At 40.6% G+C, this 49,344-nt stretch carries 42 protein-coding genes and 1 pseudogene; 4 read left to right on the top strand and 39 right to left on the bottom strand.

All coding sequences use genetic code 11. The features are described 5' to 3' along the window. Positions 1–91: 91 nt before the first annotated feature. From IOC57_RS18935 to IOC57_RS18925, 3 genes are all read right to left on the bottom strand, one after another. Positions 92–1,513: an APC family permease gene (locus IOC57_RS18935; RefSeq protein ID WP_396020862.1), complete on the bottom strand. Its 1,422-nt coding sequence runs from the start codon at positions 1,511–1,513 to the stop codon at positions 92–94. Between the two features lie 665 nt (positions 1,514–2,178). After that, positions 2,179–3,309, bottom strand: a complete 1,131-nt coding sequence (locus tag IOC57_RS18930) for a histidine kinase N-terminal domain-containing protein (RefSeq protein WP_207440146.1) — start codon at positions 3,307–3,309, stop codon at positions 2,179–2,181. A 217-nt stretch (positions 3,310–3,526) separates the two neighbouring features. Then, positions 3,527–5,377 carry a sigma-54-dependent Fis family transcriptional regulator gene (locus IOC57_RS18925; protein ID WP_207440145.1) on the bottom strand — a complete coding sequence of 617 codons (1,851 nt, stop codon included), beginning with the start codon at positions 5,375–5,377 and terminating at the stop codon, positions 3,527–3,529. 522 nt (positions 5,378–5,899) lie between these two features. Between IOC57_RS18925 and IOC57_RS18920 the strand changes: the two genes are divergently transcribed. Further along, positions 5,900–7,381 (top strand): aldehyde dehydrogenase family protein, encoded by a 1,482-nt coding sequence (locus IOC57_RS18920; RefSeq protein ID WP_207440144.1) that lies wholly within the window; start codon positions 5,900–5,902, stop codon positions 7,379–7,381. A gap of 197 nt (positions 7,382–7,578) precedes the next feature. Here the strand turns inward: IOC57_RS18920 and IOC57_RS18915 are convergent, their stop codons facing one another. The 4 genes from IOC57_RS18915 to IOC57_RS18900 form a co-directional block, all read right to left on the bottom strand. Next, positions 7,579–8,283: a TerC family protein gene (locus IOC57_RS18915; RefSeq protein ID WP_207440143.1), complete on the bottom strand. Its 705-nt coding sequence runs from the start codon at positions 8,281–8,283 to the stop codon at positions 7,579–7,581. 288 nt (positions 8,284–8,571) lie between these two features. Further along, the gene (locus tag IOC57_RS18910; protein WP_207440142.1) at positions 8,572–10,092 is read right to left on the bottom strand and encodes a tagaturonate reductase; all 1,521 of its coding nucleotides are present in this window, start codon (positions 10,090–10,092) and stop codon (positions 8,572–8,574) included. Positions 10,093–10,179: 87 nt separating this feature from the next. Then, a complete protein-coding gene (locus tag IOC57_RS18905; RefSeq protein ID WP_207440141.1) occupies positions 10,180–11,193 on the bottom strand; it encodes a zinc-binding alcohol dehydrogenase family protein in 1,014 nt (337 codons plus the stop codon). A 44-nt stretch (positions 11,194–11,237) separates the two neighbouring features. Continuing rightward, entirely contained in the window at positions 11,238–12,743 is a 1,506-nt protein-coding gene (locus IOC57_RS18900) for a UxaA family hydrolase (protein WP_207440140.1), read from the bottom strand. A gap of 197 nt (positions 12,744–12,940) precedes the next feature. On the opposite strand from IOC57_RS18900, the gene IOC57_RS18895 reads away from it, so the two are divergent. After that, complete coding sequence (locus IOC57_RS18895; RefSeq protein ID WP_207440139.1) at positions 12,941–13,810, top strand: AraC family transcriptional regulator; 870 nt, start codon at positions 12,941–12,943, stop codon at positions 13,808–13,810. Between the two features lie 96 nt (positions 13,811–13,906). Here IOC57_RS18895 and IOC57_RS18890 read toward each other — a convergent pair whose 3' ends face one another. From IOC57_RS18890 to IOC57_RS18855, 8 genes are all read right to left on the bottom strand, one after another. Continuing rightward, positions 13,907–15,148: an MFS transporter gene (locus IOC57_RS18890; RefSeq protein WP_207440138.1), complete on the bottom strand. Its 1,242-nt coding sequence runs from the start codon at positions 15,146–15,148 to the stop codon at positions 13,907–13,909. A 153-nt stretch (positions 15,149–15,301) separates the two neighbouring features. After that, positions 15,302–16,303, bottom strand: coding sequence for a LacI family DNA-binding transcriptional regulator (locus IOC57_RS18885; protein WP_207440137.1), 1,002 nt, complete (start codon positions 16,301–16,303; stop codon positions 15,302–15,304). 207 nt (positions 16,304–16,510) lie between these two features. Beyond that, the gene (locus IOC57_RS18880; RefSeq protein WP_207440136.1) at positions 16,511–17,347 is read right to left on the bottom strand and encodes an SDR family oxidoreductase; all 837 of its coding nucleotides are present in this window, start codon (positions 17,345–17,347) and stop codon (positions 16,511–16,513) included. Next, a complete protein-coding gene (uxuA, locus tag IOC57_RS18875; RefSeq protein WP_207440135.1) occupies positions 17,344–18,420 on the bottom strand; it encodes a mannonate dehydratase in 1,077 nt (358 codons plus the stop codon). The genes IOC57_RS18880 and uxuA overlap by 4 nt, the downstream gene beginning before the upstream one ends. A gap of 12 nt (positions 18,421–18,432) precedes the next feature. Beyond that, on the bottom strand, positions 18,433–19,053 hold the full coding sequence (locus IOC57_RS18870) for a bifunctional 2-keto-4-hydroxyglutarate aldolase/2-keto-3-deoxy-6-phosphogluconate aldolase (RefSeq protein WP_207440134.1): 621 nt from the start codon (positions 19,051–19,053) through the stop codon (positions 18,433–18,435). 13 nt (positions 19,054–19,066) lie between these two features. After that, a complete protein-coding gene (locus IOC57_RS18865) occupies positions 19,067–20,086 on the bottom strand; it encodes a zinc-binding alcohol dehydrogenase family protein (RefSeq protein WP_207440133.1) in 1,020 nt (339 codons plus the stop codon). Between the two features lie 8 nt (positions 20,087–20,094). Further along, positions 20,095–21,105: an ureidoglycolate dehydrogenase gene (allD, locus tag IOC57_RS18860; protein WP_207440132.1), complete on the bottom strand. Its 1,011-nt coding sequence runs from the start codon at positions 21,103–21,105 to the stop codon at positions 20,095–20,097. A 26-nt stretch (positions 21,106–21,131) separates the two neighbouring features. Further along, positions 21,132–22,088: a sugar kinase gene (locus tag IOC57_RS18855; RefSeq protein ID WP_207440131.1), complete on the bottom strand. Its 957-nt coding sequence runs from the start codon at positions 22,086–22,088 to the stop codon at positions 21,132–21,134. A gap of 407 nt (positions 22,089–22,495) precedes the next feature. Between IOC57_RS18855 and IOC57_RS18850 the strand changes: the two genes are divergently transcribed. Further along, the gene (locus IOC57_RS18850; protein WP_207440130.1) at positions 22,496–23,413 is read left to right on the top strand and encodes a DMT family transporter; all 918 of its coding nucleotides are present in this window, start codon (positions 22,496–22,498) and stop codon (positions 23,411–23,413) included. Positions 23,414–23,702: 289 nt separating this feature from the next. Here the strand turns inward: IOC57_RS18850 and IOC57_RS18845 are convergent, their stop codons facing one another. From IOC57_RS18845 to IOC57_RS18745, 22 genes and pseudogenes are all read right to left on the bottom strand, one after another. After that, a complete protein-coding gene (locus IOC57_RS18845; RefSeq protein ID WP_207440129.1) occupies positions 23,703–24,155 on the bottom strand; it encodes a hypothetical protein in 453 nt (150 codons plus the stop codon). After that, positions 24,152–24,628, bottom strand: a complete 477-nt coding sequence (gene larC2, locus IOC57_RS18840; RefSeq protein WP_207440128.1) for a nickel pincer cofactor biosynthesis protein LarC2 — start codon at positions 24,626–24,628, stop codon at positions 24,152–24,154. Before larC2 ends, IOC57_RS18845 begins: the two co-directional genes overlap by 4 nt. Next, positions 24,625–25,485 (bottom strand): nickel pincer cofactor biosynthesis protein LarC, encoded by an 861-nt coding sequence (larC, locus tag IOC57_RS18835; RefSeq protein WP_207440127.1) that lies wholly within the window; start codon positions 25,483–25,485, stop codon positions 24,625–24,627. The genes larC2 and larC overlap by 4 nt, the downstream gene beginning before the upstream one ends. Next, positions 25,466–26,236, bottom strand: coding sequence for a nickel pincer cofactor biosynthesis protein LarB (gene larB / locus IOC57_RS18830; protein ID WP_207440126.1), 771 nt, complete (start codon positions 26,234–26,236; stop codon positions 25,466–25,468). Before larB ends, larC begins: the two co-directional genes overlap by 20 nt. Further along, on the bottom strand, positions 26,233–27,048 hold the full coding sequence (gene larE, locus IOC57_RS18825) for an ATP-dependent sacrificial sulfur transferase LarE (RefSeq protein WP_207440125.1): 816 nt from the start codon (positions 27,046–27,048) through the stop codon (positions 26,233–26,235). Before larE ends, larB begins: the two co-directional genes overlap by 4 nt. A gap of 246 nt (positions 27,049–27,294) precedes the next feature. Further along, positions 27,295–27,654 (bottom strand): beta/alpha barrel domain-containing protein, encoded by a 360-nt coding sequence (locus IOC57_RS18820; protein ID WP_207440151.1) that lies wholly within the window; start codon positions 27,652–27,654, stop codon positions 27,295–27,297. A gap of 555 nt (positions 27,655–28,209) precedes the next feature. Then, entirely contained in the window at positions 28,210–29,076 is an 867-nt protein-coding gene (locus IOC57_RS18815; protein WP_207440124.1) for a fumarylacetoacetate hydrolase family protein, read from the bottom strand. A gap of 14 nt (positions 29,077–29,090) precedes the next feature. Further along, positions 29,091–30,050: a C-terminal binding protein gene (locus tag IOC57_RS18810; protein ID WP_207440123.1), complete on the bottom strand. Its 960-nt coding sequence runs from the start codon at positions 30,048–30,050 to the stop codon at positions 29,091–29,093. 66 nt (positions 30,051–30,116) lie between these two features. Next, positions 30,117–31,064: a U32 family peptidase gene (locus IOC57_RS18805; protein WP_207440122.1), complete on the bottom strand. Its 948-nt coding sequence runs from the start codon at positions 31,062–31,064 to the stop codon at positions 30,117–30,119. Next, on the bottom strand, positions 31,061–31,972 hold the full coding sequence (locus IOC57_RS18800; protein ID WP_207440121.1) for a dihydrodipicolinate synthase family protein: 912 nt from the start codon (positions 31,970–31,972) through the stop codon (positions 31,061–31,063). Before IOC57_RS18800 ends, IOC57_RS18805 begins: the two co-directional genes overlap by 4 nt. A gap of 97 nt (positions 31,973–32,069) precedes the next feature. Then, positions 32,070–32,424: pseudogene (locus tag IOC57_RS26565) on the bottom strand (galactonate dehydratase); the annotation flags it as partial. A gap of 54 nt (positions 32,425–32,478) precedes the next feature. After that, positions 32,479–33,948 (bottom strand): alpha-ketoglutaric semialdehyde dehydrogenase GucD, encoded by a 1,470-nt coding sequence (gucD, locus tag IOC57_RS18795; RefSeq protein ID WP_207440120.1) that lies wholly within the window; start codon positions 33,946–33,948, stop codon positions 32,479–32,481. Positions 33,949–33,970: 22 nt separating this feature from the next. Next, complete coding sequence (locus tag IOC57_RS18790; RefSeq protein ID WP_207440150.1) at positions 33,971–35,128, bottom strand: UxaA family hydrolase; 1,158 nt, start codon at positions 35,126–35,128, stop codon at positions 33,971–33,973. A gap of 4 nt (positions 35,129–35,132) precedes the next feature. Next, entirely contained in the window at positions 35,133–35,432 is a 300-nt protein-coding gene (locus IOC57_RS18785) for a UxaA family hydrolase (protein ID WP_207440119.1), read from the bottom strand. 11 nt (positions 35,433–35,443) lie between these two features. Further along, on the bottom strand, positions 35,444–36,331 hold the full coding sequence (locus IOC57_RS18780) for a fumarylacetoacetate hydrolase family protein (RefSeq protein ID WP_207440118.1): 888 nt from the start codon (positions 36,329–36,331) through the stop codon (positions 35,444–35,446). A gap of 31 nt (positions 36,332–36,362) precedes the next feature. After that, positions 36,363–37,130, bottom strand: a complete 768-nt coding sequence (locus tag IOC57_RS18775) for an IclR family transcriptional regulator (protein WP_207440117.1) — start codon at positions 37,128–37,130, stop codon at positions 36,363–36,365. Positions 37,131–37,193: 63 nt separating this feature from the next. Continuing rightward, a complete protein-coding gene (locus IOC57_RS18770) occupies positions 37,194–39,398 on the bottom strand; it encodes a dihydroxy-acid dehydratase domain-containing protein (RefSeq protein ID WP_207440116.1) in 2,205 nt (734 codons plus the stop codon). Between the two features lie 65 nt (positions 39,399–39,463). After that, positions 39,464–40,714, bottom strand: coding sequence for a nickel pincer cofactor-dependent isomerase, group 22 (locus IOC57_RS18765; protein WP_207440115.1), 1,251 nt, complete (start codon positions 40,712–40,714; stop codon positions 39,464–39,466). A gap of 24 nt (positions 40,715–40,738) precedes the next feature. Beyond that, entirely contained in the window at positions 40,739–41,785 is a 1,047-nt protein-coding gene (locus IOC57_RS18760; protein WP_396020861.1) for a TRAP transporter substrate-binding protein, read from the bottom strand. 60 nt (positions 41,786–41,845) lie between these two features. Beyond that, positions 41,846–43,123, bottom strand: a complete 1,278-nt coding sequence (locus IOC57_RS18755) for a TRAP transporter large permease (RefSeq protein WP_207440113.1) — start codon at positions 43,121–43,123, stop codon at positions 41,846–41,848. Next, positions 43,120–43,692 (bottom strand): TRAP transporter small permease, encoded by a 573-nt coding sequence (locus IOC57_RS18750; RefSeq protein ID WP_396020860.1) that lies wholly within the window; start codon positions 43,690–43,692, stop codon positions 43,120–43,122. Before IOC57_RS18750 ends, IOC57_RS18755 begins: the two co-directional genes overlap by 4 nt. A gap of 36 nt (positions 43,693–43,728) precedes the next feature. Further along, complete coding sequence (locus tag IOC57_RS18745) at positions 43,729–44,757, bottom strand: TRAP transporter substrate-binding protein (RefSeq protein WP_286185007.1); 1,029 nt, start codon at positions 44,755–44,757, stop codon at positions 43,729–43,731. A gap of 1,046 nt (positions 44,758–45,803) precedes the next feature. Here IOC57_RS18745 and IOC57_RS18740 point away from each other — a divergent pair. Next, entirely contained in the window at positions 45,804–47,270 is a 1,467-nt protein-coding gene (locus IOC57_RS18740; RefSeq protein ID WP_207440112.1) for a methyl-accepting chemotaxis protein, read from the top strand. Positions 47,271–47,340: 70 nt separating this feature from the next. Here the strand turns inward: IOC57_RS18740 and IOC57_RS18735 are convergent, their stop codons facing one another. Both IOC57_RS18735 and IOC57_RS18730 read right to left on the bottom strand, forming a co-directional pair. After that, positions 47,341–48,300 (bottom strand): DUF4822 domain-containing protein, encoded by a 960-nt coding sequence (locus tag IOC57_RS18735; protein WP_207440111.1) that lies wholly within the window; start codon positions 48,298–48,300, stop codon positions 47,341–47,343. 77 nt (positions 48,301–48,377) lie between these two features. Continuing rightward, complete coding sequence (locus IOC57_RS18730; protein WP_207440110.1) at positions 48,378–49,076, bottom strand: ankyrin repeat domain-containing protein; 699 nt, start codon at positions 49,074–49,076, stop codon at positions 48,378–48,380. Positions 49,077–49,344: the final 268 nt, after the last annotated feature.

The raw sequence follows: 49,344 nt of genomic DNA, 5'->3' as shown, positions 1-49,344 counted from the left end.
GAACTGCTCACTAATAGCAGCACTTTAATAAGAATAATCAATCTTTATGACATATGTTTCGTCAAAAATGGCTCAGATTAATTCAGTCCTTTTACCCTTCTTTCACCTCTTCCATTGGCAACTGGACTTCGTTGTACTTCATTTCGTCAGAACTATAATTTTTTCTCATTTTAAACATGAGGAGAAAACCAATAGCCCACCAACCTGCAAAAATCATCCATTCATATGGCCAAATCAAAGCCGCTGGCATACCTGGTAAGTATAAAGCAATAAATCCTATGCTAAGAACCAATGCGATCCAGCCCACGATATTTGATTTTCCAGCACGGAAAGGTCTTATCATCTCAGGAGCATTTTTTCTCAATTGAACAAATGCAATTGCTACGAATAAATATGCCAATACAATAGCCAGTCCGCCAGCATCCACCAACCAAACTAACATAGGTCTCCCTAATAATGGACTAATCATGGATATAGCACCTATAAACAATACAGCATTTGTAGGCGTATTTGTTTTCGGGTGTAATTTACCAAACCAAGCTGGAATCATCTTTTTTTCCGCCATTGAATAAAGAACTCGGCTGCCTCCAATGATAAATGCATTCCAGCTCGTCATAATTCCTGCAACACCGCCTATTATCAAGATGGTTGCAAAAATGCTCGATCCATAGACTTTGGCCATTGCATCTGCCGTTGGTAATACAGAAGTTGATATTATATTTTTATCTAAAGATACTCCTACTGCGTATATAATAGCAATATACCAGATAACGGCAAGGCTTACTGAGAATATAAGGATTTTCCCAATTAATTTGGGCTCAACATTCATTTCTTCAGCTGTTTGAGGAATTACATCAAACCCCACAAACATGAATGGAGTCATGATCAGCACAGCTATGATTCCTACTGTGCCATCCAAAAATAGTGGTTTCGCATCTCCCAAATCACTAGTGAATCCGGCTCCAAAGATTAACATCAAACCAATGAGACCTATTACAATGGTTAAAACCATTTGGAGAATGGCTGCCGATTTCACACCAAAATAATTAATCAGTGTAACTAAAATGGAGCCTATTACCCCAACAAGCACCCATGTTAAATACACATCATATCCAGTAATAGAATACATGAATCCTACCTTATAATCAGGAAATACATATTCAATGACAGTTGGCAAAGCAACCGCTTCAAAAGCAACCACAGATATATAACCTAATGCGAGGGCCCATGATGCTACAAATGCAGCTTTTGGACCGACGCCCCTTAATACATAAGATAGAGCACCTCCAGCAGCGGGCATAGCTGAAGCTAATTCTGCATAGGTCAGACCTACAAAAGTGACCAATACTCCACCTATTAAAAATGCTATCATCGCTCCAAGTGTACCTGCTGATTCAATCCATGTACCCGATAATACTACCCAACCCCAACCAATCATGGCCCCGAATGCCAAAAATAATATATCTACCTTAGAAAGAACTTTATTTAGACTTTTAGTTTCTTTAATGGTAATCCATCCCTTTCTTGAAAGACTATAGTACAAAACAAAAACTTAGGAACCTTTTTCAAAGAAATAATGATAGAAAAGCGTTTGGTTGATATGTATAGAGCTTATGGACATTTCTGAATCATAAAGTGTTGAAATTAAGGAATAATTGGTTATGTATCTGAATCCACCAAGTACATCTATACCTGACTATTTTCCCAAATAAAAACATCCTCTCTCACTAAAATTTATACATATTTATACATAATAAAAGCAATATCCATGCCAAAAAAAGAATAGTTATTTTAGTAGGGTTTAACGCTTTTATGAATCCAAAACGATTCGATACTGAATCATAAATTCATTTTTTGATTCACATATTAATTATTTACCCTTTTCGATTCACAATCGAATTAAAAAATGACAATTTAATTGTTTTCTTTTAAATTTTCGACACACGTATATACAGAAAAATAACAGGGATAAAAAAAAAGATGCTAAAATCCAAATAATGATTTCTTGGCATCTTCCATTTTTTTTCACTGAGAATGATTTTAAGTAAATTACCGGCAGACCCCAAATGCCCTTCCGCCATTAATCAAAGATCTATGTACAAGCGTCGAGAAATATCGATATGTATATATATGTTGTATATAAAGTCACTATATGATATGTATGTACCCCTAATTAATTCAGTTTTGAACTTTTGGGAAATGGATGCTGAATGTGGTTGAATTTTCATTGGAAACACAATTCATATATCCATCATTACTTTCAATGATCTTTTTACATACGTATAATCCAATTCCCGTTCCTAACTCCTTCGTTGTGACAAATGGCTCAAAAATAGATTCGATCAATTCACTGGCAATGGCCGGTCCATTATTTGAAATTCGAATGATTCTTTCATTCTCCTCAATTATAGAGTTTATCCTCAAAATTCTAGGATGTTCCTTATCCTTTAAGGCATCAATGGAATTTATAAAAAGATTTAAGAACACTTGTTTTAACCCATCCTTGCTCGCTGTCATGACAAAGTTTGGATAAACATCTATTTCCACATTAACGCTGGCATCCACAATATTTGCATAAGTCAGTTCTTGTATTTCTTCTATTAATTTTAACACGGAAATTTCCTCTCTTTGTTCCTCATTAAAATCAGATTTAGAGGTATGGAGGAATTGGGTTATCCTGAAATTCAACTGATTTAACTCATAATCAATGATATCCAAATATTTCAATTCAGGATTCTCCCGCTTCAGTAATTTATTGAACCCCATGATAGCTGTAAGAGGGTTTCGAAACTCATGAACAAAGCTTGATGATATCTGACCCAGTACCGCTAATTTATCTTTGTGGTTTTCACTAATATAAGACTTTTTTTCCTCAATCACTTCATTTGTTAGATTCGTATATCTCGTTACTGCATGGTAGCTGAACGTATCAAAGTGCAAGTTGATGTCATTAATGAATTGCTGCATATAATTAATTGGGATATTGGCTCCAAAAACATTTCTGATTATGATATTTCTCCCCAAATTGATATTATATAGAAAATCCCCAATGTTGATATTTGCTTCAAGACGTTCTTTGGCAACCTGGTAAGCCAATTTTATCAACACATTATCAGACAATACCTCCTTGAACGTTTGGATGACCAGCGAGTACATCCCATAACCATTTTCTTTAATCTTTTCTTTGTAGGGGTCTATTTCATTGATCTTAATCGTCTCGTTCCATTCATTTAAAAACACAGATTCATTTTCTTCCAAATATTGAATCAATACTTGTTTATATTTCTTATGTTCAGATGACAACTTCATACTATTGACCACACATCCCTTGCGGAATTTTAGTTACTATTTCAATAACATCATTCTATATGAGATTTAGATTTCCTGCACTCCATATTTTATTGTTTTTCAGGTGAAATGCAGCTTATAAAGGAAACAAGGTATGCTGGTCCGCATATAGTTACTGGCGTTAACAAAGAACCGACCAATTCAGGTCGGGAATTTACAATTGTCATAAAAAGGTGAATCAGCGTTCGTGTTTTTTTATATTTTGAAAGTTGATTCCATTTTTTTTCATTTTTCTATAAAGGGTATTTCGGCCGATGCCGAGTTGTTTCGCGGCGCTACTGATATTTCCATTTGTTCGTTCCAATGCATTTCTGATTAGCTGGGTTTCTTGTTCTTGAAAGTTTCTAGGTTCTCGATCGGCATTTGCCTCTTCCTTATGTGTAACGGAAGAAACAGGACAAAGTGCCACAAGCAAGTCCCTTCTAATCGGACCATTATCAGCTAGGAATGCAGCCTGACCGAGTACATTTTGTAATTCACGGAAATTTCCTGGCCACGAATATTCCAAAATGAATGTTTTAGCTTCATCAGTTAGTTCGGTATGTTCGCTCTTATAAGGTAAATCCGCTAAAATGTATTCCGCTAACAGCAATATATCTTTACGACTCCTTAGATTTGGAAGTTTTAAAGATAATCCACAAAGGCGGAAAAATAGGTCCGCTCGGAATTCACCAGCTTCAATTTCTTTTTGTAAGTCTTTGTTGGTGGCCGCAATGACCCTTACATCAATGGGAATGGAAGCATGTCCTCCGACACGCGTCACACATCTTTCCTGAAGCACACGGAGCAGAGTCGCTTGTGCTTGAAGCGGCATATCCCCGATTTCATCCAAAAACAGGGTTCCGCCATCTGCCGCTTCGAACTTCCCCTTATGCCCGCTGCTTTTTGCGCCAGTAAAGGCCCCCTTTTCATACCCAAATAACTCACTTTCCAATAAGTTTTCGGGAATTGCACTGCAATTGATGGCGATGAATGGGTTATCACTTCTTAAGCTAACCCCATGAATGGATTGAGCGAACAATTCTTTTCCCGTTCCGCTTTCTCCAGTGATTAGCAAGCTGATATCAAGCGCTGCAGCTCTTTTAGCAATGGATATGGTTTGATTCATTTGCGGATCACTACTTATTATATCTGTAAATTGATAACGATTAGATGTTAAACCATCAATCAACTTTTGTTTTTTTAACCGTACGATCACGGAGGATTGATGTTCTATATTATTGCCAAGGGTTTGAACCAGGAATTCCTGGTCTTTAATTGAAACCGTCTGTTCTAAAACAAGTGGGTCTGTCCCTGTTATTATATTCGATACCGGTTTTTTCAATGTTCCTATAACATGCGACGCCGCTAAATTGAGATCTGTAACTTTCCCCTCTTTATCAATGGTCATTAACGGATCAGGGTATGAATCATAAATAAAATAAAGATTTTTCTCCCGTTTTTGTGTATGGGACAATAATAGTGCTTGTTTGATGCTATCAGCCACCCTCTGAACTAAACTAATGGAAAAAGGATGATAATTCTGTTGATGACTGCTTAAGTTCAAAACACCGAGCAGATACCCATCGGGATGATAAATGGGCGATGCTGCACAAGTAAGGAAATGGTTATCCTGATGAAAGTGTTGACTGCCATGAATCAATACTGGGTTTTTCTCTACTATGGCAGTTCCTATTGCATTTGTTCCTTTTGATTCCTCTAGCCAATTGGCCCCTTTTCTAAGGGAAACATTATCTGTATGGCGAATGAAAGCTGGATCTCCAACTGTTTCGATGATATATCCTTCAGGAGCAGCAAGTAATAATATGGACTCCAAACCATTAATCGACCGATAAACTTCTTCTAAAATAGGGGAAGAATGGTACAGGAGTTCTGCGTATCGATCGTGGTATTCGGCCAACTCAAATGCACCAAGCATATCTTCCTTATCCATCATGCTTGGCTGAAGCCCCTTAGAAATGCAGCGCTGCCACGATTCTTGAATAAATGCCGGTATGGTTCCTTTATCCGCGCTAATATTAACAGACATTGAATAATCCTCCCGTATGTATAATCCAGTAAAATGGCCACTGTTTTTATTCAATTTCATTAATGAAATTCTATGCAATCCAAAATTTCAGAGCATTTTGGATTCATTCATTCAATTTAATTATAACAGAAAATTCAGATATCCTCCAAAATGAAAACAGCCATCTGCGAACTACTTCACTTTTCTGTTCCATATTGAAACACCTGACTGTTCCAATATGGAACAGAAAGGCACATTCCCATATTCCTCTACCATCCTTCTTTAACTGGTTTCATTGGTTTTTTGTTATTGGCATAAGACTTGCATAATTAATATATGTCGAGAAATTGACTCCTTTTTGATAAGGGGGGAGGGAACGAATCAAGTAATCCCGTTTTTAATGATATTCAGACAGGCTGCAAGGCAGCTAAAGGGAATTGTATCGAAACCATAAGCTTATACATGATCCTTTTACTTAGAGTAACGCCATTGCACAGAATTTTATGATCGAACTTAAAATCCAAATGAAAAGGGGTATTATACATGGAACAAACAATTAGACTAAATCCACGGGTGCAAGAATTCTTGAAGGGCACTAAAAAGCTTTTGATTAATGGGGAATTGGTGGAAGCTGCTTCAAGAAAAACCTTTGAGACTCTCGATCCTTCAAACGGCAAGGTTTTAGCGGTTGTGAGTGAAGCAGGTCCGGAAGATGTAGATAAAGCTGTCAAAGCAGCCCGTAAGGCTTTCGACAGCGGTCCCTGGAAAAAAATGAGTGCATCAGAACGCAGTCGCCTCATTTATAAATTAGCGGACCTCATGGAGGAACACAAAGAGGCGTTAGCACAATTGGATACCCTGGATAATGGCAAGCCAATTGGAGAAACCACTAATGCCGATGTCCCGCTTGCAATCGATCACTTCCGTTATTATGCTGGATGGACCACTAAGATAGTAGGACAAACAATACCTGTTGCTGGGAATTACTTCAACTATACCCGTCATGAAGCGGTTGGAGTGGTAGGGCAGATCATCCCTTGGAATTTCCCACTGCTTATGGCAGCATGGAAATTAGGCGCAGCCCTAGCAACCGGATGTACGATCGTTTTAAAACCAGCGGAGCAAACGCCGCTTTCAGCATTATATTTAGGTCAATTGGCGCTTGAAGCAGGTTTTCCTCCTGGCGTTCTTAATGTCATACCTGGATTTGGGGAAACAGCAGGGTCACCGCTTGTAGACCATCCAGATGTCGATAAAATTGCCTTTACCGGTTCAACCTCAGTAGGGAAAATGATCATGCGCCAAGCTTCGGGAACTGTGAAAAAAATCTCGTTGGAATTAGGCGGAAAATCACCTAATATCATTTTACCGGATGCAGATATGAGTAAAGCCATTCCTGGTGCCTTAATGGGCATCATGTTTAATCAAGGACAAGTTTGCTGTGCCGGTTCCCGCCTGTACATTCAAAAGAAATCCTATGACAACGTGGTAGCCGACTTAGTGTCACATGCAAAAAACATAAAACAAGGGGCGGGTCTTGATCCATCTACTCAGATAGGGCCTTTGGTATCCAGTGATCAATTGGAAAGAGTGGGAAGTTATATTGAAAAAGGCAAGTCTGAAGGAGCCGAAGTGGTTACCGGGGGCAATTACGGACAAGGAGAGGGTTATTTTGTAGCACCTACAATATTTGCAGGCGTTGAAGATGAAATGACAATCGCAAAAGAAGAAATCTTCGGTCCTGTTGTAGCTGCCATGCCATTTGACGATTTGGATGATGTGATAAACCGTGCAAATAACTCTGAATATGGATTGGCTGCTGGTTTATGGACACAAGATGTAAAAAAAGCCCATTATGTGGCTAATGAATTAAAGGCAGGTACAGTTTGGGTAAACTGTTATAACGCCTTCGATGCAGCTTCACCATTTGGCGGTTATAAGCAAAGTGGAATCGGACGGGAAATGGGCAGTTATGCTTTGGATAATTATACGGAAGTAAAAAGTGTATGGATTAACTTAAACTAACGATAAGAGTAATCGCTCCAGATATTATTTTGGCTAAAAATATCGTGATTGACATGCATGTTGTCGATTCCTTAAATATTCGTAAAAAGGTGTACCAAAGTGCGTACTTTGGTACACCTTTTTTTGTTTTATAACTTTTATCATTGAGGCATGGACAAAAAGAGACCTTTCATTTTCGAAAGGTCTCTTTTTGTCCATTATCCATTACGTTCGATTTGCAACTTCTCTCTGTTTGCTTTTTCTTTTTCTATACTTTTCTGTCTTGAGGTCCCGGCAACCAGGATTCCAATCACCACTACCGCTTCAAATCCATATTTAATGAAGGGATTTGCAAAATAGTCGTGCATGAAGGGTTCAGCTACAATCATTTTAGCAGCTGTCCAACCTAGTATTCCCGCACCAATTATAATGATGGATGGGAAACGTTCAATCAGTTTCAGGATCAAAGTACTTCCATACATCACTACTGGGATGGATACAAGTAAGCCAATCACCACTAATGTGAAGTTACCATGAGATGCACCTGCCACCGCTAGGACATTATCCAATCCCATTAAAGCATCCGCTATAATAATAGTTTTTATGGCTGCCCACATAGAGTCTGCAGGCTTCAAATCATGTTCCTCTTCTTCGATAAGGAGTTTATAAGCAATCCATACAAGAAGTAATCCCCCTATTAAATGCAGTCCAGGCACTTCTAGTAGTACAACTACCAGCAGCGTTGCAATGATCCTTATCACTATTGCCCCTACCGCTCCCCAGATTATCACCTTTTTTTGCTGATCTTTTGGAAGCTTTCTTGCAGCCAATCCAATAAGGATCGCATTATCACCGGCTAGAACCAAATCTATCATAATGATCGCTAAAAGTCCTGAAATGAATTCACCTGTTAAAAAATCCAACACATTTTCCTCCTTTATACAAAAATAAAGAGACCTCTGCCATAAATGGCAAAGGTCTCGCTAAGCACTAAATGAACTAGGCCAATAAAGCCGGTGGAACTCCCACGTAATGACGACTTTATTTCAGGTTACCCTGACGCTACTCCCCTTCACGGGAATAAAGAATATGTAATTCTTTTGATATCTTTCCAATAGGAAACTACTAAGTAATTATATCACTAATCCAGTATACCAAAAATAGAAATAAAATAAAGAAAAAAATATGAGATAGGAAGGATATTCATGAACTTAACTTTGCCCGGATTCCTTCAACGGATGATCTCCATCCATCATGCCTTCTAGATATTGGCATAATTCGTTTCCTAGGTTCGGGATACCGCTCAAATCCTTCCCCCATAGATATTGATTACTTAAAGTGGCCTCTATCAATTGTCTAAGAGGGATTTCTCCCCTCTCATATCGAAGCCATTGTTCCTTGAAAAATTCAATCGTCTTAATATCATCTTTAACAACATAGTCTTTACCCGCGAAGCTTTTACCAATATAACTCCCCATTACTTCCTGAACCTTATAGAACCGGATCAGGCCCGAAAAACCTCTTACGATACAGTCGGGCAGCCTGCCTTTCGCCATATGATATTCCTCTAAAGTAGGCAGGAGACGAACCTTAAACTTCGAAATACTATTCAGCGAAATATCGGCCAGCAGATGATGTACAAAGGGATTCTTAAATCGCTCAAGAACACTTTTCCCATATAGCATCATCTCATTATGATCAAAGGGTAATGAAGGAATTATTTCCTCTTCGATGGAATTGCCCAGGAATCGCTTGAAATCAGGATGATCGATTGCCTGTTTTACTTCTTCCAATCCAGATAAAATCCCTAAAGGTGCCATCAGGGTATGTGATCCATTAAGAATCCGTACCTTCCTCATTTGGTAAGGCACTAAATCTTTAACCCAACGCACATTTAACCCGGATTGTTGTAAGGGAAGGCGTTCATCAATAGAAGGATCCCCTTCAATAGCCCATAAATGATAGGGTTCTGCCGTATTTAGCAGAGTATCCGTATATCCCCATGCTGCAAATAGCTTTTCCGCCTCATTTGCGGGGAATCCTGTAACGATACGGTCTACAAGCGAGTTTAAGAATTGATTGTCCCTGTCCAGCCACTCCATGAAGGGCTTTGGTAAATCCCAATCCCTGCTATGCTTAAGAACACATTGCTTCAATGAATCACCATTTTTCTCTAAAAGCTCACACGGAAGCATGGTGAGTCCTTTTTCCGCATCACCGTTGAAATGCAGATAACGATGATATAAAAAAGCAGTCAGTTTTCCTGGAAAAGATTCAATCGGGATTCCTTCTTCCAAAGGAATCGGCTGGTATTTGAGTCCTGCTTCAGTCGTGTTGGAAACCACAAATTCCAATGCAGGGTTTTCTGATAGTGCTAAAAATTCCATCCATTCTCCATATGGATCAATTACCTTCGAAAAAACGGAAATGATCTCTGTATGTTCCACTTTCTCCCCTTGGTGAAAACCACGTAACATTAATGTATACAATCCATCTTGCCGCTTCACTTCCTCTATTTTACCTTTTCCGGAAGGGCGAGGCTGGGTAAGTGCAATACTTCCCCGAAAGTGGCCTTGTTTATTACATTCATATATCATCCAATCAAAAAAGCCCCGAAGAAAATTCCCTTCCCCAATCTGCAATACTTTTATGGGAAAATCCATCATATGTGAATATTGGACAGCTTTTGTATCTTTACTTAGACCATTCAGTTGGCTTTTATTAAAGTTCATGACCAAAGAACTCCCTTCTAACGGAAATATCCAATTCGGAGTGTGATTTCAAGAGATTACCCTTACGACAGTAAACCTAACTTATGCTTATATTTCAACAATGGCCTTAATCACTTTAGCTTCAGGAGTTAACCACCCTTCAAACTGATTGATCATTTCATCCAAATGCGTGCGGTGTGTAATATACTGACCCATATCCAACTTTTCATTTTTCAGCGTATTCACGACATAATCAAAATCATCCCTTGTTGCATTACGGCTTCCCATTAATGTAAGCTCTTTACTGTGGAATTCAGGATCATTAAAGGAAATATCCGCTTTAACTAAACCTACATATATCAATCTTCCGCCGTGAGCAGGGTATTTAAATGAATCCATCATTGATTTAGCATTACCTGTCGCATCAAATACCACGCTTGGCATATCTCCATTAGTCAATTCAGCTAATTTCTCCATTGGATTCTCCAAAACGTTCAAAGTATAATCGACATTTGCCCATTTGCCTGCAAACGCAAGGCGTTCATCATTTACATCCATTGCGATCACCTTCGCACCCTGTTCTTTAGCGAATGCCATGACTCCCAAGCCAATTGGACCAGCACCAATCACAAGCGCAAATTCCCCTTTATGAATAGCAGCGCGCCTAACTGCGTGAGCCCCTATACTTAAAGGCTCTATCATTGCGGATTGGTCAAGGGTAAGACCCTCAGTTCTCACCAAATGATTATGAGGAACCGTCATCCACTCACTCATGCCTCCTTCTGCATGTACACCTAATACTTTCATATCCGTACAGCAGTTTGTTTTTCCACTTCTGCAAGCCAGGCATTTTCCACATTCCAAATAGGGGATGATCGAAACTTGATCCCCGACATTAAGCCCTGATACATTCTCCGGTATAGACTCAATATTACCGGAAAGTTCATGGCCAAGTATTCGAGGATAGCTAAAAAAGGGTTGATTACCACCATAAGCATGAATATCCGTTCCGCATATTCCTATGCGTCGCACACGAATCAAAGCTTCCCCTGAATTTGGAACTGGTTTTTCCGACTCGATCATCTTAAATTCAAAAGGTTGTTCACATACAATACTTTTCACTGAATAGCACTCCTTTATAATAACTTAATAGATATGTACACCTGTTAGAGGATGACGCCTTCTTTAAAGATGCTGATCTCCCTATATCCGAATTTTTCATTATTCGTTTTCTTTTTACCTGATGAAAGTTCAAGAATGTATTGGAATAAATCGTCCTTTAATTCATCGATCCTTTGACCTTCAATCAACAGCCCGGCATTATAATCAATCCAGTGTTTTTTACGATTGGCTAAATCTGAATTCGTTGCTATTTTCACAGTTGGCACCGGTCCGCCAAATGGTGTTCCCCTTCCCGTAGTGAAAAGAACGATATGCGCGCCCGCTGCTGCTAGAGCCGTCACCGAAATCAGGTCATTCCCTGGAGAATTAATCAAATTCAAACCATGCTTCACTACTCGTTCTCCATATGGGCTTACATCCACTACCGTGGCATGGCCTCCTTTTTGCGTGCATCCAAGTGATTTTTCCTCCAGCGTACTAATGCCGCCTTCCTTGTTTCCAGGTGAAGGGTTTTCATAAATTTCCTGATCATGGCGAATGAAATACTTTTTGAAATCATTAATAAGGCCAACGATCTTATTAAAGGTTTCTTCATCTCTTGCCCTGTTCATTAATATTGTTTCCGCTCCAAACATCTCAGGAACCTCTGTCAAAATCGTTGTCCCGCCATTTCCTACAATAAGGTCGGAAACCGCACCAACCAATGGATTAGCGGTAATGCCTGAAAAACCATCGGAACCCCCGCACTTCAAGCCTATTTTCAACTTTGAAACCGGCACGGGCATGCGTACGAACCCTTCCGCATATTCCACTAATTCTCCCATTAAACGTAAGCCGATCTCCAATTCATCATGAACCTCCTGGGCTTTTAAAAATTTAATCCGATTTGGAGGAAATTCGCCTATGACTTCTTTAAATGCTTCGATTTGATTGTTCTCACATCCTAATCCTACAACCAAAACCCCTGCAGCATTTGGATGTTGAGCCAAGGCAGCCAATAGTTTCTGTGTATGGGTCAAATCATCTCCCAATTGAGAGCAACCGTAGGGGTGGGAAAAGTGATGAATCCCATCAATTCGTCGATCTTTAAATTGCTCATTTCCCATTTTAGCGAGAACTTCACATGTTTTATTGATGCAACCAACCGTGTTGATGATCCAGATTTCATTCCGGATACCCACTTCCCCATTTTCACGGATATACCCTTGGAAAGTATGACTTTGACTTTGCTCTTTTGTATCTTGACTGCTTGGGTGATAGGAATAATCCAATATACCATGCAAACCGGATGCTAGATTATGGGTGTGAACCCAAGCCCCAATGGAGATATCTTCTTTAGCTTTTCCGATCGAGTAGCCAAATTTGATTACGTCCTCGCCTCGTTTTATCGGGTTCACTGACATCTTATGCCCTTTAGGAATGTCATCACTTGCCTTCATTTGGATCATTCCCCTGTCATATGTTTGAATCTGAAGGCTCTGCCCTTTTTGAATTCCCTCCAATGAAATGACAACATCATCATTTGAATGCAATTGAACAAATCTATTCATTTTGTCCCCTCCTTATCATGAGGTTGACGTTCAAAACCAAACGTCCCCCCCTTCAGAAAGCCCTTTCATTTCCCGCTTGAATGTTTTATATTTTTAAATCTATAATAATTTTAACATCAATTTTTGAAATATTAATTGCATATTTTGCTATAAATATACTCATTCTTGTTGTAATATACATTCAGGAGATGAACGAAATGAAAAAAATCCATAATGCATTAAATCATGATTTCCTTTTCCCCTTTTCTTTTGTCTATCAAGATACGAAAAGTCCTCAGAATGAATTGTCCGATCATATGCATGACTATTATGAAATTGTTTATGTTTATAATGGTAAGGGAACGTTTTTTATCGGTGATGTGTTTTATGATATGCAGCAAGGGGATGTATTCCTGATCCCGAATAATACCATTCATCGGGCATTACCCAATAAGGAGGACCCTGTCACCTCCACCATTATCTTTTTCAGCCCCACATTAATATATAAAGATATGGTTGATGATTCTTTTTCTTATTTACATTTGTTTGACCTGACAAAAAAGAGTAAGAATTATAAAATATCATTGCCGCAAAAGGAGCAAGTAAAGATGGAGGAACAGCTCCACCTCATCCTGCAAGAAACAACTAGCCAATCAATGGGCTCAAGGCACGCTTGTTTGCTGATCGTTCATCAAATCATACTTGCTTTATACCGTACCAGGATAAATGGCAAAGAGGATTTACCTGAGGGCAATAGTTATAGTTCAGAATGGATCAAAGATATTTTAATCTATATTCATGAACATATCGATGAAACATTGAATTTGACGATACTTGCACAAAAAGCTTTGGTCAGTCCCGCTCATTTCAGCAGGGTTTTTAAGGAAACGACTGGAATTGGGCTAATCGTGTATTTAAACACGAAAAGGATCATCAAGGCAAAGGAACTTTTACTGGAAACGAATTACACCATTGCCAATATTGCCGAAATTTGTGGTTTTGAAAGCATGCCCCAATTTTATCGTACCTTTAAGAAATACAATGAAAAGACGCCAGCTACATTTCGTAATGAAAATCGGATCCGCTAGGCATGCCTCAAAAACATGAAAAGTTTTGGTTCATTAAAAACGGAAGTGTCTTCCCTTGATATTTCCTTTGGGAGACACTTCCATTCTAACAATCTATTACGCAGGCCTTACTATCGGTCGTACAAAACGGATGACTGCAAGCGATGCAACGATGGCCAAGCCACCTGCAAGCAAGAATGCAACTGTGTATGTGCCTGAGGTATCGACAATGTATCCTGTTAACGTCGGTCCTATGATTCCTGCTGTATTTGCCAAGAAATGCATAAAACCTCCAACAGATCCAACATTACCAGGGTCGACAACATCGTTGACGATAGCCCAGTAAATGGCACCAGTCAAATATAGGAAGAAGACGGAAAGTGCGACAAGTGTTACCGCACTGACCGTTGTGGATACAAGTCCGGCAAAACCGATACATACCGCCGATAAGAACAAACATGTTACAAGCACGAGCTTACGTGAGAATAAAACACCTTTTTGAGCGAATTTTTTAAAGAAGAAATCCGACACGAATCCACCCAAAGCAAGTCCGATGAATCCAAAAATCCAAGGAATCACTGTAATGATACTCATATTTTCTACACTTAGGCCGCGTGCATCCACCAAATAGCTTGGGAACCAAGTTAAGAAAAAGAAGAGAATATAGTTATAAGAAAAAAAGGCTAGAGCTGTAAATAAAACCGTTTTTTGTTTTAAATAAAAGGTGAATTTCACCTTTTCTTCCGTTGTTGCCGCCACATAAGATTTCCCCGAATGTTTCTGTTCTTTTGACTCTTGTGGTTTTTCTTTAACGAACTTCCACCAGCAAATTGCCCATATAAGACCAATCACCATAATGGCAATGAAAGAAACTCTCCAGCCATATGAGATGGCAATAAACCCAACTATTGGACCTGCAATTGCGCCACCAAGCGGCGTTCCGCTATTCGTCAAACCAACGACAGATGCCCGCTGATTCGCTGGGAACCAGTTATTCACCATTTTATTGATGGTTGCAGAAAGAGGGCCTTCGCCCATCCCAAACAGTATGCGGATGACTATCATACTCGCAAAACCGACAGCCAGTACAAGTGCACCACTAAATAAAGACCAAACGATCATCGCCACGAAAAGCGTAAGCTTTGCACCCCATCTATCGGACGCCATTCCCCCAAGGAAGTTAAATATGGCATAACCAACTGAAAAGCTACTAAAAATAATTCCCATTTGTGTTGCTGTTAAAGATAAATCATCTTGGATGAACGGAGCTGCAATAGACAGTGCAGATCGGTCCAGATAATTTATTACCCCAGCCAAGAACAAGAAAACGATGACCATTCCTCTACCATTTGAAAACATAAAGTACCCCCCTATACGCTTCCATGAAGCTGCATTCATGGAAACGTTTCCATTTAATAACCAAGAGTAAAGCCTATATGACCTATAACTAAATCGGTTTAGAATTTCCGTAAAAAAGCGCTTTCTTTTTCACGGAAATTCTTACATCTGGTTCTAGCAAGAATTCCTTGAAAGCAAAGTCGGTTTCAAGCGATGCACGCTTGTATCCTCATTTCCTGTTTTATTGATCTGACTAAGCAGTAACTCTGCTGCCAGGTTGGCCATTTCAATGGCTGGCTGATTAACCGTTGTGATGGTCGGTGTATAGAAACTGGCATACGGTACATCATCGACTCCTATGACCGCTATGTCATCAGGTATGTTGATTTCGTGCTGTTTCATATAACGCAATACCTCATTAAGTACGATATCATTTCCTGCCAATATGGCTTCGGGCGGCTTTTCCAATTCGAAAAATTCTGAAAGTGCAACAGGAATTTCATCTACATTCACTGTTTTAATATATTCAGAATTGTATGGTATCCCATGTGACGCCAGTGAATCCTTGTACCCTTGGATACGCTCGATTCGAGGACTGATATCGCGTATTATTGAAGTGGTCATGATTGCAATGTTTTCAAAACCCTTTTCAATAAATCGGTCGATCGCTAACTTGGAAGCAAGGTGATTATCGAGCATGACTGTTGCGATATCCAATTCTTCGATCGTCCTATCCATGAAAACAATCGGGAACTGATCACTCTTCATACGTTGATATAAATCAAGATTGTCACCTGTGGGGAAAATGATGATCCCATCCACTTGTTTAGCTCTCAGCATTTCAATATAATTCTTTTCCTTTTCAGGGTTGTCATCTGCATTGCATACGATAATATGAAACCCTTGTTCATAAAAGTAGTTTTCTATCGCTCTAATAACTTGCGTTGAAAACGTGTGAAGGATGTTGGCTACCACCACCCCAACGGTAAAAGTGGATTTTTGTTTTAAACTGCGCGCTATTATATTAGGCTGATAGTTTAATTCTTCAATAGTTTCTTCAATTTTTTTCCTGGTTTTTTCACTCATATACTCATATCGCTTGTTCAGGTATTGGGAAACTGTGCTTTTTGATACTTTCGCATGATTGGCGACATCCGTAATTGTAATGGTTTTCATTTCATTCATTCCTGTCATGTGATTTCTTTTCTCTGCCTAATTCCATAAAACATAATGGCTTAGTATATAAGGAATATTCTATTATAATAAGTAAAGCTTTACAATCACCTTCTGATGCAGTAAAAAAGTCAATTTCCCATACCTTGTAACAAATTCAATCAACTAATGTACAATCGTCACTTAATTGCCTTTTTATTGGATCTGGATTCAGACGCCTGAGTATGCCATGAAGCCCCCATCGACTGGTACCGTAATTCCTGTAACAAAGCCCGAATAGGATTCATCAACGAGCCAAAGCAAGGTGCCAAGTAAATCTTCAGGCTGCCCAAAGCGCTTCATGGGTGTTGAAGTTATGATTTTATTTGACCTTGCCGTCAGGCTGCCGTCTTCATTAAGCAGAAGATCCCGATTTTGCTTCGTTAAAAAGAATCCTGGAGCAATGGCATTCACCCGTAAACCTTCTTCGGCAAAATGAACAGCCATCCACATGGTAAAATTATTTATCGAAGCTTTGGCAGCACTATATGCTGGTACTTTAGTCATTGGCGCGTAAGCACTCATTGAAGATATATTTAAGATAACTGGTGCTTCCACTTGCAATAACTCTTTCCCAAAAACCTGACTGGCCAAAAATGTACCGGTGAAATTGCTGGAAAAAACATGGGAGAAAGCATTTTCATCTAAATCAAAAAAGGATTTCCCTTCTGCTTCTTCCCCATATTTCTCTGGAGCTGTAATGGCATCAGGATGATTGCCTCCTGCTCCATTTATTAATAAATCCACTCTTCCGAATGTTTTTATTATTTTTTCCCTTGCATTCTCCAAGGAGGTTCTATCCAAAACATCTGCCGCAATGGATATCGCAGTGCCCCCTGTTTGTTCAATGAGTTCGACCACTTCCTGCCCCTTTTCGGCCGTTCTGTTCAATATAGCTATCTTGACACCATGACGGGCCAATTCCACAGCCATTTTGGAACATAAAACACCGCTGCCTCCTGTGATCACTGCCACCCTGTTCGATAAGTTTTCATGGATGGGAATCATGATTCCCCACCTGATTTACCTGCTTCATATGCATCCCATAATCCGAGCAAATACATGATTCCCAGTGCTCTGTCATATAAACCGTAACCTGGGCGGCAAACTTCACCCCATATATGGCGGCCATGATCCGGTCTGACATAACCAGTATAATTTTGCTTATTTAATTCTTCCACGACGCCCTGTATATTGATGGATCCATCCTGGGTATGATGGGATGTTTCCACAAAGTCACCATTTTCATAAATCTTCACATTCCGGATATGGGAGAAAGGCGAACGGTTTGCATACTTTTTAGCCACCTGGACCATGTCGTTTTCAGGGTTTGCCCCCATCGATCCTGTACACATCGTGAATGCATTCGATGGTGAATCCGAAATCGAGATCAGTTTTTCATAGCTCGACTCTCCGGTTATGATTCTTGGCAAGCCAAAAATGGACCATGGCGGATCATCCGGGTGTATTGCCATTTTTATACCACAAGCCTCTGCAACAGGTAATATTTCTTTTAGGAAGATTTCTAGATTCGCCCATAGCTGCTCTTCGTCCACAGATTTGTAAGCTTCGAATAATTCAGAGATTTGGTCCATTTTTTCTGGTTCCCAACCTGGTAAAGTTAAATCTGAAGCTTCAGTTACCGTACGAATTAAATCTTGTGGATCTAACGTATCCACTTTCGCCTTTTCATAAAACAGGGCAGTTGAGCCATCTTCCAAAGGATGGAACATTTCCGTCCGAGTCCAATCAAAGATCGGCATGAAGTTATAACAAATGACTTTCACTCCTGCTTCCGAAAGATTCCGGATCGTCTCTTTGTATTTCTCTATATATATCATGCGATCTTCGTTACCCAATTTAATCGATTCATGGACATTTACACTCTCTACGACATCCGTGTGAAAACCAAATGATTGGATATACTCGATTTCTTCTTTAATTTCTTCCTTTTCCCATACCTCACCAACAGGTTTTTGGTGTAGTGCCCAGACAATCCCTTTCACTCCAGGAATCTGTTTAATGTGCTCCAATGAAACAGTATCATTGTCTTTCCCGTACCATCTGAATGTAATGTTCATCATGCACCTCCATCATTCCGCAATTTTCTGCATGTATTTTCTGCTTAACTCCACTGCGGCCTCATAGCCGCCATTCTGATAGGCTTTGTTCAAATCACTGCCAATCCCGATTGCTACCGCGCCTGCATTAAGCCAATTCTTCATGTTATCCAAATTAATTCCGCCGGTTGGCATGATCCTTACATTGGGCAGTGGACCATTAACCGACTTGATGAAAGAAGGTTCGAAATGGTTTGCCGGAAATAACTTCAAAACATCACAGCCTGCTTCCAATGATGTAGCCATTTCTCTAATTGTCATGCATCCAGGCATATAGGGAATGCCGTATCGATTACAAAGTTCAGCTACGCCATTGACAAAATAGGGACTGACAATAAAATTGGCGCCAGCTAAAATCGCATGTCGTGCCGTTTCAGAATCAAGTACGGATCCTGCTCCTAAAAGTGCGTCCGAATTTTGCAGTTCTTTGAAAGCTTCTTCAATTCCCGGTGTTGTATATGTCAACTCGATTGCCCGAACACCACCTTCCACAGCTGCTTTAGACAGCTGTGCTGCCTCCTTTGCATCCTGTCCCCGGATAACAGCAACAACTTTCGTTTCCGTTATTTGATGTATGATCGAATGCTTATCCATGATTCCTACCCCCTTAATTAAAAACAATGATTGCTTTTCGAACTTGTTCGGGATGATTTTCAACAAACTTAAATGCTTCCTGGATATCATCGAGCGAAAATGTATGGGTAACTAAACCTTCATGTCTGAGTTTGCCTTCATTCAAAAGTTTAACCACTTTTGGAAACTGGTCGGTTTGCAATCTAGATCCTTTCACAGAAACTTCTTTTTTAGTAATTGGTAGCTGGGAAACCGCTGAAGGACGTTCATCAAAACCTAGTACAACAATCCGCCCCGCCGGTGACACGACATCGAAGGACAATTCAAATGTCATCGGCAGGCATACTGCATCAATGACGACGTTGGCCCCTTCGCCATTCGTCCATTCTTCTACCCGTTTTTGAACATCTTCTTTTCCCGCATGGACGATGATATCAGCGCCGTTTTCTTTAGCGAATTCCAAACGCTCATCACTTAAATCCGTGATCATAACTGATGCCCCTTGAAGCTTTGCCATCTTTAATATGCAAATTCCAATAGGCCCAGCTCCCTGGATAAGAACGGTTTCCCCATCCTCCACCTCGCCTCTCCAAACAGCCTGTGCACCAATTGTGTATGGCTCAGCCAATACTATTTCTTCCCAGGCTAAAGCGGGATCCACAACATGCAATTGTTTCTCGGGAAGGACGAACCATTCCCTCATCCCACCATCTTCATGCACGCCAAAAACGGAAAGTTTTCCACAAACATTTTGGCGACCTTTACGGCAAGCGTAACACTCTCCGCAATAACTGATGGGCTCAACAACAACGTGGTCCCCCACTTTGATGCCCGCGACACCTTGACCTATCTCCACAACTTCTCCCGCTACTTCATGCCCAACGACCCGCGGCAGCGTTGCAAGAGGATTCGTACCATGGTAAATATGCATATCCGATCCGCAAATTCCAACTCTTTTCACTTTTACTAGGACATCCGTCGAGTTCGAAATCCGTGGTTTTTCCACTTCTTGAATGATAAGTTCATGAGCTTTCCGTACTTGAACCGCTTTCATTTCCCCACCTACTTTGTAAGAAATTCATAAACACTTGATGCTATTGTAATACCTTGTTTCAGGTTTTTTTCTTCATTGATTTGTTCAATTTCACCCGGTAGATATACCCGATCGAATCCTGGAGCAGGTTCAACCTGTCGCAGCTCTTCGATCATTTGATCCATTTGCTCTAAAAATATATCAGTATCCGTAAAGAACGAAGGATTAATTACACAAAAATAATGTCCCAGCTTCCGTTTCTTATCAAGATCGTCATACATTTTCCCAATGTGCGGACCAAATGCCGCACCGGCCAATAATCCAGAAAACACGTCTACAATTACGGAAAGACCATAGCCTTTCGGGCCTCCGAAAGTGGAAAGGGAAACAACTTTATTCGGGTCGGTGACCGCAGCTCCATTTTCATCCACTCCCCAACCTTCAGGGATTTCCTTTCCCTCTTCACGTGCCTGGAGGATTTTCCCCAGCGCAACATTGGATGTGGCCATATCAAGAATAAAGGGTTTCTTCGTTTTGGCAGGAACTCCGTAAGCGATTGGGTTGGTTCCAAGAAATGATGTTTTTCCTCCGAACGGGACCACAATTTTATCGGTATGTGACATAGCGATGCCAATCAACTTTGCATCAGCAGCTTTTTGAACGAAATAGCTCAGTGCTCCGCAATGGCTGCTATTAAAAACAGTCACCATGCCCACGCCATTATCTCTAGCCATTTCGATTGCATGGTCCATGGCCACGTCGCCTATCACATGCCCAAAACCATCATCTCCATCAACTACACCGGTAACGGGCCCTGTCTTTTGAAAGGAAATCTGTGCATCTGGATTTATGCCTCCTGCCTGTAAACGGTTCACATAATGCTCTGTTCGCAAAACACCATGGGAATTGACATTTCTGAGATCGGCATGAACCAATACTTCCGCGATTTTTCCGGCATTTTCTTCATTTAAACCCACTTTAGTCAGTTGTTGTATGACTAATCGTTTTGCTTCCTCGGCTTGTATCGTTACTGTTGCCATTTTCTTCCCTCATTTCTTTTAGTCATCTATCTTTCTATAACAGCTTCATTCTGTATGAACGGCTTAACTTCATCCAAATATGGTAATCCTTCATTATCCCCTGCAACAGTTGTGACAAGAGCTCCTACACCATTTGCGAATGTCAATCTTTCATCAATTGATAAGCCATGAAGATATCCGTAAATATAACCGGCATCATAACCATCTCCTGCACCGACAGTATCTACAGGTATAACAGGGAAGGCTTGTTTTTCATGCCATTCATTTTTGGTATATAGTTTTGAACCATGTTTCCCGTCCTTTATGACAAGCTGATCAATATCATTCACCTTTGCGAATTCCGCCAATGATTCTTTAGAGTCAGTTCCGGTGATCAATTTTATTTCATCTAAACCCGTTAGCAAAATGTCAACATATGTAAATATGTTATAATAAACTGATCTTGCTTCCTCGATGGACCATAGCTTTAAGCGGATATTCGGATCAAAGGAAATAGGTATATTTTTCTGTTTTGCAATCTCCATTACCCGCTTGGCAATTTCCATATTTTTAGGATCTATAGCCAAAAATACTCCAGTAAGGTGGACTAAATCAATCTCTTCAAACATCTTCTCTGTTATATCTCCTGGCAATAAAGTTAAAATAGGAGATTGATAGCGGTAATAAAAAGTCTTTCCCGAGCCATCCTCCCGAATTTCTTTAAAGTTAAGAGATGTTGGATATCCATTTACATAGGCAACATCACTCATGTCCACGCCTTCCCCACGCGCGAAATTGTAGATAACTTTACCGAACTCATCCTTGCCTAAACGGCTTATCCATTTTGCCCGCATGCCAAGCCTTGCACAGCCAATCGCAAAATTCAGTTCAGCGCCTCCTACTTTTCGCTCAAAACGGGTAACGAATCTTAAAGGTCCTGTCTCTTCCGGATTTAGCGTAATCATGGCGTCGCCCAGCGTTAAAACACCATATTTTGATGACAATACAGTACCTCCTTCTTTCGAACAGTCACAAATAAAAACAAAAACATTTGATCATATCATTTTCATCAAGATTTATTGCTAAATCGATTTAGTTAATTACTAAATCGGTTTGGTAAATCATAAGGAAATTGTAAATGAAAACCCTACCAAAAACAATAGAAAAGTTTGATAATTTGTAATTTTATTTTTATTTGATATTTTTTCATATAACATCCAAACTAAATTTATGATCAAAACCCATATAAAGGTAAAGTGGAAGGGATTATTTCTTTCCCCATTTTTAATGTTTAATAGTTACGGATATTTCATCCTAGGGCATTCAATCAAATTTTACTCTTTGCTATTAATTTGGAGAAAGTTGTATAATATATCAATTATTAAATAATAAGTTTGAAAGGTTGTTTGGAATGAGTTTTTTGAGAATATACATCTTACTTACCGGAATAATGATCACATGGGGGTTAAATGTCTCAGTTATTAAAATTTTAGTTGCGAATACGCAGCCCGTAACAATAACTTCTTTGAGAATTTTTGCTGCATCCCTTATAGTCATTATTATCCTTTTCTTCTTTGGATTAATACGGCTTCCTAAAAAAAGTGAACTTTTTTACATTTTTGGAGGAGCACTTTTGAGTGTCGTTTTTCATCATTATTTTTTAGCGGAGGGATTGACGAAGACTTCCGCCTCGAATGCTGGACTTATTTTGGGCATGGGGCCGATATTGACTGTCATCTTGACCATGATATTTTTTCGTAAAAAGCCCACTTTAATCAGGCTAGTTGGCTTTATATGCGGTGCCCTAGGTGTGAGTTTTACCGTTATGGCAGGAAGCGGAGGACTTCACTCTATTAATCTGGGAGATGTGGATATTTTACTTTCCATTCTTTCACAGGCATTGAGTTTCATACTCATTAATAAAGCCTCGAAAACAATGGATCCACGATTACTAACCGGCTACATGATGCTTATCGGGTCTTTTATTCTTTTTGCCATCAGCTTATGGAAGGAACCAGAAGGCTTATCTTCACTGGCAACGGCCCCGCCATCCATCTGGGGAGCTTTCTTGTTCTCTGCTATTTTTGCCACTGCCCTCGGGCACATGAGCTATAATTATGCCATTGGTAAGGTAGGTGCAGCTGAATCATCCATATTTCTTAACTTAAACACCTTATTCTCTTTGTTAGGAGCAGCATTTTTCCTTAATGAAGCCATTGTGCCTGCACATTTCATCGGACTTATCTTCATTGTTTCAGGAGTATTGCTTGGCTCGGGTGCAATTGAAATATGGATTTTCCAAAGGAAAAATAAACGTATATCTGCCTAGCGGCTACAGCAAAACCTCTTTTTCGCGCCTTCCTTTAAAAAAGGCATCTATGACACTGCTAAGCCATTGTTAAAAAAATGGCTTAGCAGTGTCATAGGGTCTTATTTTATAAGTGAAGAATGCCCATTAGGTAAGCCTTATATCAGTTGTTACCCTTTTCTTTCTGAGAAGACTCCTTGATGAGGACATATTGTTTACATAAAATTGGTTTTGATGACATAATACATATAAAAGAGACTGTCTAAGGGTTACGGACAGCCTGAGATTACAGTCATGCTAATAATGTAAATCAACTAGCCCAGATCGCAAACAAACCTTCTGTTACACCCAATTTGTACAGATAATAAAGTCCGAATACAAAACTTATAGCTCCCGCGAGACCATGGACAAACCCAATTAAAGCAGACACCAAAAAAGGACGAAATCGATCTTTATCGTTCGTAATATTAGGGCGATTTTTAAATAAACTTTTCGCCCCTAGCATAACAAGCATAATACCAACGCCAAATTCCAGCGTCATGCTTAACGACTCCGGAATTTCCCCTTTCATCCAAATGAACAGCATCCCTATAAGAAACAGCGTACATGTATGGCCTATTCCCCAATACACCCCCGTTAGAGTGGAACGCGATAATTTTTTCGTATTTCCTGCTGTAGTTGCTACTGCAATAACGTGATCCGGCTCTAATGAATGCTTTACCCCCAATAGGAAGCCTAATGAGAGAATTGACACCAAACTCATTTCTCTATCACCTCCCCGAGACACTTCCATACTTCTTCATACACCTGTTTAAGCGGTAAATTGTTCTGTACGGCAATTTTACGGCAATCTTCATATTCAGGAGCCTGCTGCACGGGCAGCCCTTCATGGAACCCTCTTTTTATCGTCACTTCCCCCCATTGTGTATGTACAGTGAAAAAACATCGTTCGAGCCTGTGCACGGTAAGGGGATAATAGCGTATACCGAGCGTCGTCGTTTCAGCAAATAATATCTTCTTCATTTTCGAAACCATCTGCTGTGAACAGAGTAGTTGCAATAACACCCCCGGTCGATTTTTTTTCATAAAGATTGGCGTATAATATACATCATTTGCTCCTGATTCAAACAGCAAATCCATTACATGTCCCATCCATTCACCGGAAATATCATCAAGATTCACTTCCATTTTTACCATTTGTTCATCAAGATGTTCATGATCAGGTGGTCGGTTCATTGAATCTCCCCAATGATAATACGAAGTACGTTCGGATGATTCTCAAATGTTTTTGTTCCCGCACCATACCCAATGGATTCGACAGTCATGGCTGGAAGCAAGCCGAATTTTTCAGCTAAAACTGCAGCGATGGCAGCACCGGTCGGCGTTGTCAATTCAAATCGAATATCGTTCGAGGCAATCGGTACCCCCTTTAATATTTCCAGAGTGGCAGGTGCAGGAACAGGATATATGCCGTGATCAATATGTATATGTCCAGATCCCGTTGGAATGGCTGATGACTGAACTGATTCAATACCTAGCTGATCGATTAAAATGGCAGCCCCGATAATATCTATTATTGAATCTACCGCTCCTACCTCGTGAAAGTGAACTTTTTCAAGAGGAAGCCCGTGTATATGCCCTTCCGCTTCACCAATCTTCTTAAAAATGGCGAGTGACCAGTTCGTTACCGATTCATTAAAGTTTGCCTCATTTATAGCTTCCACAATTTGTTTGTAGGTACGGCTGCCATGATGATGGTGATGCACATGGTTATGATTGTTTTCGTGTACATGTCCATGGCTGTGGCCGTGTTCATCGTTATGGTTGTGTTCATGTCCATGACTGTGTTCGTGTTCATCACTGTGGCTGTGTTCATGTGGTTGCTCTGATTTACTGGTAAGAATGACATCAAATTTCGTACTGGTAATGCCATTTTTGACGACCTTCCCCCATGACAGAGTATATTCTTCATCTATGTTCAGCTTTTTTAACTCCTCTTCCATTTGTACAGGGTCTGCACCTGCATCAATCAACGCACCAATAACCATATCTCCGCTTATGCCGGAAAAGCAGTCAAAATATAAAGTCCTCATCGCAATTGACCTCCTTTTTATGTACAAGTTTGTATATAATCGCTGCATTGTAGGCTGCACCAAATCCATTATCGATGTTGACCACACTTACACCGGATGCACATGAATTGAGCATCGATAGCAGTGCCGATAAACCGTGAAAATTAGCACCGTAACCAATACTTGTCGGCACAGCAATAATTGGATTCATGACAAGGCCTCCTAACACACTTGGAAGTGCCCCTTCCATCCCCGCGACACAAACGGATGCCGTAGCCCCTCGTATCTCGTCAATATTATCAAGGAGGCGGTGCAGTCCAGCAACACCCACATCGTATATACGCCTGACTGGAATACCTAGAGTTTCCGCCGTCACGGCTGCTTCTTCTGCAACGGGCAAATCTGATGTCCCGGCGCATACAATTGCAATATATGAACCAACAGATTTGGATTTTTCCTTAACCCATGCAAGTGTCCGTGCCATATCGTTATACTCAAAATCACTATATTCTTTTTGTACAAACACTGCTTTTTCCGGAGAAATGCGAGTCACAAGTACGGAATCATTCCTTGCCCGCAGTGATTGGACAATCGTTAAAATTTGTTCAGCTGTTTTCCCTTCTCCAAATACAATTTCGGGGAAGCCTTGTCTTCTCTTACGATGATGATCGATTTTTGCGAACCCTAAATTTTCATAGGATGCAAGTTTTTCCTTTGCTTCCGCGACTGTCAATGAACCCTTTTGAACCTGCTCCAAAATATTATCGATCATAACATTTCTTCCTTTTTAAGCGCTATATTCATACTCCCGCTTGTATAGCCCGTGAGATCCATTGATACATACTTATAACCAAATTGTTTCAGCTGTTTCGTGATTGCCACATGGTATTGAAGCACTCGCGGCATATCGTCGGGTTCAACTTCAATTCGGGCAGTATCCTCATGCGTCCTGACTCTTACCTGATGAATATCCAATGATTTTAAGTAAGCCTCTGATTTATCCACTTTAGTCAATTTTTCCTTCGTAATGATTTCACCATATGCTATTCGTGAGGATAGGCAAGCAAATGACGGTTTATCCCAGGTTGGCAAACCGGCTTCCTTGGACAATTCTCTTATTTCTTCTTTGAATAAATCGGCTTCTAGAAGAGGTCCCCTAATTCCTTTTTCTTTTGCTGCCTTCATGCCAGGACGAAATTCGTTTGCATCATCAGCAATAACTCCATATATAATATTATTAAAATCATATTGTTCAAGAATAGGAAGCAGGTGGTCAAATAAACCACTTTTACAAAAGTAACAGCGATTTTGATTATTTGCTGTATATCCAGGAATGGCCAACTCCGAAGTTTGAATGACACGATGTTTGGCACCAATCCATTTTGACAGCATAAGGGCCTCTTTCAATTCACTAGACGGATAGGTTTCCGAATCTGCTGTAATGGCTAACACATTATCATAACCCAAAGTATCAATCGCGACTTTTAACAAAAATGTGCTGTCCACCCCTCCTGAAAAGGCGACCACAACCGACTCCATTTTTTGAAGAATACCCTGCAGGTTTCTGTACTTTTCTAGTAACATAGAACTTTTCTCCTTTCTGGTTTGTCTGAATTTATCTACTGTCCACCAGCAATAACACCCTTGATGGACTACTAAAAGATTGAATGAGATACATCAAATTGGTCGGAAAGGAGGAAAAACACACCCTCATACCTTCAGTCCCATCGTCTCTGAACTATATGCGACGGATTACTTTAACTTTTTTTACGAGAGCCGAGAATTTTTTCCGTTTCTGTCAGCCTTCTGTAAACCATTTCGCAAAATGGATCAATGGACCGCCAAGTCCCGCCTCGTTGGCCCCTTCCTTAAAAAAAAGCAAGGTTGACACCGCCAGTTGGCATAAGAGGGATGTGAGGAAGCGGTCATTATGTCTGTTGGTGTATACGCAAATGGAATGCTACTGACGCTATAGCGCTTCACCATTTTAATTTTGTTGACATTGACGGTTGGAGAAAAGATAAATTCCGCCTCTGCCATCATGACCGCACGAACCGTCTCAGGATTCAATACTGTAACGTCATCCGCTATGATATCATCACCGGAATCCTCTTTTACTCTCTCAATTTTTCGGCACACTTTTTGTATTTCTACTGTAATTCCGAGTGTTCGGATGCCACCTTCTTTCAGGGCTCAAGCGATTGGTATAATTTGATCGGGGGTGCATCGCGAATCATGGCAACCAGTCCCCTATGATTAATCTCTTCTGGTTTAGTCATTTTTCCACCGTTCTACCTCGTCACATCATCAGAGCCGCCATTCATGAACAAAAGCGAGGTCAGCACGGATCTGCACCCCCTCAACATCGCCATTTACCATCGTGGCCATTACACCCATGGCATTTCCACGCCTTGCAGCTTCAACTAGCCGCAGTCCATCAAGCAGACCGGAAAGTACACGGGATGCAAAAGCATCTCAAGCACCGATGGGATCAAAGACCCGTTCCACATGAAATCCAAATCCAAGAATGTATGTTTTCGGTACAGACGTGGCTGAAATTAAAGCGCCTTCTTTGCCCAATTTCTGTGCGATACTCTTTCAGGGTCTCGCGTCACAAATGAAACATCAACGCCCTTCACCGCGAATAAATGATTGCATGGCATCGCCAAACTTCATCGATTCGGGGTAAACACTGTCATTGTTTCTCTTATAGTTACAACATCCATGTCATCAACTGCTCTCTTGTCAGGCTTTTACGTAGTTAGAAAGCGTACCGATCCTCTCAATATTGATGTTCATCCGGTCACCGTTTTTCAACCAGATTTTCGGATTCCGGCCCATCCCAACGCCCGGTGGTGTACCTGTTGCAATCAAATCACCTGGCTTCAGTGTCATGGACTGTGATAAAAATGAAATGATTTTCGGAACTGTAAAAATTAGGTTGCTTGTATTTGAATCCTGCATAATTTCACCGTTTAATTCAAGCGAAATAGCTAGATTATGTGGATCACCCACTTCATCATGTGTAACGATAACAGGTCCAAATGGGGCAAATGTGTCCGCCGTTTTGCCTCTTGACCACTGGCCGTCCTGAAATTGCAAATCTCGGGCGCTGATATCATTCATAATCGTATAGCCAAAGACGTAGTCACCCGCCTCTTCTTCTGAGACATGTTTCGCCTCTCTTCCAATGACAAACGCAAGTTCCGCTTCAAAATCGACCTCAGTTGAATTAATTGGGATTTCAATCGCATCATTATGTCCGGTAATCGCATTCGCATATTTTGTAAAAATGACCGGCGATTGCGGCGGCTCCATCCCGGTTTCCTTGCAATGATCAAAATAGTTAAGTCCTACGCAAATGATTTTATCCGGCTTTGCGATTGGCGGCAGGATCTTTACTTCTGACAGTTTGAATATTACATCGCCATGACCCCGTTGCTCGATTAACAGTTCAGCACGTGAACGCAACTCGCTGCCTCGTTCTATAAACTTTTTCATACAAGCAGGAAATTCCTCTGGATCGAGAGCCGTTAAGCTAATAATTTGATCATCTTGAAAAACTATGCCGATGTGCTGTTCGGTTTGTACGGAAAAAGTCGCTATCTTCATATTTTTCCCCTTTCTTAGGTTAATGCGTATGGTGTGTTTTCTCCCATTAAGACCTGAACGATATTTCTTGCTGCTTTTTGACGGAGTTCAATCATCGCCTCCTCAGAATACCAAGCGCTGTGCGGTGTAATGATGACATTGTCCATTGTGAGTAGCGGGCTATCGATGCGGACCGGCTCATTTTCAGTAACATCAAGTGCAGCGCCTGCAATTATCCCGTTTTCAAGTGCATAGGAAAGTGCTTTTTCATCGATTATCGGTCCACGTGCCGTATTAATGATGACCGCATTACTCTTCATTCGTTTAAGGCGCTCCTCATTGATCAGGTGGTATGTATCATCAATTAAGGGCACATGGATCGACAAATAATCGGCTTCGCCTATTATTTCGTCTAGATCCATTTTTTGAACCCCGACAGCAGCCATATCTGTCGCCGATACGAAAGGGTCATAAGCAGCCGTTTTAAAACCGAGTGGTTTCACCTTTTCAATGAAACGGCGCGGAATCCGGCCAAAGCCTAGAACCCCAACCGTTTGCTCGTTAAAACGATGAATGGGTGCACACACTTTAAAGTCCCAGTTACCTTTTTTCACTTCCTTGTTTAACAGTGTCACTTTCCTCGCCGACGATAGTAACAGCGCCAATGCATGATTCGATACTTCTTCCATGCCATAATCAGGTACATTGGCGACAGTAATCCCGTTTTCCTTAGCCGCATTGAGATCAATTGTATTGACTCCGACACCATAGCGGGAAATGATTTTGGTGTTCTCAAGCGACTCAATGACCCGGCGTGAGATAGGAGCATATTGATTTAAGATTGCATCCACTTCTTTTGCCTGTTCCATTACTTCTTCTTCCGTCTTGCATTGCGCTTTGATGAAATCGATATCCAGACCACTTTCCTGAAAAACCTCTTCTTCATATTGCAAATGCTCAAATTCGTAATCCGTTAATAATATTTTAAAGGTCATTTGGGAACCACTCCTTTATAGTAATACACACCAGAATTTCAGAGGGATCACTCTCGTTAAAATCATCTATTTTGCTGCCGCCTTTTCGATTTTCGCAATTCCGAGCCCTTCTGCCCCGAGTTTCGATGTTTTTGCTTCTGGAAAGTATCGTTCGATCATTTGAATACCAATTGCGGCACGGCGCACACGTTCTTGAGCGAGTGAGATGTTCGTACTTTCCCATTGTTTCCCTGATGGGTATACATCAGGGTGATTACGCAAACCAAATTTGATGTAAACAGGCGACAATACACGGATAATTTCTGGTATTTCATAATAGCGAAGAAAGCCGCCGAATGTATCCGGCACTTCAACGTATAAATCAATTGGAATGTTAATTGATTGTCGGATCGCTGCAAGTTTAGACAGCGTTAATGCAGGTGGCACGTTGTAGGTATCCGCTCCGATGTCTTCCATTAATTTAACGGATACTGGATTGGCTGCTCCCATTTGAACCGATACTTTAACAACAAAGTCTTCCGGAAGCTGTCCGTCTTTTTTCATTTCTTTCGTTAAAAGAAGCAGTCCTTCATCCGCAACTAACGCACCGCGAAGGCCAAGTGCAGCTCCCCTTTTCAAGTCTTCCATGGCATAAACAAGCTGGTCCGATCCTTCATGGCGGATCCCCTGAGATTTACCTCCAGGCGTAAGCGGTCCCGCACTGACATCCCATGAACCCCTAGGACCGACAAACAAACTCAACTCCATGCCGCGCTCTGCTGTCATTTCACACATTTCTTTGATTTCTTCATCCGTTTGAAGCATGATGCCGCTGCCCTGAGATATTCGGTGAATAGTCAAACCGAGTCGGTCAATTTCTTTCAATGTTTCTTTAAGGGCAGCTGGACCTTCTACACTTGGTAGTTCAATTCGGTATTGTGCTCCATCTGGAAATGTTTTCGTTGATGTAGGAAGTTCTTTAAGATCAGTAGATGGGTAGCCTAATTGTTCGAGCAAGTCGCGTGATTCTTTCATTTTTGGACACCTTCTTTCATATCTATATTTTTTAAGAGTGCAGCTACTTTTTCACTCAAATCAGCAGGGTATACATCGCATGGTGGACGATGTCCAGCCGCAATGTCAAACCAACGCTGATGAACGGCTTCTTTCATAGCTGTAAAAAATGTCGGACCATAATTGTACACATCCATCAGTTTTGAAATCACTTGATGATTTTTCTGTGCTTCTGCAAGATCACCTTTATGATACGATTCATATAAATGAACGGATATTTCCGGGGCGAAGACAGCGCTTCCATTAATGCTCCCAGCTGCACCAATCATTTGGGCCGGAAGCAAATGCTCGTCAAACGCAGAGAATACTCGAAAATCACTGCGAATTTTCTTCACTTCCGCCAGCACCTGACGAAGGTGGCCGAAATCACTGACCGTCTCTTTAATACCCGCAATGTTTGAATGATCTTCGGCTAATTTTTTAATCAATTCGATTGATAAATTTTGTCCCGTCAAGAGCGGGATGTTATAAATGAAAACTTGGAGATTAGTATGATTCGCTACACTGGAAAAATGCCGGTATAATTGCTCGTCAGACAGTTTCCAGTAATATGGGTTGACTACGAGTACTCCGTTCGCCCCATGCTCTTCTGAATAAGAAGTTAATTCATGCACCTCTTTTAATGCGGTATGCCCGACTCCGACCATAACTGGCACTCTTCCATTAATGTGCTTGATCATTTCGCGTACGTATAATTTTCTTTCTTCTGTTGTAAGTGATGAGAACTCACCTGAGCTACCCATCAACAAGATACCGTCAATATTCCGAGAGATTAATAGGTCGATATACCTTCTGTTCAGCGCCATATCTAAGTTCCCCGTTTCATCAAATAAGGTGACTATCGGTGGAATGATGCCATGAAAATTCATTATTTTTCCTCCTTTTATTACCATCCAGCGATACTTCCGCCTTCATTACGCCAAATTGGTTTTTTCCAATCATGTCCGGTTTCTGCTGCCTGCTTTACTCCGGGAGCACCGGTTCCTCAATGAACATTGGACGGAAAGGTTCGAGTTCTTTCACAATCACCTTTGCCAATGTTTTATGAATCCTCCCGTGCTTGCCTAAATAAAGCAACACGTTCGATGACCGCTTGTACTTTCGAAAAGCTATCTTATGTAATTCATTTCTTCTGATGCGTTCATTTTGACAGCAAGAAAGGCCTCTTTCAGTTCTGCTATTGCGGTAGCAACTACATCCACTGGTCAATCTCCTTCGAACCATGAGCATACTTTAATTTTTTGACGTGCTTTGCCGCCGAGATTTGGTATACAGGAATTTCGAAGTATTTTCCTTTCATATCCCATAGTGCCTGCTCAATTCAGGAAATGGAAGAAAGAGAGATTTTCAAACATGGAAACCTCCCTTTCACTTGTTAAGAACCTTTAATAAAAACCGTTTTTATGGCTGTATAAAATTCTTTCGCCGCTTCACCCTGCTCTCGAGAACCCGTGCTCGATGCTTTCATACCTCCGAATGGGGCTTGCAACTCTACACCCGCACTTTCCGCGTTAATGCGGACAAGACCTGCTTCAATTTCATCAATGAATTCCAAAATTGAGCTAATATTTGATGTAAAGATTGATGCACTCAATCCGTATTTCGTATTATTTGCCAAGTCAATCGCTTCGACAAGATCGCTTGCTTTTATAAGCGCGATAACTGGTCCAAAAATTTCTGCTTGTGCAATCTCCATTTCGGACGTCACCTCTTCAAAAATCGCTGGTGTAATGAAAAAGCCCCTATCGTAGTCTCCGCCAGTTAATACCTCCCCACCATGTATGAGTTTTGCTCCCTCCCGCTTGCCTTTTTCAATGTACTCTATCACCGTATTGAACTGGCTTTCGCTTGCACATGGGCCCATCCAAATACCCTCTTGAAGCCCGTTGCCAACTGTAATTTCCGCTGCTTTTTTTACCAATTTTTGTTTAAATTCATCATAGACAGATGATTCAACAACAACACGACTTGAAGCTGTGCATTTCTGGCCGGAAGAACGGAATCCACCGCTGATGACCGCCTCGACAGCTTGGTCGATGTTCGCATCTTTCGTTACGATGACTGGATTCTTTCCACCCATTTCAAGCTGGTATTTTATCCCGCGGGCGGAAGCTGATTTTGCGACGCTCTGACCGACACCTTCAGAACCGGTAAATGTGATTGCATTTAAAAGCGGATGATCGATAAGCCCTTGGCCAATAGTCGATCCTTTACCGGTAATAAAGTTCACAACGCCCTCGGGGAAGCCTGCTTTAGTAAAGCATTCCATCACTTTCGCTGCAGTAACGGCTCCCTCCGTTGCTGGTTTCCATACGATTGAATTGCCATATACAAGTGCAGGAGCCATTTTCCAGATGGGAATTGCAATCGGAAAGTTCCATGGTGTGATTATCCCGACAACACCAAGCGGGGTGCGTTTCGTAAACATTAGGGCATCTTTATCGGATGATGGAATTACATCTCCGTCTTTCCGCATCCCTTCCCCAGCATAGTAGCGTAGGATTGCAACACCTCTTGCCGTTTCACCTTTTGCTTCTGGTAACGTTTTACCCATTTCTCGAGTCATGGTTTCGGCAATTTCATCTAGATTTTCTTCCAATATATTGGCCGTTTTGAAAAGGATTTGCCCACGAGCAGACTGCCCGAGCCTGCGCCAATCCCTCTTTGCTTTATCGGCAGAAGCTACAGCTTTGTTCAAGTCATCTTCTGTTGAGCTCTGAACGTAGCCAACCGGTTCTTTGTCCGCAGGATTAATGCTTTCGATTGTATTTCCAGAAGATGCATTCACCCACTCATTATTAATGAAATTTTTATATGTTTTCGTTGCAAATGTAGTTGATATCATAATCTTTAGCTCCTTTTTCGTTTTAGAATGTCGGTCCAATTCTCCATATACCAAAGTCATGCTGCTTTAATATCTCAGCTTTTGTTAATTTCCCATTTGAAACCTGTTGAATTTCTTTCATAATTCGTCTGCCCACTTCATCGACGGTTTCTAGACCATCGACAATAGTCCCAGCATTTAAATCCATATTTTCATTCATCCTGTCAAACATTGTTGTATTAGTTGAGATTTTTATGACGGGTGAAATAGGAGAACCCGTTGGCGTTCCTCTTCCACTTGTAAAGAGAACGATTTGGGCGCCGCCTGCCACCATTCCCGTTAATTGCTCAATGTCGTGGCCAGGCGTATCCATCCATACGAGCCCTTTTTTTGTGGGTACCTGGGCATAATCAATGACTTCTTCCAGTCTGGTTGTGCCTGATTTTGTCGCTGCCCCCAGTGATTTTTCTTCGAGTGAGCTGAGACCGCCCTCAATGTTTCCCGGACTCGGATTTCCGGTGCGGATATCGACGCCCATTTGAATCGAGCGGTCTTCCATCATTTTAATGACCGCATAAGCTTTTTTGGCTACCTGGTCGTTTGCCGCCCGGTTAGCGATCAAATGCTCTGCACCGATGAGTTCAGTCGTTTCCGCTAATATTGCAGTTCCCCCCTGCTGAACAACCAAATCACTTGTACGTCCGACCGCCGGGTTAGCCGATAAGCCAGAGCATGCATCCGATCCTCCGCATTCTGTACCGACAATCAGCTCGCTAAAATCACATAATTCCCGTTGCACCATCGATGCATCCTGAACCATTTTGACCGCAATTTTAGCTACCTCGGCAATGGTTTGAAGAGTGCCGCCATGATCCTGAATCGATACAGTTTCCACTGGTTTACCGCATTTGGCAATTTCATCTCCGATGCGGTGAGCCTGATGTGTTTCACAGCCAAGTCCGAGAACTATGACACCATATACATTTGGGTTCATGCCCATTCCTGCATAGGTTCTGGCCGTTTGATCATAATCAGTACCAACTTGTGCACAGCCATGCTGATGAATGAATGTGACGGTTCCGCTCACCAATTCTGTGACGCGCTGAGCTGTTTGAGTCGCACATGTTATCGTTGGCAAAATCAGTACATGGTTCCGGACACCGACTCGGCCATCCGGACGGCGGTAGCCCCAAAACTGCATTTTTTCATTCAGCAATTTTGTCACCCCTTCCTCTTTTACCTTCTAAATTGTGTACATGAACATGTGCACCAGCGGGAATAAATGTTGAGGCTGCACCAATGACTTCCCCATATTTAATTATGTCTGCTCCTTGTTCGATGGATTTGACTGCGAACTTATGTCCAAAACGAATCGGTTCAAGAATGGATATGGCAAGTTCTTCAAGCCCTGTCTTCACAACTACAGATGTGTTTTCAGGGATTTCGGATAAAGCGACGGCCACACTATCTTTAGTACTTAAGTAAAGTGTTTTATATTCGCTCATTTTGTCACCCCTTAAATTGTTTGGACAGCTTTACTTTGGATAACCGGATTGTTTAACACTCCAATCCCTGGTATTTCAATTTCGATTCGGTCATCGCCTTTCAATGAAAATTCATTTGGAGGAACCACGCATGTACCTGTAAGTAAAACTGATCCGTCAAAAACAGTGTTATCTAAGACCAAATAGTCGACAAGCTCTTCCAATTTTCGTTTCAATTGGTTTACTTTCGCTTCACCTTCAAATACTTTTTCTTCATTTCGATAAATACGGCACATGATTTTAAGCTCATATGGATCTGTTACAGCCTCTTTTAACAAGATGGCCGGTCCAATGGAGCAAGAATTTTTCCATACCTTTGCCTGTGGAAGATAAAGCGGATTTTCACCTTCAATATCCCGGCAGCTCATGTCATTACCTGCGATATATCCTAGTACCGTTCCCTCTTTATCGATGACAAGACCAAGCTCCGGCTCCGGAATTTGCCATTTTGAATCTGAACGCAGGTATACCGGATCATTCGGGCCCACGGTTCTTGCTGCAGTCGATTTAAAGAAAATCTCAGGACGCACTGCATCATAAACTTTGTCATAGAATGTTTGGCGGTCCAGCTTTCCTTGCGTCGCTTCGTAGTTACGTGCTTCCTTGCTTTTTTTATAGGTAACGCCAGATGCCCATACTTCCGGTGCGTCGATAGGAGTAGTTAATTGAAGACCTTCCAATGGCTGCTGTTCCCCTTCGGCGGTAATTTGTTTTACAATGTCAAATGCTGTTCTGTTATCTTGACGTGCCGTTGTAATCAACGACATAAAATCCGTAAATGGAAGGTCCACCACATTGTTTTCGTTCGTCACGGCAGCAAGTTGTTTATTATTTTCTTTTACATAGCGAATAATTCTCATTTTATAGTTCCTCCTATATAGCAGGCCTCATTTAAATTTTTTGATATTCATAACCGAGCTCCTGCGAAATTTTACTACTGCATTCCTTTAAGAGACGTACATAATACTCATGTGTTTCTTCGTTTACTTTCGATGCTGGCATCGATACACTCATTGCTGCGATTACCTTTCCCGAATAATCTTTTATCGGTACAGCCAGACAGAAAATGCCCGGTTCGTTTTCTTCATTATCCATTGAATAGCCATCCATGCGTGCTTTTTCGATTTCCGCTAAAAACTGCTCCTTGGATCTAATCGATCTTTCGGTCGGCCCCGTATAATCATAGCCGTCCAAGAGCAAATCCAGTTCACTGTCCGTTTTGGTTGCAACAAGGGATTTGCCAACAGCACTCGTATGAATCGGAACACGCCGGCCAATACGGGAATAGAGTACCGTTACCCCCGTGCCCTCCACTTTATCGACATAGACACCTTCCTGACCGTCTAATATGACAAGGTGCAGCGTTAAATTCGTTGTTGCTGAAAGCCATTCAAGATGTTTCCTTGCTACGTTGCGCAAATCGAGATGGGTCACAACAACGCTTCCCCTCTCCAATAGCTTCAATCCTAGCGAGTATTTTCCATTTTCTTTGACTTGTGAAATATAGTGATGCTCCTGTAAGGTTTTTAATAGTGAATGAACCGTACTTTTATGTAAATTCATTCGTTTACTTATCTCTGTGATAGTTAGTTCGCGTTCACGCTCATCAAATAAATCCAATATTTTCAAGGCACGCTCCACCGATTGGATGATAGGCATCGTTCCTCACTCCTTTTATCATTCTGTCTACCTTTATCTTATCGGATTTATGACGAGCATACCTCACTTTATTTCTACTTTTTTTCCTTGGAGTAAAATATCCTGTTCATAATCAAGCACCGCATCCTCAATGACAGCGATTGGGACAACACCATTTGCTGCATCTGTATGTCCAAACATCCTATTGCTGGCAGCAATCATTTTTTGTCTTACTTTCATACGCAGCTTGCGTTCTGTCGCCAATGATTTTCTTTCTTCTTTAAAACGATCCGCAAAATCATGAACAATCTTTCCTGAATGAAGTTGAGCAGAATCGACAAAATCAATCCGTCGATCACGAAGCTGAAGGTGAATTACATCCCCTGATTTAAGTAAGCCAATGCCGCCACCTTCATACGATTCCGGTGTCATATGCCCTATAGCAGCACCATATGTGACTCCTGAATAGCGGCCGTCGCTAATGATTGTAGCGATTTTTTTCATAACACGATTTGCATTGATATGTTGCATTGGTGTAAACATTTCCGGCATTCCAAATGCCACTGGCCCCTGCCCTGAGATAATAACCGCAATTTTCAATGTACCTTCTTCAACCATCCTGTCAAATAACTCCCCATAGGTAGCGGATTTTAGAAGAGACCATTCCGGCTCATTGTTGTATTTAAGAGATTCGAGCAATAAATTATGTTCGAAAATCTTTTGCTCTTTTATTTTTGAAAGCAGATTTGAATCGAGCAGGCTTTTATTTGCATCATCTTCATTTTCGTAATAGAGGACAAATGCCAGCTTGTCATCGAATTGGTCAAGCTGTGGTGTCGGCATTCCGCTGATTTTTACAACGGCGCTTTCAAAGAAGTTTCCATTTAATACATCCACGCCGCTGAATCCACGGCGTGGATCGGATAAAATGACCTGATTTTTCTTTACATTTACCGCTTTTAGGCTACTTGTAATCGAAAGGCGTTCTTTCCAAGTTTTTGCTGCGACAGTCGGCGCATCCTGATCCATTGGTACACCATTCTCCATCAGTTCATAAAAAAGTGTTTCCATTCCTCTGCTTGCCCCGCTGCAACACTGCATCGCCAGTGAATAAATGTCCCTTCCTTCTGTCAAACTGTAATCAAATAAGTCAGGAATTGGATGGGAATGATGAATGCGGTCAAGGTCCCATAAGCTGAATTTGAATCCTGCATAAAGCATGCCAGCGACAATATGCATCATTAAGTTAGTGGAACCACCCGAAGCGCTGTGAATACGGATTGCATTTTTTATGTTCGCAGCGACAATGTTGGCCACCCCGTAGCGTTCTTCATTTATCATGCCAGCAAAGCTATCCAGCACCGAGTTAATCTGGCGTTGTGTTGGTGGATCGGTTAACAGCTCCACGGCTGGATGAACGAGACCCATGCCTGCCACTAAATGGCGTGAACTATTCCCCGTACCATTGAAGGCACATACACCTCCCTGCCCGTCACATGTTGCGACAGCAAGTCTCATTTCAAAATATTTATGTTGTTCCTTCGTCAATATTCCTCGTTCATAGGCCCGTTCAAACACGCCCTGAAATGCAGTATTCGATGAACATTGCAATATATATGCCATCGTATCCCGTAAATCAACGGCTACATCAGTAGCTCCTTTACTTTCCGCTTTTTTCGCAAGAGTTTCCAATTCTTCTATCACGTCAGATGGAATCGAACCTCCTTCTAATACGTGAGCAGGTGCGAATGTTGCGAAAAAGGGTGCTTCACCACGATTTCGGCGAACACGATCTACATGTGCGAGTGCACTTACGACACCAAGAGGTTGCTTATCACACCCTTGAATGACGAATGCACCATGATAACTGTGAGCTTCTAGCTGGTTGACAACCATTTGTGCAACCGCGTTTCGGCTCTGAAGAGAGTAACTCATTCCTTGATTGTTTTGCGCAGTTCCATCACACATTACTGGTGTCGAGAAATGAAACGGCACGCCGCCGTTTTGCCAGATACGGATTGCTGCCCGTGCCGACGTTTGGTAATCCATTATATGGGCCGGATGATCGGATGACCCACCGATAATTGCGATTCGCGGGGCATTCCTCTCTAGCCGCATATAAATTTCTTCAAGCGTCCAATCAGGCTTGCCCCCTTCATATGTGGACCCAAGCGTCAGCTTGGAGCGATCCAACAGACCTGCAACCGTAATGGGTTCATTTGCTTTTCCCTGTACATTATCGCGGTAAGGGTTTATTTCGTTATCAATGAGTGGATATAGGTGAGTCATTTCAGCACTCCTTTTCTGATTTCAAATGAATTCTCCCATTCTCCCAAAAATAATAAAGAAGGTTTTTAGTCTAGTGCCAATTCTTCTGGTTCTGAAAGGATCTCTATATTTTTGTTTTTTAAAGCTTCTTCCATCATGCTCTCAGAAATCCAAATTTCACCGATTTCAAGCGTGTTTTTTATTCTTACTAGTCTCACTTTATTCAAATCGAAGGCATTGCACGTTTTGATAGCAGCTTTAACAGCCAATTCCTGCGTCTCTAAAAACATCGGGAGCTTTACGACATCGGTCACTGTGCTTGTGAGTGCATTGGCATAGCCTTTTTCCCATTCGATTTCATTCATGACGGCCTTCGTCGTCATATCAGCCATGCCGATTCCGTTTGCATTACCGTGAGTTTTTTCAGTAAGTCCAAGTACAACGGTCCGTTTGACGTCTGGCCCCCCGGTGGCATATGGAGTGGCGAAGTTACCCGTAATATTCGGATCCATCCCATCCCCCGAAATGTCCTTACCGAGTTCATTTACAATAAGTACGTCCATCGAATCGAAATGTATTTTAGGCATCAATGATTTTGCTTCAAGCAATAGTCCCGGCTCTACTTGTTCCAGTTCCTCTGCTGGTACTGCGACGATTTTCGCTGGTTTATCATAGGCATTTTCAATAGTCGCAAGACCAAATATGATAGGAGCTTTTGCTAATGAAATTTTCGCCATTTCAGGGACATGTTCCGCCATATACTTAAAGCTGTATGCATGTGCAGCTTCGGCTCCCTTTTGCTTACCCAAACCGATAGTAATCATTTTCATAAGTCCGCTTTCAACCGGTCCACGAAATGCCGTATGAGGTTTTATCCGATTAATGACTATGATTTTATCCGATTCATATGCAAGCTTATCAATATAGACAGGGAGCCCATTTGGCAATTCATCCAGTTTAATAACTTCCATCGATGACATGATTGGCGCTCCAACCGATTCTTCTGAAATACCCAGCTGAAGCAACACATCGATTTGTCCTTCCGCTGTAGCACCCCCATGACTTCCCATTGCAGGGACTATAAAAGGATTGCCACCGGCCGCCATAACCGCCGCTACCGTTTCTCTTACTAATATAGGAAGGTCCGCTACCCCTCTGCTCCCTACTGCAATTGCCACCCTGTCATCTTCATTTATTCTTGATAAGAGACCTGCTTCTTTTATCGCCTTCTTCACCTCACCAGCTACATCAGCGATTTGAGGTGTACGAAATTTCTGCCTCACTTTGACCATTTTCGGTAATTGGATTTCACGTAAAAGTTCAGAGATAATATCCATTTTCTATCCTCCAAACAGTCTGGATTATTTACCGCGTACTTTTTCAACTTCGCTCATCATTTCTTTTACTAGATCCTGACCAAATTTCTGAGCATATTCGTCCGTCACTGGTTGGATGACTTTCTTCATTTTTTCCGTTTCTTCCAGCTTTACTTCATTGATTTTCATTCCTTCTTCTTTTAGATACTTAAGTGCTTTTTCATTTTCTTTTTGGTTAACTTCCCGTTGATACTTCCCAGCCTCTTGTGCGGCCTCGCTCATGATTTTTTGCTCTTGTTCTGATAGGCCATCCCAGAACTTTTTACTTACAAGGAATACAAATGGAGTATAAACATGATTTGTAAGACTTAAGTAGTCTTGCACTTCATTATATTTTTGCGTTTGAATGGTTGCGAGTGGGTTCTCCTGCCCATCAACAGTGCCGGTTTCCAACGCAGTAAATACTTCAGAGAAGGCCATAGGCGATGGGTTGGCCCCTAACTTTGAAAATGCATCTAAATGCACTTCATTTTGCATGGTACGAAGTTTAAGACCTTTGAAATCTTCAGCCGTTTTAACCGGATGTTTACTATTGGTTAAGTTTCGGAAGCCGTTTTCCCAGTATCCCAAACCTATCAGATCATGTTCCGGTAATTTATCCAAAAGTTTTTTGCCTACTGCACCATCAAGTACGGTATAAGCTTCCTCTTCATTATTAAAGACAAATGGGAAGTCATAAATTCCAAATTCCTTAATCATACCAACAAGTGGAGATGTTGAAGGCACTGTTACTTCCTGTAAACCGCCTTGAAGTGCTTCTGTCATTTTCTGATCATCTCCAAGAGTGGCATCAAAGAAGTTTTTGACTTTCATTTTCCCGCCGCTTTTTTCTTCAAGCAGTTCTTTAAATTTTTCCATCCCCTGCCCTTGTGGGTGCATTTTACTATTTCCGATTCCTGCTTTGATTGTTCTTTCCTGTATACCGTCAGCTGTAGCGCTTTCATTTTGTCCGCTTCCGCAAGCACTTAATAGCAGTACTGAAGGAAGGAAAACTCCAACCGCCAAACGTTTGAACAATTTATTCATTTTCATTTTCCCCCTATAAAATTAGTTGAATATCAACATACAGACCCAATTACTTGTTTAATTCCGTTAGGAGGTAAACCATTCTAGAGGAACCAGCACTAAGGAAGGAAACAAAATCAACAAGATCAAAACAATCACTTCCACGAGCAAGAAGGGCCAAATTCCCTTCATGATTTCTTCCATACTGATCTTACTTATGCCGCACATGACATTTAACACGGTTCCAACCGGTGGCGTAAGTAAACCGATGGCGTTATTCAGGATAAACAGGACACCAAAGTAAACTGGATCAATACCTGCAGCGACCACCAATGGCATCAAAACAGGTGTTAGAATAAGGATTGTCGGTGTCATATCCATAGCGGTTCCAACTACGATGACCAATAAATTAATCATTATTAATAGAAGGAATGGATGATCCATAAATGGTTCCAGCAACCCAATTACCTGACCAGGTAAATCGGCTACAGTTATCAGCCAGGATGATACGAGTGCTGCAGCGACCAGAAACATGACAACACTCGTCATCTTTCCTGCATGAACAAAGACCTCATACAAATCTTTCACTTTCATTTCACGATAGATTACAAGACCGACAAATATTGCATAGACTGCAGCCACCACTGCCGCTTCAGTTGGTGTGAATAAACCGAATTTCAATCCACCAATGATAATGACGGGCAGGAATAAAGCCCAAATGCCTTGACGAAGAGAAGTAAGTATTTCTTTTGCTGAAGCTCGAGGGTTAACGGCGACTTTATCTTTTCGTGCAACAATGGACCAGGTAACCGTAAGTCCAACCGCTAGTAATATACCTGGAACGATTCCTGCCATAAACAGCTTTGTAATGGACACACCACTCGCGACACCGAAGATGATAAAGCCAATACTTGGCGGAATGATCGGAGCAATGATCCCACCGGCTGCAATCAACCCACTTGACCGGTTCACATCATAACCAGACTTCACCATCATTGGAATTAATATAGCCCCCAGCGCTGCCGTATCAGCAACGGCAGATCCTGATAAACTCGCAAACAACACACTCGCGATGATCGCAACATACCCAAGGCCTCCCTTGATGTGTCCAACCATATTCATTGCCATCTCAACGATGCGCCGTGATAAACCGCCCCGATTCATCGCCTCTCCTGCCAGCATAAAAAACGGTATGGCCATTAGAGGAAAGTTATCCGCGCCACTGATTAGATTTTGTGCGATAATTTGACTATCAAAAATACCAAGGAAAAACATTAACACTACGCTACTCACAAGTAAGGCAAAGGCAATAGGTATCCCAAGTCCCATGGCTCCCAATAATGATCCGACAAATACACCTATCATCCCTGTTTCTCCTCCTTGCCGATCCCAATATCTGAAGCAAATTCATCATTATGGAGAGAAATTAGCTCTTCTGACTCACTTATCATCACCAATTCTTCGTCATCAATTTTATTGAAGAAAATCCGATACAAATTGAAAATGATCATGCTGCCCATTGAAACACTCACAAGAATACCTGTCCCATATACAAATGCCAGTGGCATGCCAGTAGCTGGTGCAGAACTATCAATGTTTATCAATGTCATTTTCCAGCTGCCATCGAGGATCAGAAGAAGAACGAATAACATCATCAAATCACTAATAACAAGAACCACTTTTTTCATCTTATTCGGAAGCCGTTTGATGACCATGTCGACACCTAAGTGTTCTTTGTTTTTGAAAGCTCCGATAGCGCCAAGGAACGTCAACCAAATAAAGAGATACCTTGACATTTCTTCTGACCAAGTAATTCCTGAATTAAAGAAATAACGAAGAACTACATTGCCAAACACAAGAACAACCATAATTGCTAACGCAGCTGCCATAATAATGTACAACGAATTTTCTAAGGTTCTGGAAATTTTATTCACCTATACATCTCCCCCTTCCTATCTAAAGAGCTTGCTTCATTCTGCTTTTATTTTTCCGACAAGCTCCTCCGCCCAGTCGTTTTCCTCAAAGACTTCATCATATACAGGTTGAGATTCTTTTACCATTTTTTGTCTGAATCCTTCTCCAGGCTTAGTAAATTTGATTCCATTATCCTTAAGAAATGCTTTGTCATCTTCATAACTTTTTTCCATCAAATCAAACTCATATGCTGCCGACTCTTTTGCTGCTTTTTGAATGATCATTTGTTGCTCCTTTGTTAGACCCTTATAGAATTTGCTATTGATAATGTAAATATTTGGACTGAACATATGCTTGGATTCTAGTACATCACTTTGAACTTCATTCCACCCCGAGGATCTCAGCGTGGCAATGGGATTATCTTGAGCATCAACTACATTTTGTTCAAGTGCGGAAAAAACTTCTGAAATGGGTAATGGACTAACGTTTGCCCCCAATGATTCACCTAATTTTATGTAATTCGGAATGTTCGGCATTCTGAGTCGAAGTCCATCGAAATCTTTCATACTCTTAATTGGGCGATTACTCGAAAACATCCTAAATCCATTTGCACTCCATGCGAGCGGTGTCACTCCATGTTTTGGATCAAGTTCTTCTGTCAATTCCTCTCCGATAGGTCCATTCAATACCTTCTTTACATGGTCATAATCCCTGAATAGGAAAGGCCATTCCGGAACACCCATTTTCGGAATGTCCGACTGCATAATTAACCCTGGAACACCCATTTCAATCGTTCCGTTTCTGACTCCGTCATAAAATTCTTTTTCTGCACCTAATGTACTGTTCGCATAAATCCGAACCTCTAATTCACCATTACTCTCCTTTTCTACTATTTTTTTGAATTTTTCTTTCAAAGCAATGTTTTGAGGATGATTTTCAGCAAAATAATTCGCTACTTTAATTGTTTTCTTTTCTACTCCAGATCCACTGGTCTTTTCTCCCTCACCCCCACCGCATCCAGATAAAAGGAATGTCATTGCAAGAGTTAAGCTTGTGGAGAATGCAAAAAGTTTTCTTTTTTTCAATAAAAACCCTCCCAAAAGTTTTTTGTAAGCGCTATCATTTATGACTGATTTTAAGAATTTCTCCTCACCCTTGTATAAGCCAAAGCAAAATTGTTTTATATTATAAAACTCCGTTTTAGTTTTATTCGGAGTAAGGAAAACACTTCATTTCTAGTTGCGTTTCACAAGTTGATTCATGACTTTTTAAACGGGTACTTTACTAATAAAAGAAGGGTTAATTTGTTCTATAATATAAAACTAAGTTTTGAATTTGGAATCTTACGTTGATTATAAGCTTCCATTTTTACTAATGTCAAACCATTTTTTTGAATTTTATAACAATTTAACAAATGCTCTATTTTCCACTCATTAATATTTAGAGGATCAACATTTATTGATGTTATCCTTTTTAGTCAGGATTTATAGAATCAGAACGGGTAGGATGATTTTTTTCTATACTAAGATATTTATAGGATAGAAAGTCAAACATAAAATAAGGTTTTCTTTAATACACACTCCCTCTTTTTTATTGAGCTTTTATCGGGAATTTATTTTTTCCTGATGAAAAATCTTTCTTTAGGAATGACTTTACTATTTGGGGAAGGCGACATGATCCGAATACAATTCCATTATTTCGATTATAGTTTATTTTATTATCAACCCTACTCTACGAAAAAAAGAAAGAAACTTTTTATCTAAATGAAATAAAAATTAAATACATAATATTTTTCCGGAATATCAAATACCATCATGCTTTTGGCCAATATTTATTTTCTTGTTTGACCTTGTGCTTCATCAAAGTGATAATCGTTTGTTACCCATCCTCTTTCCTTCAAAAAATTATTTTCATTTTTAAAGACTTATACTTTTTTCCCATTTGAAAAATCAAAACTCATTATTTATATTGAGATCAGTTCAAAATGAGCCTCTCTAACAACTTGATAAAAATTAAAGGAATAAATCCAACATCTTATGCTAATTTTTTAATTAATCAATCCGAAACCTCTACATATTGGGAGATACGCGAACAGTTAGACGATTATAGACAAAAAACTGGAGCATTATATGTGTATACATTGGGAATTAACGAAAGTAGTGAAGAAGTCCATATTCTTATAGATGGAATGGATAAGGGAGATAAAAAAGCATCTCCCATTTTAACCCCCACAACCGCCACTACATATCAGGATGTAGAAAGCGTCATGAAGGGAAAGGTTTCTACTACTTCCATCGTTCATGATCCTGTATATGGTGACTATTTATCCGTTTTTGTTCCCATAAAGAAAGATGACAAGGTCATTGGAATACTAGGGATGGATATTGATGCCAGTAAAGTCGATGCTACGGCCAGCAAGGTTCTGAGTGGCATCCTTCCCCTGACTATACTAATCAATGTAATCTTAATGGCGATCGTAGTGGGTGCCTTAATATGGTTCTTGACTAGAAAGTTAAGCCCCCTTCTCAAGGTCAGCTTGGCTGCAAAGGAAGTCTCAAATGGAAATTTATTAATAGCCAATAAACTGATCAGTAACATAAAAGTCAATGGAAACGACGAAATCAAGGTTTTAATGAAATCCTTTGAAGAAATGATTACCAATATAATTATGATCATCAACTCCATGAAAAGCTCATCATTCCAGCTTTTGGAGTCATCAAGTGATATCGAACACAAAATCAAAGAAATGGATACTTCCACACAATATATCGTTAAAGGCATTCAGCAAGTTGCTGGAGCTGCGGAAGTACAATTGCACAGAAGTGAGGAATCATCGAGGGTCATCGAGGAAATGACCATAGGGATACAAAGAATTGCCGAAGCTTCTTCAGAGGTAAGCGAACAGACAAATCATGTTTTAACTAGAATGTCCATTGGAAATAAAGATATAGATGAACTCTCAAATCAAATTCTGCAAGTAAAAGATGTGATGCTGCAAACAAGTTCAGAAATAAAGAAATTGGACGAACAGGCCAATGAGATTGTGAATATTGTACATTTAATTACAGGGATTGCCGAGCAAACAAACCTGCTATCACTAAATGCGGCAATTGAGGCTGCTAGAGCCGGTGAACAGGGTAAAGGATTTGCGGTGGTTTCGAACGAGGTAAGGAAATTGGCAGTTGGCACGAAGGAATCTGCAATCAATATACAAAAGTCCCTACTTCATTTTAAATCCATCATAAATGAGTCTGTGAAAATGATGGAAACTGGAACTAAAGAGGTAGAGGATGGGACAAAATTTATCCTGGATACAAGAGAAACTTTTAAACAGACCATAATATCATTTGAGCATGTTAGTGATCAGATTCAAGAAATATCCGCCATAACTGAGCAAATGGCAGCAAGTTCCCAGGAAATCAATGCTTCGATAGAAGATTTTGCAGGGTTAACAAGGGAAACTTCATTGACTTCAAAGCAAGTGGCACAATCAACCGATCAACAAGTGAAATCCATGGAGGATATCTCCTTCTCAACCTCCTCGATGGTAAAGCTTGCTAATGATCTGGAAACATCGGTTGAACAGTTTAACGCGTAAAATCTTGAATCACTATTCTATTATTATATTAAGAAAGGGATTTTGCTATTAATGCACAATCCCTTTTCATTTACTTAGTTAATTTTAATTTCACATCACCTTCATAAGGTATGTGTTCAACTATTATCGGTATTTCTTTTCCATCTTTATCTTTACCGATTCGTTTATAGGTGAATTTGTTTTCATTAAGCTCTGTAAGTTCAAGAACTGCACCATACTTATTTTCCCCTTGTGAAACAAGGGCTCTGATCTTATTTCCATGAACAACATCATAATAACCGTAATCACCACGGCTTTCACCGGTTTTAGCATCAAAAAATTCATACTTATTTGTTATATCATCATATTTTGCCAGTCCTAAATAATCTGCGTTATAGCTTGATACATCATTCCCCTTTTCATCCAATGCCACTGTTCCTTGCCAAGGGGTGCTTGATAAAACTTTGTCTCCATCAACGTCTGTAACTACATCTCCTGTGTATGTTTCCAAAATTTTGTCTTGATCAGTAAAGGAAAGTTCTGTTCCAGTATAAGGAATATGTTCAACAAACACTTCCACATCGTTACCATTTGCATCTTTACCCATTCTTTTATAAGTAAACAAATCCTTATTCAGTTCTGTTATTTCAACAACTGCTTGATAACCGAATGATTCTGAAATTAACACTCGAATCTTCCCATTTGTGATAAAGAAAGTTCCTTTATCACCCCGACTTTTTTTGGTATTTTTATCAAAAAATTCATACCTCGATGCTTCACCATCATATTTCGCTAGACCAATAAAGTTTGCATTCTCCTTTGTTAAGTCCTTATTATTCTTATCATAAACTTTAGTTCCTTGCCAATTCGTGCTACTAAGAATTTTAGTCAATTCCTGTCCTGTGGTTATCTTATTCTCTTGTTTATTCTCTTTATCTATTTGTTCATGCTTCTGTGCACTTTGATTGTCTGATGCGTTTGTGTTACATCCTGTTATGGCCAATGTTAGCCCCAGTAGTAAAGATGATGAAACCTTTGATTTTTTGTTCATTTTTTCGTCTCCTCATAATATTGGGATTTAATTTAGTAGTGTAATGGACTTACAGATTAGAAGCATCAGCGATCTGGTTATTTGGCTCCTGCTGATAGTAAAATTTGTTCAATCTCTTTGAATCCTTTCTCTCGGGCATGTTGTAAGGGGGTCACCTTATTATTATCAGGAATGTTGATATTTGCCCCATGATCTAGTAGCAATTGCACTGTTTGCTGTTGTTTTCCGTCACCATTATTTAAAATGATAGCTTCTAGCAAAGCTGTCCAACCGAGATCATTTACATGATTCACATCAATATCAGTTTTAAGCAGTTCTTTAATAACCTCAACATATCCATGTTCCGAAGCAGGGATTAAAGCCGTTCCTCCATAACGGTTTGTTATAGAAGGGTCGGCACCTGCTTCAATCGCAAGTTTAAGTATATCTAGATAACCTTCAGCACCGGCATACAAGAAGGGGCTATTTTTCATGTCATCCTGAATATTGACGTCTGCACCCTCTTCAAGAAGGATTTTTGCAGTCTCTACATCATTGTTATAAGTCGCAATCATAGTGGCGGTTCGCCCTTCCGAATCCTGTGTATCAATATCTGCACCTTGCTCGATCAAACTTCTTATTCTTTCCGTTTCTTTTCGTTCTACAGCTTGGATCAGTATTTCATTCATTCCTTTTCCTGTCTCTTTTTCTTGTTTAGTTAGCTCCACTTCGTCATCTAAGACACAACCTTGAAGGATGACAAGGCATCCGGTGAGAATCGTTAGCCGTCTCCACATGAAACGCACTACCTTTCTTTCGTTTGTACATTTTCTGCCCCAAAAGGATTTCACCGTCATGTTGATGGACCAAAATGGCTTGTTCTAAAAGCTTTTTGAGGTTGCACGAGGATTTTTTCTCCCTTTTATTTTTAGTTGCTTACTTATTCCGCCTTCAATATATTAGTTCTTAACCTTAAACTCCCTCTAAACAATTTCTTAAAAAATGATTAACTTCTTAATAAAATTTCTTAATCTTTATAAAAAAACCCGTCACTCGTGACGGGTC

Source organism: Bacillus sp. SD075 (assembly GCF_017355165.1).
Classification (GTDB): Bacteria; Bacillota; Bacilli; order Bacillales; family DSM-1321; genus Peribacillus.
Note: the sequence above shows the minus strand (reverse complement) of the source record. Positions and strands in the feature narration are given on the sequence as shown.

What these genes read in the sequence shown, in the direction of transcription:
- IOC57_RS18790 (WP_207440150.1), bottom strand. Translation starts at nt 35,128, where the DNA reads ATGCAGTTTTGGGGCTACCGCCGTCCGGATGGCCGAGTCGGTGTCCGG.
- IOC57_RS18885 (WP_207440137.1), bottom strand. Translation starts at nt 16,303, where the DNA reads ATGAAAACCATTACAATTACGGATGTCGCCAATCATGCGAAAGTATCA.
- IOC57_RS18865 (WP_207440133.1), bottom strand. Translation starts at nt 20,086, where the DNA reads ATGAAAGCGGTTCAAGTACGGAAAGCTCATGAACTTATCATTCAAGAA.
- IOC57_RS18850 (WP_207440130.1), top strand. Translation starts at nt 22,496, where the DNA reads ATGAGTTTTTTGAGAATATACATCTTACTTACCGGAATAATGATCACA.
- IOC57_RS18890 (WP_207440138.1), bottom strand. Translation starts at nt 15,148, where the DNA reads ATGTTTTCAAATGGTAGAGGAATGGTCATCGTTTTCTTGTTCTTGGCT.
- IOC57_RS18870 (WP_207440134.1), bottom strand. Translation starts at nt 19,053, where the DNA reads ATGGATAAGCATTCGATCATACATCAAATAACGGAAACGAAAGTTGTT.
- IOC57_RS18770 (WP_207440116.1), bottom strand. Translation starts at nt 39,398, where the DNA reads ATGACTCACCTATATCCACTCATTGATAACGAAATAAACCCTTACCGC.
- IOC57_RS18765 (WP_207440115.1), bottom strand. Translation starts at nt 40,714, where the DNA reads ATGGATATTATCTCTGAACTTTTACGTGAAATCCAATTACCGAAAATG.
- IOC57_RS18755 (WP_207440113.1), bottom strand. Translation starts at nt 43,123, where the DNA reads ATGATAGGTGTATTTGTCGGATCATTATTGGGAGCCATGGGACTTGGG.
- IOC57_RS18930 (WP_207440146.1), bottom strand. Translation starts at nt 3,309, where the DNA reads ATGAAGTTGTCATCTGAACATAAGAAATATAAACAAGTATTGATTCAA.
- larB (WP_207440126.1), bottom strand. Translation starts at nt 26,236, where the DNA reads ATGATCGATAATATTTTGGAGCAGGTTCAAAAGGGTTCATTGACAGTC.
- IOC57_RS18735 (WP_207440111.1), bottom strand. Translation starts at nt 48,300, where the DNA reads ATGAACAAAAAATCAAAGGTTTCATCATCTTTACTACTGGGGCTAACA.
- gucD (WP_207440120.1), bottom strand. Translation starts at nt 33,948, where the DNA reads ATGATATCAACTACATTTGCAACGAAAACATATAAAAATTTCATTAAT.
- IOC57_RS18780 (WP_207440118.1), bottom strand. Translation starts at nt 36,331, where the DNA reads ATGAGAATTATTCGCTATGTAAAAGAAAATAATAAACAACTTGCTGCC.
- IOC57_RS18900 (WP_207440140.1), bottom strand. Translation starts at nt 12,743, where the DNA reads ATGAATAGATTTGTTCAATTGCATTCAAATGATGATGTTGTCATTTCA.
- allD (WP_207440132.1), bottom strand. Translation starts at nt 21,105, where the DNA reads ATGGCAACAGTAACGATACAAGCCGAGGAAGCAAAACGATTAGTCATA.
- uxuA (WP_207440135.1), bottom strand. Translation starts at nt 18,420, where the DNA reads ATGAACATTACATTCAGATGGTACGGGAAAGACAATGATACTGTTTCA.
- IOC57_RS18895 (WP_207440139.1), top strand. Translation starts at nt 12,941, where the DNA reads ATGAAAAAAATCCATAATGCATTAAATCATGATTTCCTTTTCCCCTTT.
- IOC57_RS18810 (WP_207440123.1), bottom strand. Translation starts at nt 30,050, where the DNA reads ATGACCTTTAAAATATTATTAACGGATTACGAATTTGAGCATTTGCAA.
- IOC57_RS18925 (WP_207440145.1), bottom strand. Translation starts at nt 5,377, where the DNA reads ATGTCTGTTAATATTAGCGCGGATAAAGGAACCATACCGGCATTTATT.
- larE (WP_207440125.1), bottom strand. Translation starts at nt 27,048, where the DNA reads ATGTTACTAGAAAAGTACAGAAACCTGCAGGGTATTCTTCAAAAAATG.
- IOC57_RS18815 (WP_207440124.1), bottom strand. Translation starts at nt 29,076, where the DNA reads ATGAAGATAGCGACTTTTTCCGTACAAACCGAACAGCACATCGGCATA.
- IOC57_RS18775 (WP_207440117.1), bottom strand. Translation starts at nt 37,130, where the DNA reads ATGCCTATCATCCAATCGGTGGAGCGTGCCTTGAAAATATTGGATTTA.
- IOC57_RS18785 (WP_207440119.1), bottom strand. Translation starts at nt 35,432, where the DNA reads ATGAGCGAATATAAAACACTTTACTTAAGTACTAAAGATAGTGTGGCC.
- IOC57_RS18730 (WP_207440110.1), bottom strand. Translation starts at nt 49,076, where the DNA reads ATGTGGAGACGGCTAACGATTCTCACCGGATGCCTTGTCATCCTTCAA.
- IOC57_RS18920 (WP_207440144.1), top strand. Translation starts at nt 5,900, where the DNA reads ATGGAACAAACAATTAGACTAAATCCACGGGTGCAAGAATTCTTGAAG.
- IOC57_RS18880 (WP_207440136.1), bottom strand. Translation starts at nt 17,347, where the DNA reads ATGATTCCCATCCATGAAAACTTATCGAACAGGGTGGCAGTGATCACA.
- IOC57_RS18800 (WP_207440121.1), bottom strand. Translation starts at nt 31,972, where the DNA reads ATGAATTTTCATGGCATCATTCCACCGATAGTCACCTTATTTGATGAA.
- IOC57_RS18845 (WP_207440129.1), bottom strand. Translation starts at nt 24,155, where the DNA reads ATGAGTTTGGTGTCAATTCTCTCATTAGGCTTCCTATTGGGGGTAAAG.
- IOC57_RS18760 (WP_396020861.1), bottom strand. Translation starts at nt 41,785, where the DNA reads ATGAAAATGAATAAATTGTTCAAACGTTTGGCGGTTGGAGTTTTCCTT.
- IOC57_RS18805 (WP_207440122.1), bottom strand. Translation starts at nt 31,064, where the DNA reads ATGAAAGAATCACGCGACTTGCTCGAACAATTAGGCTACCCATCTACT.
- larC2 (WP_207440128.1), bottom strand. Translation starts at nt 24,628, where the DNA reads ATGAACCGACCACCTGATCATGAACATCTTGATGAACAAATGGTAAAA.
- larC (WP_207440127.1), bottom strand. Translation starts at nt 25,485, where the DNA reads ATGAGGACTTTATATTTTGACTGCTTTTCCGGCATAAGCGGAGATATG.
- IOC57_RS18910 (WP_207440142.1), bottom strand. Translation starts at nt 10,092, where the DNA reads ATGAACTTTAATAAAAGCCAACTGAATGGTCTAAGTAAAGATACAAAA.